Source organism: Actinoallomurus oryzae, from assembly GCF_039541955.1.
Classification (GTDB): Bacteria; Actinomycetota; Actinomycetes; order Streptosporangiales; family Streptosporangiaceae; genus Actinoallomurus; species Actinoallomurus oryzae.
Genome location: NZ_BAABHF010000017.1, coordinates 113,830 through 167,147 on the forward strand (window position 1 = coordinate 113,830; position 53,318 = coordinate 167,147).

Annotated in this window: 61 protein-coding genes and 2 pseudogenes (1 of these 63 running past the window's edge); 26 read left to right on the forward strand and 37 right to left on the reverse strand. The window is 70.5% G+C overall.

Going from position 1 to position 53,318, the window contains the following annotated elements; genetic code table 11:
* Positions 1-81: 81 nt before the first annotated feature.
* Together ABEA10_RS13360 and ABEA10_RS13365 are read right to left on the reverse strand one after the other, a co-directional pair.
* Positions 82-453: a helix-turn-helix domain-containing protein gene (locus tag ABEA10_RS13360; RefSeq protein WP_345462535.1), complete on the reverse strand. Its 372-nt coding sequence runs from the start codon at positions 451-453 to the stop codon at positions 82-84.
* 378 nt (positions 454-831) lie between these two features.
* Positions 832-1,284: an ATP-binding protein gene (locus ABEA10_RS13365; protein ID WP_345463076.1), complete on the reverse strand. Its 453-nt coding sequence runs from the start codon at positions 1,282-1,284 to the stop codon at positions 832-834.
* Positions 1,285-1,431: 147 nt separating this feature from the next.
* Between ABEA10_RS13365 and ABEA10_RS13370 the strand changes: the two genes are divergently transcribed.
* From ABEA10_RS13370 to ABEA10_RS13380, 4 genes are all read left to right on the forward strand, one after another.
* Positions 1,432-2,247: a helix-turn-helix domain-containing protein gene (locus ABEA10_RS13370; RefSeq protein WP_345462538.1), complete on the forward strand. Its 816-nt coding sequence runs from the start codon at positions 1,432-1,434 to the stop codon at positions 2,245-2,247.
* On the forward strand, positions 2,244-2,336 hold the full coding sequence (locus ABEA10_RS51105; RefSeq protein ID WP_425550900.1) for a DUF397 domain-containing protein: 93 nt from the start codon (positions 2,244-2,246) through the stop codon (positions 2,334-2,336). Before ABEA10_RS13370 ends, ABEA10_RS51105 begins: the two co-directional genes overlap by 4 nt.
* 44 nt (positions 2,337-2,380) lie before the next feature.
* Positions 2,381-2,524, forward strand: a complete 144-nt coding sequence (locus tag ABEA10_RS13375) for a DUF397 domain-containing protein (RefSeq protein WP_345463080.1) — start codon at positions 2,381-2,383, stop codon at positions 2,522-2,524.
* Positions 2,525-2,644: 120 nt separating this feature from the next.
* Positions 2,645-3,523, forward strand: coding sequence for a hypothetical protein (locus ABEA10_RS13380; protein WP_345462541.1), 879 nt, complete (start codon positions 2,645-2,647; stop codon positions 3,521-3,523).
* Positions 3,524-3,810: 287 nt separating this feature from the next.
* Here the strand turns inward: ABEA10_RS13380 and ABEA10_RS13385 are convergent, their stop codons facing one another.
* Positions 3,811-4,686 carry an SAM-dependent methyltransferase gene (locus ABEA10_RS13385; RefSeq protein WP_345462544.1) on the reverse strand — a complete coding sequence of 292 codons (876 nt, stop codon included), beginning with the start codon at positions 4,684-4,686 and terminating at the stop codon, positions 3,811-3,813.
* Between the two features lie 93 nt (positions 4,687-4,779).
* Between ABEA10_RS13385 and ABEA10_RS13390 the strand changes: the two genes are divergently transcribed.
* Both ABEA10_RS13390 and ABEA10_RS13395 read left to right on the forward strand, forming a co-directional pair.
* Positions 4,780-5,766: a GlxA family transcriptional regulator gene (locus ABEA10_RS13390; protein WP_345462547.1), complete on the forward strand. Its 987-nt coding sequence runs from the start codon at positions 4,780-4,782 to the stop codon at positions 5,764-5,766.
* On the forward strand, positions 5,766-6,485 hold the full coding sequence (locus ABEA10_RS13395; RefSeq protein ID WP_345462550.1) for a DJ-1/PfpI family protein: 720 nt from the start codon (positions 5,766-5,768) through the stop codon (positions 6,483-6,485). Before ABEA10_RS13390 ends, ABEA10_RS13395 begins: the two co-directional genes overlap by 1 nt.
* A 15-nt stretch (positions 6,486-6,500) precedes the next feature.
* Here the strand turns inward: ABEA10_RS13395 and ABEA10_RS13400 are convergent, their stop codons facing one another.
* Positions 6,501-7,061: a TetR/AcrR family transcriptional regulator gene (locus ABEA10_RS13400; RefSeq protein ID WP_345462553.1), complete on the reverse strand. Its 561-nt coding sequence runs from the start codon at positions 7,059-7,061 to the stop codon at positions 6,501-6,503.
* A 38-nt stretch (positions 7,062-7,099) separates the two neighbouring features.
* On the opposite strand from ABEA10_RS13400, the gene ABEA10_RS13405 reads away from it, so the two are divergent.
* Positions 7,100-8,161, forward strand: coding sequence for an epoxide hydrolase family protein (locus tag ABEA10_RS13405; RefSeq protein WP_345462556.1), 1,062 nt, complete (start codon positions 7,100-7,102; stop codon positions 8,159-8,161).
* Here ABEA10_RS13405 and ABEA10_RS13410 read toward each other — a convergent pair.
* On the reverse strand, positions 8,146-9,597 hold the full coding sequence (locus ABEA10_RS13410; protein ID WP_345462559.1) for an amidase: 1,452 nt from the start codon (positions 9,595-9,597) through the stop codon (positions 8,146-8,148). The genes ABEA10_RS13405 and ABEA10_RS13410 overlap by 16 nt on opposite strands.
* Positions 9,598-9,727: 130 nt before the next feature.
* On the opposite strand from ABEA10_RS13410, the gene ABEA10_RS13415 reads away from it, so the two are divergent.
* Complete coding sequence (locus ABEA10_RS13415) at positions 9,728-10,354, forward strand: TetR/AcrR family transcriptional regulator (RefSeq protein WP_345462562.1); 627 nt, start codon at positions 9,728-9,730, stop codon at positions 10,352-10,354.
* Positions 10,355-10,360: 6 nt separating this feature from the next.
* On the opposite strand, the gene ABEA10_RS13420 is transcribed toward ABEA10_RS13415, so the two are convergent.
* The 3 genes from ABEA10_RS13420 to ABEA10_RS13430 all read right to left on the reverse strand — a co-directional run bounded on the left by ABEA10_RS13420 (position 10,361) and on the right by ABEA10_RS13430 (position 13,244).
* Positions 10,361-12,085 carry an MFS transporter gene (locus ABEA10_RS13420; RefSeq protein ID WP_345462566.1) on the reverse strand — a complete coding sequence of 575 codons (1,725 nt, stop codon included), beginning with the start codon at positions 12,083-12,085 and terminating at the stop codon, positions 10,361-10,363.
* Complete coding sequence (locus ABEA10_RS13425) at positions 12,085-12,522, reverse strand: MarR family winged helix-turn-helix transcriptional regulator (RefSeq protein ID WP_345462568.1); 438 nt, start codon at positions 12,520-12,522, stop codon at positions 12,085-12,087. The genes ABEA10_RS13420 and ABEA10_RS13425 overlap by 1 nt, the downstream gene beginning before the upstream one ends.
* Positions 12,523-12,584: 62 nt before the next feature.
* Entirely contained in the window at positions 12,585-13,244 is a 660-nt protein-coding gene (locus tag ABEA10_RS13430) for a Fic family protein (protein WP_345462570.1), read from the reverse strand.
* A gap of 63 nt (positions 13,245-13,307) precedes the next feature.
* Between ABEA10_RS13430 and ABEA10_RS13435 the strand changes: the two genes are divergently transcribed.
* A complete protein-coding gene (locus tag ABEA10_RS13435) occupies positions 13,308-14,240 on the forward strand; it encodes a MerR family transcriptional regulator (RefSeq protein WP_345462572.1) in 933 nt (310 codons plus the stop codon).
* A 40-nt stretch (positions 14,241-14,280) separates the two neighbouring features.
* Complete coding sequence (locus tag ABEA10_RS13440) at positions 14,281-14,826, forward strand: GNAT family N-acetyltransferase (RefSeq protein WP_345462575.1); 546 nt, start codon at positions 14,281-14,283, stop codon at positions 14,824-14,826.
* A gap of 6 nt (positions 14,827-14,832) precedes the next feature.
* Here the strand turns inward: ABEA10_RS13440 and ABEA10_RS13445 are convergent, their stop codons facing one another.
* Positions 14,833-15,546, reverse strand: a complete 714-nt coding sequence (locus tag ABEA10_RS13445) for a hypothetical protein (RefSeq protein WP_345462578.1) — start codon at positions 15,544-15,546, stop codon at positions 14,833-14,835.
* A gap of 43 nt (positions 15,547-15,589) precedes the next feature.
* Positions 15,590-16,501, reverse strand: a complete 912-nt coding sequence (locus tag ABEA10_RS13450) for an alpha/beta hydrolase (RefSeq protein ID WP_345462581.1) — start codon at positions 16,499-16,501, stop codon at positions 15,590-15,592.
* A 46-nt stretch (positions 16,502-16,547) separates the two neighbouring features.
* Between ABEA10_RS13450 and ABEA10_RS13455 the strand changes: the two genes are divergently transcribed.
* The gene (locus tag ABEA10_RS13455) at positions 16,548-16,925 is read left to right on the forward strand and encodes a sialidase family protein (protein ID WP_425550906.1); all 378 of its coding nucleotides are present in this window, start codon (positions 16,548-16,550) and stop codon (positions 16,923-16,925) included.
* A gap of 24 nt (positions 16,926-16,949) precedes the next feature.
* Here ABEA10_RS13455 and ABEA10_RS13460 read toward each other — a convergent pair whose 3' ends face one another.
* Positions 16,950-17,576 (reverse strand): hypothetical protein, encoded by a 627-nt coding sequence (locus ABEA10_RS13460; RefSeq protein ID WP_345462586.1) that lies wholly within the window; start codon positions 17,574-17,576, stop codon positions 16,950-16,952.
* A gap of 20 nt (positions 17,577-17,596) precedes the next feature.
* Complete coding sequence (locus ABEA10_RS13465; RefSeq protein WP_345462588.1) at positions 17,597-18,205, reverse strand: TetR/AcrR family transcriptional regulator; 609 nt, start codon at positions 18,203-18,205, stop codon at positions 17,597-17,599.
* Positions 18,206-18,370: 165 nt separating this feature from the next.
* Between ABEA10_RS13465 and ABEA10_RS13470 the strand changes: the two genes are divergently transcribed.
* A complete protein-coding gene (locus ABEA10_RS13470) occupies positions 18,371-19,288 on the forward strand; it encodes an SDR family oxidoreductase (protein ID WP_345462590.1) in 918 nt (305 codons plus the stop codon).
* 91 nt (positions 19,289-19,379) lie between these two features.
* Here ABEA10_RS13470 and ABEA10_RS13475 read toward each other — a convergent pair whose 3' ends face one another.
* Both ABEA10_RS13475 and ABEA10_RS13480 read right to left on the reverse strand, forming a co-directional pair.
* The gene (locus tag ABEA10_RS13475) at positions 19,380-20,675 is read right to left on the reverse strand and encodes an SGNH/GDSL hydrolase family protein (RefSeq protein WP_345462592.1); all 1,296 of its coding nucleotides are present in this window, start codon (positions 20,673-20,675) and stop codon (positions 19,380-19,382) included.
* A 117-nt stretch (positions 20,676-20,792) separates the two neighbouring features.
* The gene (locus tag ABEA10_RS13480) at positions 20,793-23,816 is read right to left on the reverse strand and encodes a S8 family peptidase (protein WP_345462595.1); all 3,024 of its coding nucleotides are present in this window, start codon (positions 23,814-23,816) and stop codon (positions 20,793-20,795) included.
* A gap of 110 nt (positions 23,817-23,926) precedes the next feature.
* On the opposite strand from ABEA10_RS13480, the gene ABEA10_RS13485 reads away from it, so the two are divergent.
* Positions 23,927-24,934, forward strand: a complete 1,008-nt coding sequence (locus tag ABEA10_RS13485) for a helix-turn-helix domain-containing protein (protein ID WP_345462598.1) — start codon at positions 23,927-23,929, stop codon at positions 24,932-24,934.
* A gap of 27 nt (positions 24,935-24,961) precedes the next feature.
* On the opposite strand, the gene ABEA10_RS13490 is transcribed toward ABEA10_RS13485, so the two are convergent.
* The 7 genes from ABEA10_RS13490 to ABEA10_RS13520 all read right to left on the reverse strand — a co-directional run bounded on the left by ABEA10_RS13490 (position 24,962) and on the right by ABEA10_RS13520 (position 30,557).
* Positions 24,962-26,350, reverse strand: coding sequence for a glycine--tRNA ligase (locus ABEA10_RS13490; protein ID WP_345462601.1), 1,389 nt, complete (start codon positions 26,348-26,350; stop codon positions 24,962-24,964).
* A 205-nt stretch (positions 26,351-26,555) separates the two neighbouring features.
* Complete coding sequence (locus tag ABEA10_RS13495; protein ID WP_345462604.1) at positions 26,556-27,413, reverse strand: class I SAM-dependent methyltransferase; 858 nt, start codon at positions 27,411-27,413, stop codon at positions 26,556-26,558.
* A 5-nt stretch (positions 27,414-27,418) separates the two neighbouring features.
* Complete coding sequence (locus tag ABEA10_RS13500; protein ID WP_345462607.1) at positions 27,419-27,763, reverse strand: VOC family protein; 345 nt, start codon at positions 27,761-27,763, stop codon at positions 27,419-27,421.
* A 1-nt stretch (position 27,764) separates the two neighbouring features.
* Positions 27,765-27,938 carry a ribbon-helix-helix domain-containing protein gene (locus ABEA10_RS13505; RefSeq protein WP_329257232.1) on the reverse strand — a complete coding sequence of 58 codons (174 nt, stop codon included), beginning with the start codon at positions 27,936-27,938 and terminating at the stop codon, positions 27,765-27,767.
* Positions 27,939-27,955: 17 nt separating this feature from the next.
* Positions 27,956-28,300 carry a sensor histidine kinase gene (locus ABEA10_RS13510; RefSeq protein ID WP_345462612.1) on the reverse strand — a complete coding sequence of 115 codons (345 nt, stop codon included), beginning with the start codon at positions 28,298-28,300 and terminating at the stop codon, positions 27,956-27,958.
* An 8-nt stretch (positions 28,301-28,308) separates the two neighbouring features.
* Positions 28,309-29,208: a GAF domain-containing protein gene (locus ABEA10_RS13515; protein WP_345462615.1), complete on the reverse strand. Its 900-nt coding sequence runs from the start codon at positions 29,206-29,208 to the stop codon at positions 28,309-28,311.
* Positions 29,209-29,351: 143 nt separating this feature from the next.
* Positions 29,352-30,557, reverse strand: a complete 1,206-nt coding sequence (locus ABEA10_RS13520; protein ID WP_345462618.1) for a DUF1906 domain-containing protein — start codon at positions 30,555-30,557, stop codon at positions 29,352-29,354.
* Positions 30,558-30,729: 172 nt separating this feature from the next.
* Between ABEA10_RS13520 and ABEA10_RS13525 the strand changes: the two genes are divergently transcribed.
* On the forward strand, positions 30,730-31,017 hold the full coding sequence (locus ABEA10_RS13525) for a hypothetical protein (RefSeq protein ID WP_345462621.1): 288 nt from the start codon (positions 30,730-30,732) through the stop codon (positions 31,015-31,017).
* Positions 31,018-31,020: 3 nt separating this feature from the next.
* Here ABEA10_RS13525 and ABEA10_RS13530 read toward each other — a convergent pair whose 3' ends face one another.
* Positions 31,021-31,329: an antibiotic biosynthesis monooxygenase family protein gene (locus tag ABEA10_RS13530; protein WP_345462624.1), complete on the reverse strand. Its 309-nt coding sequence runs from the start codon at positions 31,327-31,329 to the stop codon at positions 31,021-31,023.
* Positions 31,330-31,394: 65 nt separating this feature from the next.
* Here ABEA10_RS13530 and ABEA10_RS13535 point away from each other — a divergent pair, with 65 nt between their 5' ends.
* The 5 genes from ABEA10_RS13535 to ABEA10_RS13555 are packed head-to-tail and all read left to right on the forward strand — an operon-like array spanning position 31,395 to position 34,547.
* Positions 31,395-31,670: a DUF6703 family protein gene (locus ABEA10_RS13535; protein WP_329257209.1), complete on the forward strand. Its 276-nt coding sequence runs from the start codon at positions 31,395-31,397 to the stop codon at positions 31,668-31,670.
* 51 nt (positions 31,671-31,721) lie between these two features.
* Entirely contained in the window at positions 31,722-32,609 is an 888-nt protein-coding gene (locus tag ABEA10_RS13540) for a metal ABC transporter substrate-binding protein (protein ID WP_345462629.1), read from the forward strand.
* The gene (locus tag ABEA10_RS13545) at positions 32,606-33,364 is read left to right on the forward strand and encodes a metal ABC transporter ATP-binding protein (protein WP_345462632.1); all 759 of its coding nucleotides are present in this window, start codon (positions 32,606-32,608) and stop codon (positions 33,362-33,364) included. Before ABEA10_RS13540 ends, ABEA10_RS13545 begins: the two co-directional genes overlap by 4 nt.
* Entirely contained in the window at positions 33,361-34,182 is an 822-nt protein-coding gene (locus ABEA10_RS13550; protein ID WP_329257199.1) for a metal ABC transporter permease, read from the forward strand. Before ABEA10_RS13545 ends, ABEA10_RS13550 begins: the two co-directional genes overlap by 4 nt.
* Positions 34,179-34,547, forward strand: coding sequence for a Fur family transcriptional regulator (locus ABEA10_RS13555; RefSeq protein ID WP_345462636.1), 369 nt, complete (start codon positions 34,179-34,181; stop codon positions 34,545-34,547). The genes ABEA10_RS13550 and ABEA10_RS13555 overlap by 4 nt, the downstream gene beginning before the upstream one ends.
* 86 nt (positions 34,548-34,633) lie before the next feature.
* Here the strand turns inward: ABEA10_RS13555 and ABEA10_RS13560 are convergent, their stop codons facing one another.
* Positions 34,634-35,377, reverse strand: coding sequence for an SDR family NAD(P)-dependent oxidoreductase (locus ABEA10_RS13560; protein ID WP_345462639.1), 744 nt, complete (start codon positions 35,375-35,377; stop codon positions 34,634-34,636).
* 113 nt (positions 35,378-35,490) lie between these two features.
* Here ABEA10_RS13560 and ABEA10_RS13565 point away from each other — a divergent pair, with 113 nt between their 5' ends.
* The 3 genes from ABEA10_RS13565 (at position 35,491) to ABEA10_RS13575 (ending at position 38,091) form a co-directional block, all read left to right on the forward strand.
* On the forward strand, positions 35,491-36,126 hold the full coding sequence (locus ABEA10_RS13565; RefSeq protein ID WP_345462642.1) for a TetR/AcrR family transcriptional regulator: 636 nt from the start codon (positions 35,491-35,493) through the stop codon (positions 36,124-36,126).
* Between the two features lie 814 nt (positions 36,127-36,940).
* A complete protein-coding gene (locus tag ABEA10_RS13570) occupies positions 36,941-37,390 on the forward strand; it encodes a hypothetical protein (RefSeq protein ID WP_329257184.1) in 450 nt (149 codons plus the stop codon).
* A 98-nt stretch (positions 37,391-37,488) separates the two neighbouring features.
* A complete protein-coding gene (locus ABEA10_RS13575; protein ID WP_329257182.1) occupies positions 37,489-38,091 on the forward strand; it encodes a TetR/AcrR family transcriptional regulator in 603 nt (200 codons plus the stop codon).
* A 166-nt stretch (positions 38,092-38,257) separates the two neighbouring features.
* On the opposite strand, the gene ABEA10_RS13580 is transcribed toward ABEA10_RS13575, so the two are convergent.
* Both ABEA10_RS13580 and recO read right to left on the reverse strand, forming a co-directional pair.
* Positions 38,258-39,049, reverse strand: coding sequence for an isoprenyl transferase (locus ABEA10_RS13580; protein WP_345462650.1), 792 nt, complete (start codon positions 39,047-39,049; stop codon positions 38,258-38,260).
* 138 nt (positions 39,050-39,187) lie between these two features.
* Positions 39,188-39,910 (reverse strand): annotated as a pseudogene (gene recO, locus ABEA10_RS13585) (DNA repair protein RecO); the annotation flags it as partial.
* 119 nt (positions 39,911-40,029) lie between these two features.
* Here recO and ABEA10_RS13590 point away from each other — a divergent pair.
* The 3 genes from ABEA10_RS13590 to ABEA10_RS13600 all read left to right on the forward strand — a co-directional run bounded on the left by ABEA10_RS13590 (position 40,030) and on the right by ABEA10_RS13600 (position 41,835).
* Positions 40,030-40,440 (forward strand): hypothetical protein, encoded by a 411-nt coding sequence (locus ABEA10_RS13590; RefSeq protein WP_345462656.1) that lies wholly within the window; start codon positions 40,030-40,032, stop codon positions 40,438-40,440.
* 106 nt (positions 40,441-40,546) lie between these two features.
* Complete coding sequence (locus tag ABEA10_RS13595) at positions 40,547-41,584, forward strand: M4 family metallopeptidase (protein WP_345462659.1); 1,038 nt, start codon at positions 40,547-40,549, stop codon at positions 41,582-41,584.
* Entirely contained in the window at positions 41,581-41,835 is a 255-nt protein-coding gene (locus ABEA10_RS13600; protein WP_345462662.1) for a protealysin inhibitor emfourin, read from the forward strand. Before ABEA10_RS13595 ends, ABEA10_RS13600 begins: the two co-directional genes overlap by 4 nt.
* A gap of 33 nt (positions 41,836-41,868) precedes the next feature.
* Here the strand turns inward: ABEA10_RS13600 and ABEA10_RS13605 are convergent, their stop codons facing one another.
* The 6 genes from ABEA10_RS13605 to ABEA10_RS13630 all read right to left on the reverse strand — a co-directional run bounded on the left by ABEA10_RS13605 (position 41,869) and on the right by ABEA10_RS13630 (position 47,469).
* The gene (locus tag ABEA10_RS13605) at positions 41,869-42,252 is read right to left on the reverse strand and encodes an ACT domain-containing protein (RefSeq protein WP_345462665.1); all 384 of its coding nucleotides are present in this window, start codon (positions 42,250-42,252) and stop codon (positions 41,869-41,871) included.
* Entirely contained in the window at positions 42,240-42,608 is a 369-nt protein-coding gene (locus ABEA10_RS13610) for an antibiotic biosynthesis monooxygenase family protein (RefSeq protein ID WP_329262375.1), read from the reverse strand. The genes ABEA10_RS13605 and ABEA10_RS13610 overlap by 13 nt, the downstream gene beginning before the upstream one ends.
* A 139-nt stretch (positions 42,609-42,747) precedes the next feature.
* Complete coding sequence (gene leuA, locus ABEA10_RS13615) at positions 42,748-44,424, reverse strand: 2-isopropylmalate synthase (protein WP_345462668.1); 1,677 nt, start codon at positions 44,422-44,424, stop codon at positions 42,748-42,750.
* 234 nt (positions 44,425-44,658) lie between these two features.
* Positions 44,659-45,831, reverse strand: coding sequence for a Cmx/CmrA family chloramphenicol efflux MFS transporter (locus ABEA10_RS13620; RefSeq protein WP_345462671.1), 1,173 nt, complete (start codon positions 45,829-45,831; stop codon positions 44,659-44,661).
* 195 nt (positions 45,832-46,026) lie between these two features.
* A complete protein-coding gene (ddaH, locus tag ABEA10_RS13625) occupies positions 46,027-46,815 on the reverse strand; it encodes a dimethylargininase (protein WP_345462674.1) in 789 nt (262 codons plus the stop codon).
* Between the two features lie 39 nt (positions 46,816-46,854).
* A complete protein-coding gene (locus ABEA10_RS13630; RefSeq protein WP_345462677.1) occupies positions 46,855-47,469 on the reverse strand; it encodes a zinc-ribbon domain-containing protein in 615 nt (204 codons plus the stop codon).
* Positions 47,470-47,652: 183 nt separating this feature from the next.
* Here ABEA10_RS13630 and ABEA10_RS13635 point away from each other — a divergent pair, with 183 nt between their 5' ends.
* Positions 47,653-48,303, forward strand: coding sequence for a hypothetical protein (locus tag ABEA10_RS13635; protein WP_345462680.1), 651 nt, complete (start codon positions 47,653-47,655; stop codon positions 48,301-48,303).
* Between the two features lies 1 nt (position 48,304).
* Here ABEA10_RS13635 and era read toward each other — a convergent pair whose 3' ends face one another.
* From era to ABEA10_RS51520, 6 genes and pseudogenes are all read right to left on the reverse strand, one after another.
* Entirely contained in the window at positions 48,305-49,219 is a 915-nt protein-coding gene (gene era / locus ABEA10_RS13640; RefSeq protein WP_345462683.1) for a GTPase Era, read from the reverse strand.
* Between the two features lie 65 nt (positions 49,220-49,284).
* Complete coding sequence (locus ABEA10_RS13645; protein ID WP_345462686.1) at positions 49,285-49,614, reverse strand: cytidine deaminase; 330 nt, start codon at positions 49,612-49,614, stop codon at positions 49,285-49,287.
* Between the two features lie 95 nt (positions 49,615-49,709).
* Entirely contained in the window at positions 49,710-51,023 is a 1,314-nt protein-coding gene (locus ABEA10_RS13650) for a hemolysin family protein (RefSeq protein WP_345462689.1), read from the reverse strand.
* Complete coding sequence (gene ybeY, locus ABEA10_RS13655; protein WP_345462692.1) at positions 51,020-51,502, reverse strand: rRNA maturation RNase YbeY; 483 nt, start codon at positions 51,500-51,502, stop codon at positions 51,020-51,022. The genes ABEA10_RS13650 and ybeY overlap by 4 nt, the downstream gene beginning before the upstream one ends.
* A 32-nt stretch (positions 51,503-51,534) precedes the next feature.
* Positions 51,535-53,034 carry a PhoH family protein gene (locus tag ABEA10_RS51515; RefSeq protein ID WP_486303796.1) on the reverse strand — a complete coding sequence of 500 codons (1,500 nt, stop codon included), beginning with the start codon at positions 53,032-53,034 and terminating at the stop codon, positions 51,535-51,537.
* Positions 53,011-53,318: pseudogene (locus tag ABEA10_RS51520) on the reverse strand (PhoH family protein) (its annotated part continues 346 nt past the right edge of the window); the annotation flags it as partial. The pseudogene ABEA10_RS51520 and the gene ABEA10_RS51515, both read right to left, overlap by 24 nt.

A 53,318-nucleotide genomic window follows, 5' to 3' on the forward strand; every position in this document is an offset into this window, starting at 1 on the left:
GTGCCCTTCACCTCGTCATGGCCGGGTGAGGAGCACCCTCACACACCGATCGACGGCCCCGGCGGCCCGGTGAACGGACGGTCAGTCCTCGGGAGGGCGGCCGCCACGAGTTCGCAACGTGACGCGGGAGCGCAGGAGGCGGCGCATCGCGCCGTAGCTCACGTCGAACCGCTGGGCGACCTGGCGGATGCTCCAGCCCTGCTCATACAGGCGTACGGCGTCGTCGGCGGCGGCCGGTTCGCCGACGCCTCGGGCATCGGCGGCTCGGGCGTCGGCGAGGAGAGCGCGCAGGCTCGCGCGGGAGTAGCGGCGGTGGCCGCCCGGCGTACGCAGGGGCGACAGACGGCCCTCACGGGCCCAGCGGGCGATCGTCGTCGTACGGACGCCGAACAACTCGGCGACCTCACGCGGCTTGAGCAGGTCATCGTTGGGAGGGAACTCGTCGGGGAGCACGATTTCTTTCCGGGGAGAGGTCGGTCTGGAAACGGGGATCACGCACGAGGCCGTGGGTCGGCGAGGCCACCAGTGGAGCGGTGTCCCACCTGGAGACGAGGCCACAGGTCGAGACGGGCTCCAGGTCGAGATGGGGCCCAGGTCGAGATGGGGCCACGCAGTGGCTGGGGCCACGCACGGGCGGGGTCACGCAGGTGCGCGATCGCGCAGGAGCGGGGCCACGCGGGAGCGCGGTCGCACAGAAGCGGGGCCACGCGGGAGCAGGGCCGCGCCGGAGCGCGTCGCGCGGGAGCGGGGCCACGCAGGAACGCGGTCGCACGGGAGCGCGGTCGTGCGTGGGCGGGGCCACGCAGGGGCGGGGTCGCGCGGGGGCCGGGGTCACATGCGTGGGCTGGGCGGTGGGGGCTCCGGTGGGCGGGCGTCGCAGAGGGCCCACACCGTCTTGCCGCCCTGTTCCTCCAGTCGCCAGCCCCAGTCCTTCGAGCAACCCTCCACCAGCAGCAGGCCGCGCCCGTCCACCCGATCCATCGAACGCCGTCGGCGGTCGGGCAGGGCCTCGCTCGTGTCCCAGACCTCGATCAGTACGGTGCCGCCCTGGCGGGTCAGCGAGAGACGGAACACCTCGCCGGTCTTCGTGGCGTTGGTGGCCAGTTCGGCGACGATGATCAGCGCGTTGTCGAGGGCCTCGTCGAGCCCCCACTCGGCGAGCGCCATCTTCGTCAGGAGCCGGGCCTGTTCGGCCGCGATCGGATGCGGCGGGAGCGGGAATCGGTGGATCCGGCTCTCGCCGCTTCGGGGTGGCCATGCCGTCTCTTCGGCCTCGGGTATCACTCGCAATTTTCGCCTCTTCATTCTCCGAAATCCGGCGACCAGACTCACACGAGTGATTACACTGAGCTACGAACCGAAGGACACCGATTCATCGCCCCCTTTCTAGATTAACGAAACCAGCCAGATCCGGTTTCGTTCGGAGGTCCCATGGTCGCCCAACGCGAGCCGTACGAAGTCCCCGCCATCCGTGCGTTCGCCGCCGAATTAACGGCCTGGCGCTGCACGATGTCCAAGGTGGAGCTGGCCGAGCGGCTCGGCTACACTCCCCAGCTCATCGGCCAGATCGAGGGAGGTAAGAACATACCCTCCAAGCAGTTCGCCGAAGACTGCGATACCTATTTCAAGACCAACGGCCTCTTCGTGCGACTGTGGAAACTGATCATGGAGACCCGCCGCATGGCAGTCCTCCCGCCCGGCTTCTCCAAATATGTTCAATTAGAGGCTCAGGCGGGCACGATACGGACCTACAGCCTCGTACTCATTCAAGGACTTCTCCAGACAGAGGAGTACGCACGCGCGATTCTTCTGACCATTCAGCGGCCGGACACCGTCGAGCAGTTCGTGACCGCGCGCATGGAGCGCCAGGCGATCCTAACCCGAGAAAAACCGCCGCGCCTATGGGCCACTATCGACGAGCGAGCCCTCCGTAGCATGATCGGCGGCCGAGAAGTAATGCGTGGTCAACTTGAACATCTACTAGAGCTGTCCAAGCGGCCCAGCATCATGATCGAGGTAGTGCCGCAGAGCGCGGACGAATACGCCGGGCTGGGAGGCGACCTCATACTCCTCGGCTTCGACAACCAGCCCGACATCGCCTACACCGAATCGGCCGGGCGTGGCCAAGTTGTGGAGGATGCGGCCGGTGTGTCCGAGTTCCAAGTAAGGTACGACTTGATCAGGGGGCACGCCCTCCCCGTGGCGGAGTCCCGCAAATTGATCGAGTCGATCCTGGAGGACCTATGAACTCCCTGGACTGGCAGAAAAGCAGCCGCAGCGACGGTAGCGGCGGCAACTGCGTCGAAGTCGCCGTGGTCGAGTCGACACGGGACTAGTCCCGGAAATTGATCGAGTCGGCCTCGGAACGCCTATGAACTCCATGGACTGGCAGAAAAGCAGCCGCAGCGACGCGAGCGGCGGCAACTGCGTTGAGGTCGCCACCCTCTGGCGCAAGAGCAGCCGCAGCGGAGCCAGCGGCGGCGAGTGCGTCGAGGTAGCCGTGGTGAAGTCGGCTCGGGCTTAGGGGTTGCGCAGATAGGTCGGTTCGGACAGGACCAGGTACGGGACCGGCGTAGACATCAGTCGGTGGTCATGAAGCCCGGGCAGCGGTCACATCGGACGCTGGGCATTATTCTGCGGGGCCATGACCGACTCCACACCGCCGCCGTGGGTTGATGACCTCTTTCCGTTTCCCACCCCACCCGCGCTCCGTACGCTGGTGGACATCGCCTGGCAGCATGCTTACGACTTTTACCTAGAGAATGAGTCCTACGATTACGGCCTGTTGGAAACCCACTACGATTTCATCTTCGACCTGGACATGTTTCCCTGCCCGCCCGATGGCTGCGACGTCGATCCAGAGTTCTTCCGGCAGCCGTCAATGCCGTTGTATGCCACGCCGGAGTTCGTACCCTTCGGTGCCCTAGGCGACGGCGGGTACGTCGGCTGGCTGGTGCCCGCGCCGGAACTCGGACGGCTGGATCATCCGGTTGCCCTGGCCAGCGGTCATGACTACGGGGTGACCCTGATCGGGGCGGACACCCGTTCTGGTCTGGAGTTCATGTTGTCGTGGGCGTTGCGGCGGTGGCGCGAGCGGCCGGCGCTGGAGCCGCCTGCGGGGCGCGATCCGGATGTGTGGCGCGCCCAGAACCAGTACCTCATCGATGCGCGCGCCGAGGACCGGCGACTCCTCGATCGGCTGGCCGCCGAACTCGGCGTACAGCCGGGCCCGGATCGGACGTACCACGGGTCGTCCTGGCACCGCTCTAGCGTCTCGGAGGACACCGAGTTCGAGATCGTGTTCGACGTACCGGAGGGGTGGCGGCACGAGCCCGGCGAGGACGGCATCGGTGTGCTCGCCCCAGCCGCCACGTACGCCGATCGGAAGCCGGTGGTCGCGGAGGATCCGCCGCTTGAACCAGAGCTGATCGCCGCCGCGCTGGCTCGATGCCGGACAACCGGCGACCGCGTTGCTCGGGCTCAAGGACACGTTCGTCAACGGGCCGAACTGCTACTTCGCTGACCTCAAGCCGTTGTGGGCACGCGCGTACCGTGATCTCGGCCGACCCGAATACGCGGAGCGCCTCGACCTGATGACGCCGGCGACCTGGCCACCACCAGGCGCCCTGGTGATACACCCATCGACGGAAATCTCGCCAAGGAACCCGAAGCGCAGGACTCTAGCATCTTGATGATCACTGGCGGCGTGTGTCCGTACCATGCCCGGTCGCACCCGAGTCGGCCTATCTGCGCGACCTCTTAGTCGCGGTCCGGGTCGCTGTCAGGCGGCGGCCCGGGCGCGGTCGGTGGTCATGGTTTTCGGGCCACGCCTGCGAGGACGATGTGGTCGACGCCGTCGGGCGGTGTGAGGTTCGGGCCGTCGGGCCACCAGTCGCGCAAGAGGGTCAGGCCGGGCTCGACGAGTTCCATTCCGGTGAAGAACCGCTCGATCTCCGCTCGGCTCCGGAAACTTCCCGAGCCCATCGAACTGTTGTTGAACACCTCGGAGATGTACCGGGCGATCCGGCTGCCCTCGCTGCCGTCCGCGGGGTCGTGCCAATGCGTCAGAGCCAGGTACGAGCCGGATGGCAGGAGGTCGACATACTCCCGCATGATCTCGTGCGGGCGCTGTTCGTCCGCGACGTGGTGAATCGTCGAGCACTGGATCAGGCCCAGCGGACGGTCCAGATCCAGGAACTTGCTGATCGCCGGGTCGCTCAGCAACTCGCGGGGACGCGTGAGGTCGCCCACCACGAAACGGGTGTTCTTGTTCTCCTCCAGGAGGGCCCGCCCGTGGGACGCGACGATCGGATCGATGTCGACGTACACGACACGGGCGTCACGGTTGACGCGCTGCACCGCCTGATGCGTGTTCTCCGCGGTCGGCAACCCCGAGCCACAGTCGAGGAACTGGTCGATGCCGGCCTTCGTCAGAAAGCGCACCGCCCGGATCAGCCAGGCACGATGGTCCTGCGCGAACCGTAGGGTCTGCGGAATCTGCTCGATGACCTGCCCGGCGACCTCTCGGTCGACCTCGAAGTTGTCCTTACCGCCGAGGAACACGTCGTACACGCGGGCGATGCTGGCCTTTGTCGGGTCGACCGGAGACCTGACTTCGCGTGTCAATAGAATCCCCCCGTACGAGAACAGACCGATATCCATCCCCATTATGGCGCGGAAGATCATCGGTCACGGTCACTTCCGCCCATCGGCCCGATGTCCGAATCCGAGGGATGGTCGTCCTTGCCGCCATCCCCCGGGACCGGCGACGCTGGGTCCGTGACCCGCCCCGATCGTCTCGTCCTGCTCGTCGTCTACCCCGGTATCCAGATGCTCGACGCCGTCGGGCCCGCCGAGGTGTTCGCGCTCGCGACGGTGGGGCTGCGCGGGCGTGGTTACCGGTTGCTCGTCGCCTCGCCGGACGGTGAGTCGGTGCGCTCGGACTCGGGCCTGCGGCTGGAGGTGGACGCCGGGCTCTCCGACGTCGATGAGCCGGTGGACACGCTGATCGTGGCGGGCGGGTTCGGGTTCGACGCGGCGACCACGCCGGGGCTCCTCGACGCCGTCGGTTCTCTGGCGCGCCGGGCCCGCCGGGTGTGCTCGGTGTGCAGTGGCGCGTTCCTGCTCGCGGCGGCGGGTCTGCTGGCCGGAAGGTCGGCCACCACGCACTGGCTGGTGTGCGGCGAGTTGGCCCGCAGGTATCCGGAGATCACCGTCGAGCCCGACCGGATCTTCGTACGGGACGGCGACGTGTACACCTCCGCGGGGGTGACCGCCGGAATCGACCTCGCGCTCGCGCTGGTCGAGGCCGACCACGGTACGGAGGTGGCCAGGAACGTCGCCCGCGGCTTGGTGGTCTTCCTGCAACGGCCCGGCGGGCAGTCCCAGTTCTCCGCGCGCCTGGACCACGGGGTCGCGGCCGACTCGCCGCTTCGCCCCGTGCTCGACGCGATCACCGCCGACCCCGCCGCCGATCACAGTGTGCCGCGTCTCGCCGAGCGCGCGCACATGTCCGAACGCCACCTCGGACGGTTGTTCGGCGAGCAGACCGGCACCACACCGGCGAGGTTCGTGGAGCGCGTACGTGTCGAGGCCGCCCGTGACCTGCTCGAACGCTCGGCGCTCCCGGTAGAGGGGGTGTCGCAGCGCAGCGGGTTCCGCAGCGACGAGACCATGCGCCGCGCGTTCCTGCGCGTGCTCGGCGTGGCGCCCAGCGACTACCGCGACCGTTTCCAGTCCGCCCATCCCTCACCGGAGGTTCGCTGATGCAGATCGCCATCGTGTTGTATCCCGGGATCACCGCCCTGGACGCGATCGGTCCGTACGAGGTGCTCCACCTCATGCCCGACGCGGAGGTACGGTTCGTCGGCGCGGAGCCCGGGCCGGTCGTGGCCGACAGCGGCGTACTGTTCCTCGGCGTCACGCATTCGTACGCCGAGACGCCGGCGCCGGACATCGTGCTGGTGCCCGGATCGTCGGTCGCGACCGCCACCGCGATGGCCGACGAGGAGCTGACCGGCTGGCTGCGCCGGGTGCACGAGACGACCGCCTGGACGACCTCGGTCTGCTCGGGAGCGCTGATCCTCGCGGCGGCGGGCATCCTGGAGGGGGTTCCGGCGACGACGCACTGGCTCGTGCAGCCGATGCTGGCCACGTTGGGCGCCGAGCCCCGGCCCGACCAGCGGATCGTACGGTCGGGAAAGATCGCGACCGCGGCGGGGGTGTCCGCGGGCATCGATCTGGCGTTGTGGCTGGCCGGCGAGGTCTGCGGCCGCGAGCGCGCCGAGGTCATCCAGCTCATCGCCGAGTACGACCCCCGGCCGCCGTTCGACGCCGGTCATCCGAGCAAGGCCGCCGAGACCGTACGCGAAAAGGCGCGAGCGGAGCTGCTCCACGCCGTCGCCGACGGCCAGGACGCGATCGCCGTCCCGCAGGCGCCGTGGCGCCAGGCCATCGAATCGTTCCGCGGCCACACGCATTCTTGAAGTGGCCGTCACGCATCACCCGTCGGCGAGGCGTTGGATGGTGGCGCTCAGCCAGGCCTGGAGGTCAGCGGGGTCGCCGAGTTCGGAGCGCAGGACCCGCCGGCGGGTCGAGACGCCGAGCACGAAGGCGTCGATCGCCGCGGCCCGGCTGCGGGCGCTCGCGTCGTCCAGGCCGCTGTCCCGCAGGTAGCGGTGCAGCGGCTCCAGCGAGTTGGTGTCCAGGAAGGCGGCCAGCGCCTCGGCCGCCTCCGGGCGTTCGCCGGACGCGCGTTGCAGCACCAGCAGCGGATCCTCCCCGGACGCACCGAACCAGCGCTGGACGATGCTCGCCGCGAGGCGCGAACCCAGCGCGGAACGGTCGCCGTCGAAGGAGTCGGAGACCGGGATCTCCACCTGGGTCGCCGCCAGGAAGAGGCCGTCCTTGCCGCCGAAGTAGCGCGTGATGAGGTTGGGCGACACGCCCGCCGCGTCGGCCACTCCTTTGACGGTGGTCGCCGCGTACCCGTGCTGGGCGAACCGGCGTTGCGCGTGCTCCAGGATCCGCTGCCTGGTGGCGGCCGCGTTGCGCGAACTCATGTGTATCAGCATACACATCTATGTGTACGCTGATACACATGAATGAGGACGTACGGGAACGACTCCAGCGGACGCGGCGTGTCACCACCCCGTGGACCGACGACAAGACGCGCGGCATCACCGGCACCCGCCTCGACGAACTACTCCAGCGCTGGGCGAACGGGTACGACTGGGGCGTGCACGAGCGCCGCATCGGCGAGCTCCCCTGGGTGACGGTGCGGGCAGGCGACACCGACCTGCGGGTGATCCACCAACGGTCCGAGGATCCCGGCGCCCCGGTCGTCGTGCTGCTCCACGGCTGGCCGGACTCGGTGTTGCGATTCGAGCGCGTCCTGCCTCTGCTCACCGACCTGCACGTGGTGGTTCCCGCGCTGCCGGGCTTCCCGTTCGCGGCCCCGCTCACCACGCCCGGCATGTCGGTCGACCGGATCGCCGGGATCGTCGCGGACGCTCTCGATGAGCTCGGCTACCCGAGGTACACGGTGTCCGGCGGCGACGTGGGCGGCACCGTCGCGGAGATCCTCGCGGCCGAACACCCGGACCGGGTGGCCGCCCTGCACCTCACCAACGTCGCCCCGCAGCGCGTCCTCACCGCAGACCCGGCGAAACTCGCGCCCGGCGCCGCGGCCTACCTCGGCCGGGCGGCACAGTGGTTCCGTACCGAGGGCGGGTACATCGCGGAGCAGTCGACGCGGCCGAACACGCTCGCCGTCGCCCTCGGCGACTCACCCGCGGGCCTCGCGGCGTGGATCGTCGAGAAACTGGAGTCCTGGTCCGACGACTCGGCCTTCACCACGGACGAGCTCCTCACCTGGGTCACCGCCTACTGGGTCACCGGCACGATCGGCACCTCCTTCGCCACCTACGCGGAACCGGTCACCCTCCCCGACCGGGTCGACACGCCGACCGTGCTTTCGGTGTTCGCGCACGACATCAAGCCGGAGCCGCGAAGCTACGCGGAGGCGTTCCTCAACGTTCGCGAGTATGTGGAACACCCTGCCGGCGGCCACTTCGCGGCCTGGGAACAGCCCCGGGCCTACGCCGACGACGTACACCGTGCGGTCCGGCTCTTCACGAGTGCTCCTCAGCGGCTCGTGTGATTCCCCGCCCACACCGTGGGGGTTCGGCCCGACCACGGGCTTGCCTGCTCGAGTTGTCCGGCGAGGCGGAAGAGGCGGCCTTCGAGCCCGTAGCCGGCAGCGAACTGCATACCGATCGGGAGCCCCGTCTCGGCATCGGCCGTCACCGGCACGGACATGGCGGGCGTGCCCGCCACATTGAACGCCGTGGTGAACGGCGCGAGGTCGAAGATGCGGCGAAGCCACCCAAGGCCGTCCAGCGCCTCTGCGTTTTCCGCATGGGTGCCCAAGGACACGGGGAGCTCCGGCAAGGTCGGGGTGAGCAGCACGTCGTGAGTGTCGAAGTACCGTGCCAGGCTTCGGGCGATCCGGTTCCGGACGGCGAGAGCCGTGACGAACCGCGCTCCGCTGACCCGCTGTCCGTAGTGGTAGCCGGCAAGGGTGGGCGGCTCGAGGGTTGAGGAGTCGATGGGCCGGTCGAAGGCGGCGGCCAGCTCATCGATCGAGGCCGTGAGATTCGCCGTCCACTGGCGGGCGGCGGCCAGGACGAACTCCTCCCAGTCGACCCCGAGGTCGACCTTGACCTCCTCCACCTGGTGGCCGAGGGATTCGAGCAGACCTACGGTGCGAGAGAGGGCATCGGCGACCGGTGGGGTGGTGCGGCGCCCGCCCCACGCCTGGGCGAGGACGCCGATCCGCAGCGAGCCCGGGTGGCGGGTGACCTCCTCCGCGTACGGCCGGGACGGCTCCTGGGCGAAGTAGGGGTCGCCCGGTTCCGGGCCGCGGATCTGGTCGAGCAGTGCCGCGCTGTCGCGTACCGTGCGGCTGACGCTGCCGTGCACGGCCAGGCCGTTGAAGCTCTCGTCGACATCCGGCCCCATGGAGACCCGGCCACGGGTGGGCTTCAACCCGAAGAGGCCGTTGTAGGCCGCGGGGATGCGGAGCGAGCCGGCGGCGTCGGTGGCGTGTGCGATCGGGACCACCCCGGCGGCGACGGCCGCACCCGCGCCGCCACTGGATCCCCCTGCGCTCCGCTCCAGGTTCCACGGGTTGCGGGTCGCGCCGTACAGCACTGGTTCCGTCGTGGTGCTGTAGGCCATCTCCGGTGTCGCCGTACGCCCGAACGTGACGAGGCCGGCGCGACGGAAGCGCCGCATCAGGAAGGAGTCGGCGCGAGCGACGTTGCCGACCGCGAGACGGCTGCCCAGCTCCATTCGTCTCCCGGCCATGGAGACTCCGATGTCCTTGATCAGGAAAGGGACCCCGGCCAGCGGTGTGCTGCCGGGGTCGGGGTCGTCGTCGGTGGGCCATGTCTCCACGATGGCGTTGATGCGCGGATTGACCGCCCGTGCGGCCTCGCGTGCGGCTGCCTCCAGTTCGGCCGAGGTCACCTCGCGTTCGGCCACCAGGTCCGCGAGCCCGACCGCGTCGAAGCTCGCATACTCGGCGATTCTCACTGTCACTCCTCGCACAAAAACGATACCTCTGGGTCTCTAGTGATACCGGACGGTATCATTCGGGACTGGCTGGTATCGTAGCGGAGGGTGAGGGATCCCCACGAGGGGACTGGACATCAACGGAGCAGTCATGGCATCGACCGCCAGAAGGCCGAGCAGGGTGGCGAAGCTGCCGCCTCGTGAGCGCATCCTCGACGCGGCGGAAGAACTGTTCCAAAGCGAGGGGATCCGGCGGGTGGGTGTCCAGGCCATCGCCGAGAGGGCCGAGACCACCAAAATGGCGATCTATCGGCACTTCGAAACCAAGGACGCGCTGGTCGCGGAGTGGCTGCGGATCGTCGCCGCCGACTACCAGGCGGCCTTCGACCGGGTCGAGGCCGAACACCCTGGCCGGCCCAGGGAGCAGATCCTGGGCCTGGCCCGCTTCATCGCCGAGGGACTGCCCGCGATCTCGCACCGAGGCTGCCCATTCATCAACTCCATCGCCGAGCTGCCCGACCGTTCCCATCCCGCACGGCAAGTGATCGAGAAGCACAAGGCCCGTCAGACCCGCAGACTGGTCGGCATGTGCGCCGAGGCCGGGCTGCCCGACCCCGAGCAGGCCGCGGCCGAGATCACCTTCGTGCTCGAAGGCGCCCAGGTCAGCACGCAGAACGGAAGCATCGATCAGGCGGGTGATCGACTAATGAGGATCGTCGAGGCGATCGTGGATCAGCACCGCTCTCCCCTCGGCACGTCCCGGGCGACCACCGACTGACCCGCGCTAGCCCCGCGGCCGTCCACCTCGCATGAGCGAGGCGAAGGCGGCGACGGCCGCGAGCACCGCCGACACGGCGAAGACCACGACGAGGCCGTGGTGGAACGGCGCCGCTATCAGGTGCGGGAAGAACTCCCGGCCGGTGAGGGTCTGGCGGTTCGCCGGGGAGAGGGTGGGCAGGGCTCCGGTGGGCGCGAGCAGCGACTCGATCGGGTTCACGCCGAGGATCGCGGCGAACAACGACGACACCGGGGGAAGCGCGCCGACCTGGTGGGCGACGCCGGCGGACACGCCGTACCGCTGAAGGCCGCCGGTCAGCGTGTGGGGGAGGCTGCCCGCCAGGCCCGCGATCATCAGCGAGAAGAACACCCCGATCGACAGTGACGTGCCGGAGTTCTGGAACGTCGAGCGCATCCCCGACGCCGCGCCGCGCTGGCGGGCGGGCACGCTGCTCATGATGGCCGAGGAGTTCGGCGAGCTGAACATGCCCGTACCGATGCCGTTGGCGGCGATGAGCAGGGCGAACGCCCCGTACGAGAAGTCGGCGGGCAGCAGCATCAGCCCGACGAAGCTGGCGCCGAACACCACCATCCCGGCCGTGGCGAACCCGCGGGCGCCGAACCGGTCCGACAGCAGCCCCGAGATCGGCCCGGCCACGAGGAACCCGCCGGTCAGGGGCAGCAGGAAGATCCCGGCCCACAGGGGCGTGTCGCTGTAGTCGTAGCCGTGCAGCGGCAGCCAGATGCCCTGCAACCAGATGATCAGCATGAACTGCAGGCCGCCCTGGGCCAGGCGGGTCGCGAAGCTCGCCGCGTTGCCCGCGGTGAACGCCCGGATGCGCAGCAGCCCGATCTGGAACATCGGCTGCGCCACCTTGGTCTCCACCACGGCGAACACCGCGAGGAGCAGGACGCCGCCGATCAGCGCGCCGTACACCGTGGGATTCGTCCAGCCCATGGAGTGATGGCCGTACGGGTGGATGCCCTCGGTGATGGCGACGAGCACCGCGCTCAGCCCGACGGCGAACGTGATGTTGCCCCACCAGTCGATGCGGCCGGGGTTGCGCTCGCCGTTGTCGCGGAGCCGGCGGTACGCCCACCAGGTGCCGAAGACGCCGACCGGCACGTTGACCCAGAAGACCGCGCGCCAGTCCCAGATCGCCAGCAGTCCCCCGGCCACGAGGCCGACGAACTGCCCGGCCAGGCCCGCGACCTGGTTGATGCCGAGTGCGAAACCGCGCTGCCGCGCGGGGAACGCGTCGGTGAGGATCGCGGCGGAGTTGGCGGTGAGCATGGAGCCGCCGATCGCCTGGAGCATCCGCCAGCCGATCAGCCACATCGCCCCGCGCTGCCCCTGGAACGGGTCGAACGACAGCAGGATCGACGCGACGGTGAAGACGAGGAACCCGGCGTTGTAGATCTTCACCCGGCCGTACATGTCGCCGAGCCGCCCGACGGGGACGACGAAGACTGCCTGGACGAGCCGGTAGCCCATGATCATCCAGAGCAGGTAGCCGACGTTGGCGGGCGCGAGCGGGTTCAGGTGGATGCCGCGGAAGATCGCCGGTAGCGCGATGAGGACGATCGACCCGTCGAGCACGGCCATGAACACGGCGGCCGTGGTGTTGGCGAGCGCGACCCATTTGTACCGGCCCCCCGGCCGTTCCCGCTCGTCGTCTCGTACCCGGTCGTCGAGCCGGTCACGGTCGCCCGGCCGTGCGGTGGACGCCATCAGATGCTCTGCGCGAGGCGCTCGATCAGCGGCGCCGCCGCCATGAGCCGACGCAGCTCTTCGGGGGTGAACTCGGCGGCCAGGACCTGGGCGATCTGCTGGATCCGCGCGGTGCGCTTGTCGCGCAGCAGCGCCCGGCCCGCCTCGGTCACCGACAGGACGACGCGCCTGCCGTCCTCGGGATCGGGCCGCCGGTCGACCAGGCCGCGCGACTCGAGAGCGCCGAGCGTGGCGCCCATCGACTGCGGACTGATCTGCTCCGCGCGGGCCATCGCACTCGCCGTGGTCGGCCCGGAACGGTCGAGCCGCGAGAGCGCGGCCGTCTCGGGAAGGGTGAGCTCCTCCTGAACCGGCACCTGCCGCATCCGCCTGCGGAACAGGCTCATGCTGACGAGCAGCGCCGCGGCGACGTCCTCCGCGCCCAGATCATCCGTCATGTCCGTAAGGCTAGCCTGATAAGACTGGCCTTATCAATGCGCGGAAGGGCTTCGCCGAGGGGTCATCCGCCGGCGGCGTGGGACGTTCCGTCGCGGCGGCGCCGGGTGCCTTCGATGAGCATGCCGACCAGCTCGGCCGTTCCCCTGGCGCCGTCGAGGTCATCGGCGTACCGCCGGAGCTGTACGAGCGGTCCGACCTGGTCGAGCACGATCTCTTCCTCGGCCAGGACGAAGGCGAGGGTCAGCAGCGCCGCACGCGCGTTGCCGTCGGAGAACGGATGGAAGAAGCAGACGTCGAGGTAGGCACGGGCGGCACGCGACGCGACCGGAATCCCGTCCTGCCGGCTGTCGGCCAGACACGCCGCGAACCGGCGCGGTGTGTCCGCGTCGAGCCCGTAGCGTTCCCGGCCGCCTTTGGCGAAGGCCGTACCGCCGCGGAACGGCGCGTACGGCACTCCCAGGACGGTCCGCTGCCAGTCCGCCAGCAGGCCGAAGTCCAGAATCCTGCCCGCGGCGGCGTCCGCCCGCACCCGCCGGTACGCGGCCAGCAGCCGCCGCGCCCGTACCGGGTCGCGGGCGCTCTCGCCCGTGGCGATCCGGTGGAGGATCCCGTCTCGGCGTCCCCGTACCGGGCCTTCCGGCCCTCGGGGGCCGTGGCGGACCTCCCGCCAGGCCACCCGTTCGCGGATCTCGCACCAGCTCCGCAGGTGGTCGTCGGTCACGGCCTGGCCCGGCGAACGTACCGGCTTGAGTCTCCCGTGAGGGGAGATGCCAGGCTGTGGGGCATGGACGGCGACACCCTGTACCCGATCGGCGAGTTGGCCCGGCGCACCGGTCTCACGGTCAAGACCATTCGGTTCTACTCCGATCGCGGAATCGTGGCGCCGACGGACCGCAGCCCGGCCGGCTACCGCCTCTACAGCATCGATGCCGTCGCGCGCCTGAACCTCGTACGAACCCTGCGGAACCTGGGGCTGGACCTCTCCACGATCCGCAAGGTCGTCGACCGGGAACTCTCGCTTCCCGAGGTCGCCGCGACGCACGCCGAAGCCCTGGTGGCGCAGATCTGCGTCCTGCGCCTGCGGCACGCGGTGCTGACGGCGGTGGCCGAGCGCGGACTCACCGGTGAGGAGACCGATCTTATGCACCAGCTGGCCCGGTTGTCCGAGGACGAACGCCGGCATCTCATCGAGGACTTCCTCGACGCCGTCTTCGGCGGTCTCGGCGTCGGCTCCGCATTCGCGGGGATCATGCGTTCGATGACCCCCGAGTTGCCCGACGACCCCGAGGCCGAGCAGGTCCGGGCATGGGTGGAGTGGGCCGAGCTCGCACTGAACCCGGACTTCCGCGCCGGCATGCGGCGGATGGCCGAGGACCAGGCGACCGAACAGACATCGGTCCTGGGACCGCGCCGCGACCTCGCCGCGGTCGTCCAGGACCAGGCCGTCCCGGCCCTGGCGGCCGGCATCGCCCCGGCCTCGCGCCACGCCGATCCGATCGTCGCGGCACTGACGGGCCACTACGCGCGCCTCCTCGACCGCCCGGACGACGCCGAGCTTCGCTGCCGGCTGCTGGCCCGGCTGGAGAGCGTGACCGACCCTCGCCGGGATCGGTACCTCCGGTCGCTCGCCGTGATCAACGGCTGGCCCCCTCCGGAGAGTGTGACCCCGGCGTTCGACTGGTCCGCCCAGGCCGTGCGCGTCCGGATCGAACCGTAGTGGAGCATCGGGGCGGAACGCCGCCGCGTACGATCGGCCGGTGAGTGACATCGTCATCCTGCGTACGTCCGCGCCCGCCCTCATTCTTCGTCCGTGGCGTATGGAGGACGTGCCCTCACTGGTCGAGGCGCATCGGGATCCCGTGCTCCGCCGCTGGACGGGCTCTGCCGTGGAGGAGCACGCCGACGCGGTGCGGTGGGTACAGGCTCAAGAGCGGGGATGGGCGGCGGGAGAACGGTTCGGCTTCGCCGTCCTCGACCCCTCAGCCGACACATCGCTGGTCGGCAACGTGGTCCTCAAGGACGTGACCCCCGGCCAAGCATCGGCCGAAGTGGGCTACTGGACCGCGGCGCACGCCCGCGGCCGTGGCGTGGCTCCCCGCGCTCTGGAGGCTCTCACGAGCTGGGCCTTCGACACCTTCGGGACCGGCGGCCTGGAGCGTCTCGAACTCCTGCACCAGGCGGACAACGCGGCCTCGTGCCGCGTGGCGAAGAAGAGCGGGTACGACTTCGACCGAACCCTGCCCGCGCTGCCGCCCGGCTTTCCCCGCGAGGGTCATCTGCACGTACGGCGCGGGGATGCCTGACGCCCGTCAGTCGCGGTCCGGCGCGGCGAACGCGTCCTCGGCGGCGCGGGCGAACCGCTCGGCGACGTCGGTCACCAGGGTCTCGGCGGGCCCGACCCAGCTTTCGAACCGGCCGCCGATGGCCTGGTCGACCAGGTGCCCGGCCACGCCGTCCGCGACACCCCACCGGGCCAGGAACCAGGTCAGCACCTGCGCGCAGTGCCCGTACCAGGCGTCGCCCGCGCCCGTACGGTCCACCACGTGATGGACCAGGTGTACGGCGGCGCGTTCCCACACTTCGTCCCTGTCGACGGGGTCGCCCAGCGGGAAGCGCTCGAAGCGTTCCGCGAGGTCGTCCAACCACCCGCGCCACTCGACCAGCGAGTCCGCCACGCGGGCCACGGTCTCGTCGGCACCGGTGATCGAGTGATTCGGGCAACACCAGGTCTGGACGGGGCCTCCGCCGAAGTCGCCCTCGTCCACGGCCCAGCGCCATCCGGCCGCCCACCGCCCGTACCGCTCGATCAGCGCACGTGTCATCGAGTCCGCCCACGCCGCGCCGACCTCGTGCGACCAGGCGATGACGCGCCGCTGTCCGGCCTGGCCTGCGGGGCGCGCCGGCACCGCCGACGCGGGCGCGAGTCCCCGTACGACCTCATGCGCCGAGACGGCGTCGAACGGGTGGCGTCCCGGGTCGACCTCGTCCCAGGTGAGCGTCCGTGGGGTCAGCCGGTGGTCCACGCCGCGAGCATGACACGCCGGCGACCGTCCACGCGGAGGGTTTTCAGCGCAGAGCGGCCGCGAGGAAGTCGATGGAACGGCGGATCTCGGGAAGCTCCCCGACGGGAGGCACATTGAGGTGGCCGTGGGGCATTCCGCGGGCGAGCATGGTGGTGACGGGAATGCCGCGCTCCCGGAGCTGGCGGGCGAACAGCTCGCCGGACGCGCGCAGCTCGTCGATCTCGCTCAACACGATGTGAGTCGGCGGCAGACCGGCGACGACGCCGTTGCCGGGCATGGCGTGCGCCGGGATGTCCGACACGCGCCCCACGTAGCCGTGGGTCAGGGACAGCACGGTCTCGGCGGTGAACCGCAGCCGCTCGGGCAGGGCGGTGAGGTCGGCGGCCAGGTCGTCGGGCGACGCGGGCACCGGAAAGTGCAGGAAGGGATAGACGAGCAGGAGCGCCGAAGGCATCGCGCCGGCCTCGTCACGGGCCCGTACGGCGGCTCCCGCGGCGAGGTTGGCGCCGGCACTGCAACCGCCGATCGCCAGCCGTGCGGGGTCGGCGCCGAGTTCGTCGGCGGCGTTCGTGAACCATCGCCAGGACGTGTGGACGTCGTCGAGCGGCACCGGATAACGGCTGGTCTCGGTGGCGAGCCGATAGTCGACGGAGGCGACGACCACGCCGGGATCGGCGGCGAGCTCGGCGGCCACGACGTGCGCCTCGGGCATGTCCAGGTCTCCCCGGGCCCATCCTCCTCCGTGCAGCCAGAGCAGCCCGCGACGAGCGGACCCGGCACCGATCGGACGGTAGAGGCGGACGCGGATCGGGCCCCGCGGGCCGTCGATCTTCCTGTCCTCGATCTCCACGTCGGGCATCCGGTAGCGGGCCGTCAGGTCCTGGAGGGCCTCCCCGAGGGGCACCTCATCCGTGACCGAGCCGAGCCTCGCGGCGATTACGGGGTCGATGGGCATAGGGCTCCCCTACCTGACCGCTCTTGACTGACTCAGGGCCGAGTTCATCGCCACGTCCGGCGACGGCGGCCGGACCTTCGGCCCGGTCGCGGCGGCTCCGCAGCTCATCGACCCGAAGGTCAACGGCGACGTGATCCGGGTCGACACCGCGACGAAGGGTGAGCGCCGCGACTGGCTGTTGTTCGTCAACCCGGCGAGCCGGCCGGCCCGCGAGAACCTGACCGTGAGACTGAGCTGTGACAGCGGCACGACCTGGCCGGTCGCGAAGCTGATCAACGCGGGCCCGTCCGGTTACGCCGCGATGGCCATGGTCGGCAAGGACCGGTTCGGCGTCTTCTACGAGAACGGCGCCAAGTCCTCGTACGCGAAGCTGACCTTCGCGACGTACCGGCTGAACGACCTCGGCGCCCACTGCGACGGCTGAACCGGACGGCGGGCTCGCGCGCTCCTAATCCTCGTCGGCGAGGCAGAGGAGGGTGATCTGCGCGTTCCGCTTGTCGACGATGACGAAGGTGTTGTTCGCGGGGATGTACCGGTCGAAGAAGCCGGCCCAGGCTCGCTCCGTGTGATGGATCAGGAATTCGTCGTAGCGGTCCTCGATGATGGCGTGGACGAAATCACCGGCCATGCGCTTGGCCTCGACGGGTGAGCCATGAAACTTCTCGTAGCAGCCGCCGGCGTACAGCAGTGCCGCCAGAATCCCGTCCAGGGCGAAAGAGTTTCCGGGCAGCCATTCGCAACCCAGGGACTTCTTGTCCAGCCGATGCGGCGCACCCAGTTCCGGCAGCGCGGTCCGGACCGCCTCGGAGGTCAGGAAGTGCTCGAAGAATCCGTACTCTTCCAGGCGGTTATGGCTGGCGAACCACTGGGCCACCTCGTCGTCGTCGACCGCCCGGAACGATGCGAAGAGCGCGCCGCCGTTCGCGAACAGCCGTCGCAACTCGGCGAGCATCGCATCGATCGCGGGATGTTCGAGCGAGACCTGTTCGAATCTCAGGCGTTCCCTGGAACGCGCAATCGCGTGCTTGTCGGGGAGATTCGCTTTCCAGTCGATTTCGAGCCAGCGATCGGTCACCACCGGACCCTATCCGAAAGCTAAATCGACGCGGCCTTCGCGGGAATCTCAGATGCGCCGGCGTCGGCCAGGGGCGCGGTGAGGGGGTGGAGTTCTTGGAAGACGTCACAGAGGAGCCCGTCGAGGTCGCGATCAGGGTCCAGGAACCAGACGGCGGCGGCGTGGGTGAAGGCGGCCATGCCGACGTGGGCCACCAGTGAGGCGGTGGATTCGGACGCACCCCGGTCGCGCAACGCGCTCGCCAGGGCCTCGGTCATGCCGGCGTTCTTCGCCTGTTCTCGCTCGCGGAGCGCCGGCGTCGCGGCGATGATGCGATGCCTCGGCACGGAGAACGGGCGGTTGCCCTCCAGCAGGGGCACCACCGTACGGAGGGACCACAGCAGGGCCGGCAGCGGAGCCAGGGAGTCGGGGGCACCGGCCACTCCGGCGACCAGAGCGTCGCGCACGGTCTTCTCACCGTCGAAGAGGACTTCGCGCTTGTCGGCGAAATGCCGGTAGAAGGTGCGCTCGGTGACGCCGGCCCGCGCGGCGATCTCGGCCGTCGTGACCCGGTCGAAGCCGCGTTCGGCGTACAGGTCAAGGGCTGCTTGCTGAAGGCGCAGGCGCGCCGGCCCTCCATCGCGCGGCATCTCCCCAGTATAGGCCGGTATCGACAGAGGCTGTCATTACGACCGCCTCTGGGCACGTCGACCCCAGGGCACGTAGCGACAGACTCTGACGTTACGTGGTAGCGTTCCGAGGTAGCGACAGTCTCTGTCGTTATGCTCTGTCATCATCCGCTCAGGGAGAGCGTCATGCATGTCTTCGTCACCGGCGGTTCCGGGCTCACCGGCCCCACCGTCGTCTCCGAGCTCATCGCGGCCGGTCACACGGTCACCGGCCTGGCTCGCTCCGACACCGCCGCCTCCCGGCTGGAGGCGCTCGGGGCCCGGCCGCACCGCGGCTCACTGGAAGACCTCGACAGCCTGCGGACCGGCGCGGCCCAGGCCGAGGGCGTCCTGCACATGGCCTTCGGCGGCGACTTCGCCGACCCCGAGGACCTGGTCAGACGCGATCGTACGGCGATCAACGCGCTCGGCGAGGCCCTGGTCGGATCCGGCAAGCCGTTCGTCAGCACGTCGGGCACCCTGGTCATGCCCGCCGGGCGGGTGAGCACCGAGCAGGACGCGCCCGACCCGGACTCGTTCGCGGCCTTCCGGATCCCGGGCGAGCAGGCGTGCCTCGGGTTCGCCGGGCGGGGAGTGAGGGCCTGCGTGGTCCGGCTCGCGCCCACGGTTCACGGCCCCCGCGACTACGGATTCATCCCGATGCTGATCGCGACCGCCCGGAAGACGGGCGTCTCCGCGTTCATCGGCGACGGCGCCAACCGCTGGCCCGCGGTCCACCGCGTCGACGCGGCCGGCCTCTTCCGCCTCGCGCTGGAGAAGGCGCCGGCGGGCAGCGTGCTGCACGGCACCGGCGAGGCCGCGGTCGCCTTCAAGAGCATCGCCGGGAAGATCGGCGAGATCCTCGGCCTGCCCACCGTGTCCCTGACTCCCGAGGAGGCCGCCGCGCACTTCGACAGCCCGTTCATGGCCACCGTGTACGGCGCCGACATCCCCGTCTCCAGCACCCACACCCGGACGCTGCTCGGGTGGTCGCCGAGCCACCCGACCCTGCTGGAAGACCTGCAGAACGGCGACTACTTCACCCAGCCCGCGCCCACGCCCTGACCAGGCCTACGCCGGGCCGTCCCCTCCGGTCACCGGGCGGAGTGCCGAGAGGACTCCGCCGTGACGACGGGACGGCCCGGCGCCCCCTCCGTCAGCCGTCGCCCGAACGCGCGAGGAGTGGCAGCGAGATGCTGTCCGCGATGGCCTGCTGACCGGCGATGTTCGCGTGGATCCCGTCGCCGTTGTCGTACGACGGGTTGATCGCGTTGGGGTGCAGCGGGTCCTTGAGGACCTGGTCGAAGTCGAGAACCTCGTCACAGTGGTCGCTGCAGTCGTTCCACTTGTGCACGAAGCTGTCGACCGCGTAGCGGTGAAGGTTCATCTGGTCGGTGTAGATGGGCCGGGGCGTGATCGGCGTCACGTACACCTTGACCCCGGCCTGCCGGAGACGCTGGAACACCGTGTCGTAGCTGCTGAGGATCTGGTCCGCGGTGCAGTCGTCCTGCAGGTCGTTGGTGCCGTAGTAGTAGATCACCGCGGTCACGCCGTGGAGCGCGAGCACGTCGCGGTCCAGCCGCGCGGCGGCCTCCAGGCCCTTGACCCCGTCGGGCTCGTGCACGCACTCGGGCGAGCTGGTGGTGCCGCCGATGCCGGCGTTGGCGATGGCGACCTGCCGGCGGGCGGGCAGCTCCTTGACGACACGGCGGGCGAGGTCGTCGGCCCACCGCCGGTTGTTGCCGGTGACGGTGCATCCGGGGCCGCAGTTGGTGCTGCCCGTACCGTCCACGACCGAGCTGCCGTAGGCCACGACCGTGCCGGCCAGGTGGGTGTTGCGGACGTCGACGGCGCTGACGAGGTAGGTGGAGGTGACCTTCTGGGTGTACGCCGCGCCGGAGGCGTCGGCCACGTGGTTCCCCGCTCCGGCGGCCGTGACGTAGTTGTCCCGCAGGGCGGAGCCGTGCACGCCCGGCACCGCCTGGCCGGCCACGTACATGCTCACCGCGATGTCGTCCTGCGGTCGCGTGCCGATCCGGATCGGATTGCTCCAGGCCTCACCGCCCGGCGCGATCGTCACCGAGGTGGCGGCGCGGTGGTCCGGACCCGGGAACGTCGCCGGATGGCTGCCGCCCACGATGGCGGCGCCGTCACCGCTGACGGCCACGGCGACCGCGTCGACGGTGAGCGGAGAGGTGCCGAACTGGTTCTGGATCCGCACCCGCAGCGCGTCGCCGCCCTGGCTGAGATGCGTGATCATACGGACCGACTGGTTCTTCAGCATGGTGTTCGCCAGGCCTTGCTGCGACTGCGCCCACGAGGTGAACCACGCGCCCTTGTCACCGTGTGACGCGCCGTCCGCGCTCGCGGACCCACTGGAGCCGGTGATGCCGGCGGCTGCCAGGAAAACGCCGATCGCCGCGGCGAGTTTCCCCATGCGAATTGATTTCATGACTTATGACCGTATATTTGTCATGGAAATCGGTAAAGCATTGCAAAAAGCCGCATGTGGCCCACCGACTCGTGAGGAAGAGCCGGCGGGCCACATGGCGCGGTGGTCGGTCGCGGGTCAGTTCACGCTGATCACCGTGCCGGCACCGTTGAGGTACTCCACGAACCCGGTCGAGGGGGTGTCCTCGTCGGCGTCGGTCCACTGGGCCGTGGCGGTGAACTCCTGACCGCGCGCGGCGTTCGCCCGGGTGGGCGTGACCGACAGCGTGTGGTGTGCGTCGGAGGCGTCGATGATCGTGGTCCGGTAGGTGAACGGCGTCGACGTGGTCCCCGGCGCGTTGCTCAGCGCCACAACGTACGCGGTGTACGGGCCCGGTGTGAGCTGGGACTCGACGATCTGGGAACGGCTTCCGAGATTGCCGAACTCGATGATCTGCCCGCCCTCTCCGTAGGCGCCCCGTACGAGGATGACGGCGGCGGCCGCGTTCGGGTCGTCGGTCTGGGAGGTGAGCTGGACGGCCTTGGTCGTGTCCGTGACCGTGAAGGGGAACGCGGCCTGGTTCGCCGGGTCGCTGCCGTCCACCGATCCACGCTGGGCCGGGCCGGAGACCAGTCCGTACGCCGTCAGCGGCAGGTTGTCGCTGCCCGGCGTCACCTGGAAGGAAGCCGACCCCGACGTCCCGCTGCCCGACACCGCCTTCGGCGCGTCCGCGCTGGTCGGCGTGACGACGATCGGGCTGCGCACCGAGGTCCCCTGCTTGCTCCACGTCAGCGATCCCGTCGTCGTCCGCCCGGACGGCTGGGTGGTCTGGGTGAGCGTGACGGTGAAGGTGTGCGTGTCACCGGCCTTGGCGAAGTCCAGGATGCTGGGGCTGACCTTCGCCTCCATGCCGGGGACCGAGACCGTCGCGTGGTAGAGGCCCGGGGTGACGGCGGTGAGCGTCCGGGTGAACGTCTCGGTGCCGAGCAGGTGACCCGCCGCGATGGACGGCGAGTTGAGCTGCGACGTGGCGATGGCCGGCACGCCGGTGTCAACGCCGCGGCCGGTCAGGTAGCCGAGCCAGTCGTTGTCGGAGGAGTCGTACACGAGCCCGGGCTCGAGCATCGACTTGGGGGTCACCTCGCCCGCGCCCTGGGCGAACACGTCGTCGCTGGAACTCCCGTCGGCGTTCTTCGTCGGCGTGGCCGTGGTCATCAGTGCGGACTTGATCGCCATCGGCGACATCGTCGGGTGCAGGCCCAGGTAGAGGGCTGCCAGGCCGCTGATGTGCGGGGCCGCCATCGATGTTCCGGACTCGAAGGCGAAGTCGTCGCCGGAGTTGGTCGGTGGCGCGACGGCGGCCAGGATCGACACACCCGGCGCCGCGATGTCGGGCTTCAGCAGGTCGCCGCCGTTGGACAGCGACGGACCGCGTGAGGAGAACCCGGCGACCTGGGGGTACGGGACGGACACCCCGGTGGTGTCGCCCGGCACGAGTGTGGCCGTCGCCCCGCCGGTCGCCGCGTAGTCGCGTACGGCCGTCGCGTCCGGCGTGTTGAGGTGCACGGTGGGCACGCTGTGCATGTCGGCGTCGGTGTCCAGGTCGGTGCGGTTGACCAGGACCATTCCGACGCCGCCGGCGCGCTTGACCTCGGCGGACTTCTCGACGCGGCCGTTGACGCCGCGGTCGCAGACGACGATCTTGTCCTTCGCCTTCGCCGGGTCGAGGGTGCCCGCCTGGCAGAGGTCGGCGTCGGCGGTGGCGACGCCGCTCGCGGCGATGTCACCGGAGCGTACGAGCGGCTTCGGCCCGACCGTCGCGTTCACGCTCACGCTCACGCCCGCGTAGCCGTGGCCGTTGCCCAGCTTCACCGTCCCGAGGTACGGCGCGACCGTGCTGGCCGCGACGGTCGTGGTCCAGGGGGCGGTGTTGTCCAGCGAGCCGGCGTACGGGCCGCTGTTGCCGCCCGCGGTGGAGACGAAGATCCCGGCCGAGGCCGCGGACAGGAACGCCAGCTGGACCGGGGAGCTCACGGCGGACTCGAAGGCTCCGCCCACCGAGTAGTTGATGACGTCCACTCCGTCGGCGACGGCCTGGTCGATGGCGGCCACGATGTCGGACGTGACGCCGCCCGAGACGGTCTTGCCGGTCCACAGCGCCTTGTAGACGGCGATGGAGGCTCCCGGCGCCACCCCGGAGATCTTGCCGAAGTCGTGTCCGCGGATCGTCGCGTCGACGTTCGCGTTCCCCGCGGCGGTCGAGGCCGTGTGGGTGCCGTGGCCCTCGCCGTCACGCGGCGACTGGTAGTCGCTCAGCCCCGATGGGCCGCCGACCGCCGACAGGAAGCCGGCGTCGAAGTAGCGCGCGCTGATGAGCTTGGTGTTGCACGCGTCGGCGGTGAACTGCTCACCGGTCTGGCAGGTCCCGGTGAAGGTCGAGCCGTCGGCCTTGTGCTGGATGATCGTTGACCCGTCGCGGTAGGCGCGGTACGGCGCGTTCGCAGACGGCTTCTTGCCGAGGGCGGGGGCGGTGAACGACGCGGACTCCGGCCAGATCCCGGTGTCGATGTCGCCGATGACGATGCCCTTGCCCGCCTTCTTGGCGCCGCCGACCGCCTTCCACACCCCGGACCTGCCCGAAAGGCCGAGGAAGTCGGTCGAGCGCTTGTCGTCCTGGATGGTGTTGATCGTGTCGGGGACCACCGAGGTGACGCCGGCCCGATGGGAGAGGGCCGCGGCCTGCGGCGGGGTCAGCTTCGCGGAGAACCCGTTGAGGGCGACGGTGAAGTGCCGGTCGGCGCGCGCGTGCACGCTGTCCGCCGCGGAGTTCTGCTGCCGCACGAGGTAGTCGCCGAGCGCACGGGCGGCCGACGAGGCGGCGTTGAGCTTCGCGCCCTTGGCCGGCTTGGTCCGGGCGATGCCCGCCACGCCGCCCTGGTAGGTGGCGATGGGCTTGGTCGCGAGCGTGACGATGTAGCGCCCGGGGACGAACGGCGACCTGAACGGCTTGGGAGCCGTGGTGTCACCGGAGCGCACGGGCGGGGCCGGCGTCGTGTGCGCGCCGGCCATGGCGGCCGGACCCGCGAAGGTGCACGACGCGACGACCGACGCCACGACTGCCAGCCGCAGGCCGCGGGTGAATGGGAGGGGGTTCGATCTCATGGTCACCTTGCCTTCGACACGCGGCCGCGGGGGGCGCCGGGCCGCCGAGCCGGAGCTTCCCATTTGCCGGAAGTGTGGCGCAAGATAGCCGTATGACCAGAAGTCGCCGGATGGCGATAACACGTCAGGACGTCTCGGCGTTGCGGGCACTCGGCCTGAGCCAGGTGCAGAGCGACGTGTTCTTCGCGGTGCTCACCAAGCCGGACGGCGATGTCGCCGACCTGTCCGAGCACAGCGGACACGACGCGGGAGCGGTCGATTCCGCCACGCGCCAGCTCATGGCCGACGGGCTGATCGTGCGGATCGCCGGAGAGCCCGCGAGGTTCCGCGCGGTCTCGCCGAAGGCCGCCCTCCGGCCCCGGCTGACGGGCGCCGAGAACGCGATCTCCGAGGCGCACCGCCTGGTCGGCGAGCTGGAACGACTCTTCAACCGGGTGGCCTACTCGAGCCACCCGGCGGGCCGCGTGGAGGTCATCGCGGGGACCGACAATGTCGCCTCGTGCCTCCGGCGGTTGCAGGACGCCGCCGTACGGCAGATACGGACCTTCGACACTCCGCCGTACGTCAGCGACCCGAACAGCTACGTCGCCCCGACCAAGCGGGCCGCCCAGGCGGGTGTCACGGTGCGGGGCCTGTACGACCGGGCCGCCCTGGCGATCCCCGGCCGCCTCGAGGGAGACATCGCGGCATGTCTCGCGAACGGCGAGGTCGCCCGCGTGGTGACCTCGCTGCCACTCAAGATGGTCCTCATCGACGACACGGCCGCCCTGCTCCCGCAGACCATCAGCGGCGGCGTCGTCGACTCGGCGTACCTCCTGCGCCCGTGCTCACTGCTCGACGGCTTCAGCGCGCTGTTCGAGGCGCTGTGGGCGACGGGACTGCCACTGAACCGCCGGTCCACCGCGAACGGCGCCGCCGGGGCCGACGGCACGCCGAGCGAGGAGACCCGGCACCTGCTCACCCTGCTCATGGCCGGCCACACCGACCTGACCATCGCGCGAACGCTGGGCATCAGCCCCCGTACGGCTCAGCGCCGTGTCCAGACCTTGATGGAGGCGCTGAACGCCGGGACGCGCTTCCAGGCCGGTGTCACCGCCGCCAAACGCGGCTGGCTGTGAGCCGGCCCGGACGCCGAGCGGCGGGGGTCAGCAGCCGAGGAGGCGGGTGGCGAGGAAGGCCTCCACCTGGTCGAGGCCGATGCGCTCCTGGGCCATCGAGTCGCGCTCGCGTACGGTCACGGCGTTGTCGTCGAGCGTGTCGAAGTCGATGGTCACGCAGTACGGCGTGCCGATCTCGTCCTGGCGGCGATAGCGGCGGCCGATCGCGCCCGCGTCGTCGAACTCGACGTTCCAGCTGCGGCGGAGCTGCGCGGCCAGGTCGCGCGCCTTCGGCGACAGGTCGGCGTTGCGCGACAGCGGCAGCACCGCGACCTTGACCGGCGCGAGGCGGTGGTCCAGCCGCATGACCACGCGCTTTTCCATCTTGCCCTTGGCGTTCGGCGCCTCGTCCTCGCTGTAGGCGTCCATCATGAACGTCAGCACGCACCGGTCGACGCCGGCCGCCGGCTCGATCACCCACGGGACGTACCGCTCGTTCTTCTCCTGGTCGAAGAAGGACAGGTCCTGGCCGGAGTGCTTGGCATGGGTGGACAGGTCGTAGTCGGTGCGGTTCGCGACGCCCTCCAGCTCGCCCCACTCGCTGCCCGGGAAGTCGAAGCGGTACTCCACGTCCACGGTGCGCTTGGCGTAGTGGGCGAGCTTCTCCTTCGGGTGCTCGTACAGCCGGAGGTTCTCCTTGTTGATGCCCAGGTCGACGTACCACTGGAAGCGGGTGTCGATCCAGTACTGGTGCCATTCCTCATCGGTGCCCGGCTCGACGAAGAACTCCATCTCCATCTGCTCGAACTCGCGCGTGCGGAAGATGAAGTTGCCCGGCGTGATCTCGTTGCGGAACGACTTGCCAATCTGCCCGATGCCGAACGGCGGCTTGCGGCGCGCGGCCTGCTGCACCAGCGAGTAGTTGATGAAGATGCCCTGCGCCGTCTCGGGCCGGAGGTACGCCAGGCCGGACTCGTCCTGCACCGGGCCGAGGTAGGTCTTGAGCAGCCCGCTGAACTCCCGGGGCTCGGTGAACGCGCCGCGCGTGCCGCAGTCGGGGCAGACCAGGTCGGCCAGGCCGTTCTCCGGGGCCTTGCCGTGCTTGGCCTCGTACGCCTCGGCGAGGTGGTCGGCGCGGTGCCGTTTGTGACACGACTGGCACTCGGTCAGCGGGTCGGTGAACTCGCGCACGTGGCCGCTGGCCTCCCACACCTCACGGCCGAGGATCACGCAGGAGTCGAGGCCGACGACGTCGTCGCGGCCCTGCACCATCGACTTCCACCACTGGCGCTTGACGTTGTTCTTCAGCTCGACGCCGAGCGGCCCGTAGTCCCAGGACGCCCGCAACCCGCCGTAGATCTCACTGGAGGGGAAGACCAGACCCCGGCGCTTGCTGAGGTTGACGATGGTCTCCATCACATCGGAACGACGGGCCATGAGTGATCTCCATCCGGCTGGCGGTCGGCGGTTTTCCGCGAAATACGACGTATGGCGCCCGACCTCACCGACCTGCGGTGACGGCCTCGGCGCCCAGGATCAGCTTAGGACACCACCGGTGATGCCACGCCCCGAAACGCCCCGCGACGCCACCGGAGTGTCATCCCGCACCACCGGCCCCGGCCACGGAACCGGCCGGCCGTCGTCACGTCGTGGCCACGAGCAGGTCCTCCCCGCTCGCCGGGCGCAGGCCGTCGGCCCGTCCGGCGAAGTAGCGCTCGGCGAGCGAGGCGCCCGCCACGTGCCGTACGGCGGCGAACCCCGCGTCACGCGCCGCCGCCAGCATCTCCTCCGGCGTGTAGAAGCTGACGAACGGCGTGCCGGAGGCCCGCGCGCCGCCTTCCGCCGCCTTGAGTCCCGTACGGTCGGCGGCGTCGAGGAGGCCGGCCGGCAGCAGGAACGTCATGGCGAGCGTCGAGCCGGGGGCGAACCCGGCGATCTGGCGCAATGTGGCCGCGTTGGCGTCCTTGGTGAGGTACATCGTGACGCCGGTGGAGACGACGACCGCCGGGCGGCCGGGGTCGAAGCCGGCCGCGGGCAGCCGTCCCCACCAGGATCCGTCCTCCTCGAAGTCGACCGGCACCAGCCGCAGCCACTCGGGGACGCCGTGGCCGAGCTCGGCCAGCCGCCGGCGCTTCCACTCCTGCGGACCGGGCCGGTCGACCTCGAATATCCGCAGCCGATCGGCGAACTCCGGCCTGCGCTGGGCGAAGGTGTCCAGGCCCGCGCCCAGGATCACGTACTGGCCCACACCGCGGCCGGCCTGCTCGGCGACCAGGTCCTCGATGAACCGCGCACGGGCCACGATGGACGCCCGGTACCCGGCGGTGGCCCGCGGGTCCATGTCCGGGCGGTCCCGCCAGCCGTCATCGGGGTCCACCAGGCGCAGGCCGACCTCGTCCTCGATCACGTGCGGCGGCGCGTCGGCCTGGACGTGCATCGCCCGCCACAGGGCCACCCGTACGGCGGTGTGGTCCGGCGCCGCGGCCTCCCCGCCCGCCACGGCGTTCACCTTCCCGCCGGAGCCTGCAGGCTCCAGAGACGCCCGTCGGGGTCGCGTACGGTCATCTCCCGGGTGCCGTAGTGGGTGTCCTCGAACGGCGTGACCACCTCGACGGCCGGATCCCGGCGGAACGCGTCCGCGTCGGCCACCTTCAGGACGAGCCGCGCCTGGGGCTCCTGGTCCTCCGGGACCTCGGCGATGAACACGTACGGGCCGTCGCCGTTGCGCAGCTGCCCGGAGTCGTGGTCGGTCGAGAACTCCAGCTCGAACCCCAGCGCCTGGAAGAACTTCGCCGCCTTCCCCCAGTTGTGAGTGGTCAGGAACACCGCCTCGATGCCCTCGGTCGTCATGTCAGCTCTCCTCCTCGAACGGTCGCTGCCCCTGGGCGTCGGCGAGGTAGGCACGCAGCGCGTCGGCGACCAGCGCCGAAAGGGACTGGCCCGACTCGATGGCCTGGTGCTTCACCTGCTTGATCAGCCCGATCGGCAGGTACACGTTGAACTGCTTGACGTCCTCGTCGCCCATGCTCGCATGCTAGCAAACTAGCGGGCTAGGTCTCGCGTGGGGATCGTGACGACCAGCGACGTTCCCTGCCCGGTGGGGCTCGTGACGCGCATGGTGCCGCCGAGCGCTTCGACGCGGTCCGTCATCCCGGTCAGGCCCGAGCCGCCGGACCGGTCGGCGCCGCCGACCCCGTCGTCGCGCACGCTGAGGCGGATCTCGGCGTCCTCTTCGGTGAGATCGATGTGCACGACGGACGCGTGCGCGTGCTTGAAGACGTTCGTCAACGCCTCGGAGACGATGTAGTAGAGGCTCACCTCGACCTGCTCCGGCAGGCGATCGTCCGCGTCGACGTGGAGTTCGACCGGCACGGGAGACCGGGCCACCAGCCCTCTCAGCGCGCCCTTGAGGCCCCGGCGCGCCAGCAGCGGCGGGCGCAGGCCCCGGGCGATCTCCTGGAGTTCGGTGAGCGCGGCGGACAGGTCCCGGGCGGTGTCGGACAGGTGCCGCCTGGCCTCCCGTTGGTCGGGCGGAATCTCCGACTCGGCCTCGCGGAGGGGAGCGAGAGTGAGATCAGATGCTGCTGTGGCCCGTCGTGCAGATCGCGCTCGATACGGCGCCGCGTGGCGTCGGCCGTGGTGACAAGCCGAGCACGCGAGGCGACGAGCTCCGTGCGGGTCTCGGCCTGGGTGATCGCGCAGGACAGCAGTTCCACGAACCTGTCCATGCGCTCCTCGGTGTCGTCGGGCAGCGGTTCGGAGCCGAGGTACAGCGCGTTCATCGTCCCCCAGAGGCGATCGCCACTGATGACCGGGCAGACCACCACCCGGCCGATCCGCTGCTCCTGGAGCCAGTCGGCGAACCGGTCGTCGAAGGACTCGCTCGTCATCTGGACCGGCCGGTGACTCCGCCACACCGCCGCCGAAGCGGCGTCGTGCCCGACCGGCCATCGCCCGCCGAACGGAACCTTGACGGCAGGTGAGCCGGGAGCACGCCACAGCGTGACCACCGACTCCGTCTGATCCGACTCGTACCGTTTGATCGCGGTGTAGTCGGCGTTCAGCAAGGAGCCGAGCTCTCCCGCGGCGGCCTTGAAGATCACTGACGGGGAGGCGCCACGCGCCACCAAGGTCGCGACATGCTGCAGCGCGCCCCGCTCATCCGCGAGCCGGCGGACCTCGCCGCAGCCGACCGGCAGAGCCCGCGCCGCGGTGTTCAGCGATCTCCACAGACCTCGCAGGCGGCGAATCACGTGCTTCGCGCCGCAGCCGCCGCCCGGGGGAACAAGAGCCATCGATCCACTGCTTGCCCCAGTTGACCAGGCGATACCGGATAACTCCTCAGTACGACTCTACGGGTGCCAGGCGGCCGCGGACAGAGCCCGCGCGGCGGCCGGCCGGGCGCGTACGGCCATGGCGGCCACCAGGAGTCACCGGTCTAACCGACGTAACCGTCCACCGCGTCGCTGTCGATCTTGAGCTTCACACCGCCGTGCTTCTCCACGTGGTCGCCGCGGAACTGTTTGATGCGGCGGTGGTCCGCCCACCACTCGTCGCGCATGAGCCGGTCGCCCCACACGTTCGGTTTGCGGTCCCAGTGGGCGAACCAGACGGCCTCGGGGCGGCTGATGCCGTCCGCCTCGGCCACGTCGCGGATGCCCGACGCCACACTGCTGTACAGCCCCGGGACGTACTCCAGTGCCCGCACGCCCTTGGTCCACGAGTCCACGAACGTCAGCACCGCCTGCCGGCACCAGGATCTGCGTCCGTACGCCTCCAGGTCCATGTAGATCGGCGACCCGGGCGGCAGGCCGAGGGCGGCGGCACGGTGCGTCGCGTCCACGGCCGAGAGCTGGCCGGCCAGGGCGGCGGTCGACGGAGAGAAACGCGGCCGGGAGGAGGTGCACGGCGCCTGCGGGCCGACGTACGTCGGTATCAGACGCCAGCCCATCGCCCGTACGGCCCTGACCCAGCGGCGGGACAGCCGCCCGTCCGGGCACGCGCGTGCCGGGCCGCCGATGTAGATGTTGGCCGCGACGAAGTCGTCACGCCAGGCGCGCATCGCGGCCAGCGACGGCGCCGAGCAGGTGTCGAAGCCCGCGCCCGTCACCCACCGGCGGCGGTCGCCGCTGCGCCGCTCCCCGGCGGCGCCGGCGAGCGGGCCCGGGCCGGATGCCGCCGGGGTGATCCCCGCGATCAGACGGCGCAGCTCCCCCGCGCCGGGTCCGGCGCCGTACGAGCCGGTGATCAGCACCCCGGCGCCGGGGACGGCCGCGCGGATCTCCCCCGCCGCCGTGTCGGTCACCGTCACGGCGGGCATTCCGGCCACGGACGAGGGCGGGACGGCGCTGATCATGCCCGTGGCGAACGCGGACGTCTGCTCGGTGAGCGGTTCGACGTGCAGGGCCTCCGTACGGCCGACGACGTGCGCCGGGCAGAACTGGTTCGTCCCCGCCGGTCCGAGGTAGAGCGCGTGCCGGTCGAAGCGCACGCACTCGGTGGAGCGGGGGCCGAGGCGGTACACGGGCCAGCCGGCGGGCACGCTGATCCGCAGGCCCTGGTAGTCGACGGTCGTGTCCGCGTGGGCCGCGGGTGTCGGGACGAGCGCTGCCAGAAGGCAGGCGAGCAGGCCGGCACGTCGCATCGCGTCTCCCCGTGGTCGTCGTCCCGGCCATGATCGGCATGGGAGGCAACGGAAGACGGGAGCGCGCGGCGTACTTGTGCGGTCTTTCGGGCGGACTCGCCCGGCTCTTTACCCGGCGCGCGCGGCTCGGCCGCTGCTACGCTCCCGCTTCACAACGGCGGGGAGGCCGATGATGAATGACCTGCAGGTCGCCATCGTGGGGGCGTGGGGCGTGATCCTCGTCATCACCCAGGTGCGTTCGCTCGGCCGGCGGCCACTCCGCGCGCCCCGCCAGGAGACCGTGCAGGCCGTGGTCGGCACCGGCCTGGGACTCGTCTTCGCGGCCCTGGCCGTCCTCCATTTCACCGGCATCCACCGCCAGAAGGACGTCCACGTTCTCGGCGGCTTCATCGTCCTGCTCATCGTGCTGTCGCTGGTGGGGCTGTGGCAGCGACGGGCCGGATCGAACAAACGGATATAGCGCCTATTCGGCGAGCCGCTCCTCCGGCGTGGCCGGCTCGACGATCTCGTACGCGCCCGCCTCGTCGATGGCGAGCCGGGACAGCGGGATGAGCGCCAGGCGTACCTCGTAGTCGCCCAGGGCCCGGCGGTAGAAGCCCGCGCCCTCCCAGTCGGTCACCATCGCCCACAGCTCGGGGTCGTCGACGGCACGGGCGAGCCGCCCGGACAGGTGACCCGGACTGCCCTCGATGGCCTGGAGCACGCCCCGGGCCGTACGGACGAACAGGTCGGTCTCGGCCGAGGGCACGCGATAACGGGTGATGGCCAGCACCCGTCCATGATGCCGGACCCGTGGCGGCGCCCACACCGGTGACCTGGATACGACACCATGGAGGGGTGTCGTCCAAATCCTCGATCCGCCGGCAGAGCGCCGTCTTCCTCGTCTATGTGCACCAGCTGCCGCGGTGGGTGCCGCTGGTACTGCTTCCGGCGCTGCTGATCGCCGGCCTGGCGCTGCCCGGCGTGCCCGGCGCGGTGGCGCTGATGCTGCTCGCGCTCGTCGTCTGGTTCCTGTTCATGGCCTCACCGACGCGCAACGCCGCTCACCGCGTGATCCGGTTCGCCGTGCCGCTGGTCCTGCTCGCCATCGGGATCGCCAAACTGGTCTCCTGACGACATGGCGTGATTTTGACAATCATTTTCATGTTCACCCATACTTGTTCGGTGCGTTCCCGAATCCTGCCCTTGGTGCTCGCCGCGCTGCTCATGGCCGGCGCGTGCGGGGCGAGGGCGGGCACCGGTGGGAGGCCGCGGCTGACCGCGGCGTTCTATCCGCTCGCGTGGCTGGCGACGCAGGTCGCCGGTCCCGGCTTCTACGTCGAGAACCTCACCAAACCGGGCGCCGAGCCGCACGACCTGGAGCTGACGCCCCGGCAGGTGATCGACGTAGGCGAGTCCAAGCTGACCTTCTATGTCAAGGGCGTGCAGCCGGCCGTGGACAAGGCCGTGCGCCAGCACGCCAAGAACCACGGGCTCGACGCCGAGTCCGTGGTCACGACCCTGCCCGCGCCGCGGGACGAGGCGAACGACGGCGCCGTCGACCCGCACCTGTGGCTCGACCCGTCCCGGTTCGCGACCGTGGCGACCGCGCTCGGCGAACGGCTGGCCCGGATCGACGACGAGAACGCCGCCGGCTACCGCGCCCGCGCCGCCCAGGTCGTGACCCGGCTGAACGCCCTGGACGCCGAGTTCCGCACCGGGCTGCGCGGCTGCGCGCGCAAGGAGATCGTCACGGGCCACGCCGCCTTCGGCTACCTGGCCGCGCGCTACGGGCTCACGCAGGTCGGCGTGGCGGGGCTGGACCCGCAGGCCGAGCCGTCGCCGCAGCGCATCGCCGAGATGACCGGCCTGATCCGCCGCACCGGCGCGACCACGGTGTTCACCGAGACGCTGGCCAGTCCGAAGACCGCCGACACGCTCGCGCGTGAGGCCGGGGTGCGCACCGAGGTGCTCGATCCGGTCGAGGGAGTCCGGCCGGGCTCCCACGACGACTACTTCTCGATCATGCGTCGCGACCTCGCGACGCTCCGAACCGCTCTGGGGTGTTCATGATGGCGACCCCGTTCTCCCTGACCGGCGGCGAGGTGCGGTACGACCGCCGTCCCGTGCTGCGCGGCATCGACCTGACCGTACGTGCCGGCGAGGTCGTCGCGGTCATGGGCTCGAACGGCTCCGGCAAGTCGACGCTGATCCGCGCGCTGCTCGGGCTGATCCCGCTGTCCGCCGGGCGGGCCGAGCTGTACGGCGTGCCGCCGGGCAGGTTCCGCGACTGGAAGCGCATCGGGTACGTCCCGCAGCGCCTGTCGATCGGCGGCGGGGTGCCCGCCACCGTACGCGAGGTCGTGGCCTCCGGCCGGATCGCGCGGCAGTCGCGGCTGCGCCCGTCCTCGGCCGCCGACCGCCGCGCGGTGGACCGGGCGCTTTCGGCCGTCGGCATGGCCGACCGGGCCCGCGACCCCGCCCAGGAGCTGTCCGGCGGCCAGCAGCAGCGCGTGCTGATCGCCCGGGCCCTGGCCGGCGAACCGGACGCCTTCGTCATGGACGAGCCGACGGCCGGCGTCGACGCCCGCAGCCAGGAGACCCTGGCCGGCACCCTGCGCGATCTGGTCGGGCAGGGCCGTACGGTCGTGCTCGTCGCACACGAGCTGGGGCCGCTGGAGCCGCTGATCACCCGGTCGGTCGTACTCGAGGCGGGCCGGATCGTCCACGAGGGCGTCCCGCCGATCCCGCAGGGCGAGTGCGCGCTGCCCGGCCACGACCACGTCCATCCGCACGCCTCCGCGTCCGAACCCCGGCTCCTGTCATGATCGAACTCCTGTCGTACGACTTCCTACGCCGAGCGCTGGTCGCGGCCGTGCTCGTCGGCATCGCCGCCCCGGCCGTCGGCACGTTCATCGTGCAGCGGCGCCTGGCGCTGCTCGGCGACGGCATCGGCCACATCGCCCTCACCGGTGTCGGCCTCGGCCTGCTGACGCGCAGCTCCCCCACGATCCTGGCGCTGGTCATCTCCGCGCTGGGCGCGGTCGCGATCGAGCTGCTGCGGGTGCGCACCCGCACCGGCGGCGACGTGGCGCTCGCGCTGCTGTTCTACGGCGGGCTGGCCGGCGGCGTGCTGTTCGCCAACCTGTCCGGCGGGAGCGCGAACCTCAACAGCTACCTGTTCGGGTCGATCAGCAGCGTCAGCCCCGGCGACCTGTGGGTCGTGGCGGGGCTGGCCGTCGCGGTCGTCGTCATCCTGGCCGTCTTCGGTCGCGAGCTGTTCGTGCTGTGCCAGGACGAGGAGGTCGCGCGGGCGAGCGGCCTGCCGGTGCGGTTCCTGTCGCTGCTGATCGCGGTGACGGCCGCGCTGACGGTGGTCGTGGCGATGCGCGCGGTCGGCCTGCTGCTGGTCAGCGCGCTGATGGTGGTGCCGGTCGCCGCCGCGCAGCAGCTCACCCGCGGATTCCGCGCGACGATCGGGGTGGCCGTCGTGGTCGGCGTCGTCGCCGCCGTCGGCGGCCTGTGGGTTTCGGTGGACGTCGACATCGCCCCAGGCCCCACGATCGTCCTTTTGGCGATGGCCGTCTTCCTCGGCGCCGTCGGGGCTGGAAGACTGATCCGTATGCGCCGTACGGGAACGCCATGACGGGCCGACGGGACGACGTACGCCGCGCGCTGTCCACCACCGAGGCCTTCCGCAGCGCGCAGGACATCTACGCCGACCTGCGTGCGTCGGGCTCACGCATCGGCCTGACCACGGTGTACCGCGCGCTCCAGGTGCTCAGCGACTCCGGCGAGGTGGACGTGCTGCGCACCGACGAGGGCGAGGCGGTCTACCGGGCGTGCCGGACGGACGAGCACCACCACCACCTGGTCTGCCGCGTCTGCGGCCGTACGGTGGAGATCGAGGGCCCGGCGGTGGAGAAGTGGGCCGAGGCGATCGGCGCCGAGCACGGGTTCCGCGACGTCACTCACACGGTCGAGGTCTTCGGCACCTGCTCGGACCACTGACCCGGCGGCGGCGCCGCCCTCCCGACGTGGCGACTCGTTGCTTCACGGAGACGAGAGGGCCGCAGGGCCGTCGACGCTGACGAAGGTCAGGGCCGGAGACGTTCCCCGTCTCCGGCCGGGGTCAGCACGTCGAAGGTGGCCTCGGGACGGTCGCGGTCGGTGTACAGGCGCCAGGCCTCGTCGGCGATCAGGTCCGGGTCCAGGGACGCGACCTCGCCGGGGCCGCCCGGCTGCGACGTCACCAGCCTGTGGATGTCGCCGCGTTCGATCAGGCCTCCGATGGTGAGGGTGCCCGCGTACACCCCGCTGCCGGCCAGGCCGGCGTTCAGGGTGAGGGCGTAGTTGCGCAGGGCCGCCGAGGCGAGCGCCAGGGCGCCCAGGGCCGGCAGTGGCACCACCGCGCTCAGGCCGCCGGCGAACAGCAGCCCGCCCTCGCGCCGCTCGGTCATGCCCGGCAGCACCTTCTCCACCACGTCGACGGCAGGGTAGACCGCGCTCATCGACTCTCGTACGGCGTCGGAGCCGATCCGGTCGATCGGCACCGGCCGAGCCGACGGGTCGACCGCGCCCGGGCCGTAGTAGACCACGTCGACGCTCCCGTGGCGGTCCGCGATCGTGTCGAGGACGGACCAGAGGCGGTCACGGTCGCGGACGTCGGCGGTCAGGGCGGACGCCTCGACGCCCGCGTCCGCCAGGGCGGAGAGGTAACCGCCGTGGCGGGAGCCGCTGCGGGACACCAGGGCCACGGCGTAGCCCTCCCGGCCGAACCGGTGCGCGATCGACATCCCCAGACCCGGCCCCACGCCCAGGACGACGACGGTCTTCTTCATGGCACATCCCTCCAGAGCACTAACTTGAGGAGGTCCTCAACTTTCTGGGAACGCTAGCATAGAAGTTGAGGCAACCTTCGAGTTAGCGACAGAGCAGGGAACAGAGCAGGGATATGCCGCCCCAAGCCAGGCGTCTACGGGCGGACGCCGCGCGCAACCGCGACAAGCTGCTGGCCTCCGCCGTTCACGTCTTCGGTGAACGCGGCCTGGACGCGCCGCTGGAAGAGATCGCCCGCCAGGCGAAGGTCAGCATCGGCACGCTCTACAACCACTTCCCGACGCGGCAGGACCTCTTCGACGCGATCCTGCCCGAGCGGCTCGCGGCCCTGGAGCGGATCACCACCGAGGCCCTCGCCGACCCGGACCCCTGGGACGGTTTCGTCCGGTTCCTGAGTGGGCTGTTCGAGCTCCAGGCACGCGACCACGGGCTCAACGACGCGCTGGCCCGGCGGTTTCCCGATGACTCGGCGGTCGGCGCGGCGTGCCGGAGCGGGTTCGCCCAGGCGGAGCTCCTCATCGAGCGAGCGCGGCAGAGCGGACGGCTGCGCGCCGACTTCGAGACACGCGACCTCATCACCCTGATGTGGGCGATGTCCCAGGTGATCCGGGAGTCGATGGAGGTCGCTCCACAGACGTGGCGCCGCCACCTGGCCTTCGTCGTCGACGGACTGCGGGCCGAGGCGGCCCACCCGATCGAGACGCCGCCCCTGACGGACGGCCAGCTGGAGAAGCTCATACGAGGCCGGTGACGCACGGTGGCGTCCCGGCCTCGGTCAAGCGATCAGGCGATCATGCGGCAGGGCGCAGATCGTCCTTCGTCAGCCTTTCGATCTCTTCCGGAGTGGCAATACGCCGGTAGGTCCACGGCTGTACCGGGACGGGCTGACGACGGATGCGAGCGAAAACACGACGCAGTTGAGACATAGCATTATCCAGCAAGGTCGAGCCGGAAGGATTACACCTTATTATCGCACGTCACTTGCGGTTCCCCTGTCATTGGGGGGCGTGTTGCGCGGGCCATTTCCGCCATTGACGAGCGATGGTCTCCCGCCACGGTAACGAGCGAGCCCGGCGGGGAATTCCCACGCCACGCCGCAATCCCCGAAAGCCTTCGCCGGAGGACGCCGCCCTCTACGGCACGGCGGCGAGCGACCGGCCCGCGCCGGCCACCGCGACGGCTCCAGCACACCCGGTCACCCTCGGCACGCTCCACACGAGCCCTGTCGCCGCCCTGGCCGCGCCACCGCGCGTGCACGCCGGCACCCGGGAGCACGCCGGCACCCGGGACGCTCGCGCCGACCAGTGCGGGCCGCCTCGCACGCCGAACACCCCCACCCCGACCGGCCAAGCCACGCCGCCAGCCGTACGGGCGCCCCGCCGCGCCGGACGCTTGCGCTGATCGGTGCGGGTCCAGGCACGGTCTTCCCGCTCGTACGGCGGGTCGTCGGTCGCCTTCGGACGAGTCGGCGAGCGGCTCGTCCCAATCCCCGGACCGCGGTGGCGCTAATCACTGGCTGGCTGTACAGTCAACGCTCCCTCTAAGCGAATGAATGGAGCACGCACATGGCCGCACGTGACTGGGCCGTCAAGAAGGCCGCTTCGAAGATCCTCGGTCCGGACGAGAGGCTCGTGGCGAGCTGCATGGCCAACCTCCCGGGCACGCTGAAGCGTGAGGGCTACTACGCGGCGCTGCAGAACGTCGTCGGCATCCGTTTCGTGGACGTGGCGGCGGACGGCGGGCTGCCGCCCAAGATGAACCTCGCGGTCACCGACCGGCGGGTGCTGCTGTTCGAGCAGTCGGCGCTCGGGCGGGCCAAGGACCTCGTCGCCGAGATCCCGATCGCCCAAGTCGCCGAGGCGCGGATGCTGGAGTCCGGCCGCGCGCAGGTGTCCGTCAAGGTGTACAACTTCGCCATCACGTTCCAGGGCGGTGTCGACCTGGAGCTGGAGTCGGCCGACAAGGGCGGCGTCAACAACGTCGTCGGCGCCATCAACGGCCGGGTCCGAGCCTGACCGGTGCGCCTTCGTGGCGGCAGGCGAGGACAATGGGGACTGTCATCGATCTGTCGGGGGTTCGCTTGTCGCCACGTTCGGCTCAGGTCAACCGCGAAATGCGTGAACAGTCACAGCAGCGGATCCTGGAAGCGGCCCTGCTGGCATTCGCCGAGCGCGGGTACGAGGGCACCACGATCGCCCAGATCGCCGAGCGGGCCGGTGTCGCCCGCGGCCTGGTGTCGTACTACTTCCCGGCCAAGGAGAAGCTGCTCCAGGCACTGCTCGGCCAGGCGCTCGACGGCATCCTGGCGCTGACCGACCCGGCCGAGGGTGAGGACACCCCCGACCTGCGGCTCGCCGGCATCATCGACCGCACGCTGGGCTCGGCGGCGAACACCATCGGCGTGCAGCGGCTCGTGCTCTGCCTCATGCTCCAGCCCGGCACGCGCGAGATATTCGTCGGCGTCGAGGCCGCCAAGGCCGACGCGGTCGAGAAGTTCGAGCGCCGGCTCCAGGAGATCTTCGCCGCGCGCGGGGCCGAGGACCCCGCCTTGGAGGAGGTGCTGTTCCGCAGCGTGCTCGAAGGCGTCATCTTCAAGCTCGCGGTCTACCCCGAGACGTATCCGCTCGCCGCCGTCCGGCATCGCCTGCTGACGATGTACGGCCTGCCGGCCGGCGACCCGCCCGACGAACCCGTACGCCCGCTCCGGTCTACGTGACCCTCGCGGTCACCTCGTTGGGGATGGCGAGACGCGTACGATCGCACGCACCCCAGTGCCGCGACAGGCGGTCCTCGCTTCCCGGGCGGGCAACGTGTACCTCAAGGTCCACGGAGTGTGGCCCGCGTAGGTCCCGGATCGCCGGCGAAGGGGGCCGTCGGCCCGGCTACTTGGCCCCCGCGGCCACCTCGTTGGGGATCGCTCCTCCGAACCTCCGGTCGCGGCGGGCGTACTCTTCGCACGCCCGCCAGAAGTTCCGGCGGTCGTAGTCCGGCCAGAGCACGTCCTGGTAGACGAACTCCGCGTACGCCGACTGCCAGACCATGAAGTTGGAGCTGCGCAGCTCCCCCGACGGACGCAGGAACAGGTCGACCTCGGGTATCTCGGGCCGGTAGAGGTAACGCTGGAAGACCTTTTCGTTGATCTTGTCGGGGCGCAGCTTGCCGGCCTGCACGTCGCGGGCGATCGCCGCCGCCGCGTCGGCGATCTCGGCCCGGCCGCCGTAGTTCACGCAGAACTGCAGGGTCAGGACGTTGTTGTGCTCGGTCATCCGCTCGGCGTCCTCGAGCTCCTTGATGACGCTGCGCCAGAGCTTCGGCCGGCGGCCCGCCCACCGCACGCGTACGCCCATCGCGTGGAGCTGGTCGCGGCGACGCCGGATGACGTCACGGTTGAACCCCATCAGGAAGCGCACCTCGTCCGGCGAACGCCGCCAGTTCTCGGTGGAGAACGCGTACGCCGACAGGTACGGCACGCCCAACTCGATCGCCCCCATGATCACATCGAAGAGGGCGTACTCCCCCATCTTGTGACCCTCCGTGCGCGCCAGCCCGCGCTCTTTGGCCCAGCGACCGTTGCCGTCCATGACGATGGCGACATGATTGGGGATCAAATCTTTGGGCAGCTCCGGCGGTCGCGCTCCGCTCTCGTGCGGCTCCGGCGGCTGTACGGCCCTCATGATGTGGTGTTTCTCCTATTCGATGACAACATCCCGCAGCGGCGCCTCCCGCTCGGGCCCTCTGGTCGCGCTCGGCTTCTCACTCACTCCGCGGCCGGTCTCGTCCCTCAACCGGCCACTCCGTTCGCTCGGCGCCTCCCGCTCGACGTGGCGGAGGGAGCGGATGCCGTGTTCCAGGTGCCATTGGAGGTAGGCGGCGACGAGGCCGCTGCACTCTACCCGGTGGCGGGATTCGCTCGCGTCGGCGCGGTCCCAGTCGCCGCGCAGCAGCGCGATCATCAGTCCGACCGTCGCCTCCGCCGGGCTGGCCGAGCCCGGTGGCCGGCAGGATCCGCAGACCATGCCGCCCGAGGCGATCGCGAACGCCCGGCCCGTACGCTCTCCGCAGCGCGCGCACTCCTCCAGCGCCGGCGCGTACCCCGCGATGGCGAGGGAGCGCAGGAAGAACGCGTCGAGGACCAGTCGCGGGTCGTGCCCGCCCTCGACGAGCGTGCGCAGCCCGCCGATGACCAGGAGGAACTGCCGCAGCGCCGGTTCTTTCTCGACCGGCGTGAGCTTCTCGGCGGTCTCCAGCATCGCGGTGCCCGCGGTGTAGCGCGGATAGTCGACGGCGAGGCGCTCGCCGTACGGCCGCAGCGTCTCGGCCTGCGTGACGAGGTCGAGGGAGCGGCGTTCGTACAGCTGAAGGTCGACGTGGGTGAAGGGCTCCAGCCGCGCGCCGAACCGCGACTTGGTCTTGCGCACGCCCTTGGCGGCGGCGCGGACCCGGCCGCTGCGCCGCGTGAGGATCGTCACGATGCGGTCGGCCTCGCCCAGCTTCTGGGTGCGGAGCACGACGCCCTCGTCACGATAGAGACTCACCCGCCCATTGTCCCGCAGAACCCGTATGGGGCGGCACGGAACCCGCTACGGTCCATGATCGTTGACATGACGCCCGAACACCGAGGGCCCGACCTAGAGCCGAACTCTCAGGAGAGTCAGTGACCTGCTTCTTCGACGCTTCCCACGGCCCGGCCACGCAGGACATCACGTGGACGCCGCAGTGGGGTACGCCCCGCCCGGTACGCTCGTGCGTCGCGTGCGCGCAGCGCTGGATGCAGTACGTCCAGGGTCAGAGCGGGTATCCGCAGCCCGGTTATCCACAGCAGGGCTATCCGCAGCCCGGCTACCCGCAACCGGACTACGGTTACCCGCAGTACGAGCAACCGCACCAGCGGCATCAGTACGGCCTGGGCACCGTGGCCGCCGCGGGCGCGGCCGGCTTCGTCGGCGGCATGGTCGTCAACGAGCTGCTCGACGACGACCACGAACACGAGCACGTCGAGGTCGTCGAGCACGTGGTCGAGGTCGATCACGTCGAGGACTACGGCGACTACAACGGCGACTGGTAAGAACCTTCAGCCACAGACTCTTTGTAGTTGATAATTAACAAGCAGTGACCACATGCGGCCGGGTGGACAGTGGTGTGGATCACATTCATCGTGCAAATGTGCATTCATGAGATGCACGATCGTCCCACCACACGTCCTCCGCCATGTCGCGGACCAGCACGGTGACGAGATGGTCCGCGAGCTCGTCCAGCGGACCCTCACACTCGACCTCGCGAAACGCGACACGCGAAGCGCCGCGCAGCTGATCGCCCAGCCGCCCAAGGCCACCGCGCCGGCCACGGCGAACCGCACGATCCACGACGCCGGGCACAAAGAGGCCCTGCCCGGCCCGACGGTGCGGTCCGAGGGCGGCCCGGCGACGGGCGATCAGGCGGCCGACCAGATCTACGACTGGCTCGGCGTCACCTTCGACTTCTACAGCACCGCGTACGCCCGCAACTCCATCGACGGTGCCGGCCTGCCGCTGGTCGCCTCGGTTCACTACGGCGTCGACTACGACAACGCCTTCTGGGACGGCTCCCAGATGGTGTACGGCGACGGCGATCAGCAGATCTTCACGACCTTCACCGGCCCGCTCGACGTGACCGGGCACGAGCTGACGCACGGTGTCACGCAGTACTCCGGCGGCCTGGCGTACGAGGGCCAGAGCGGCGCGCTCAACGAGTCGCTGTCCGACGTGTTCGGCTCGCTCGTCAAGCAGTACCACCTCGGCCAGACCGCCGAGCAGGCCGACTGGCTCATCGGCCAGGGCATGTTCGCCTCCCAGGTGAACGGCGTCGCGCTGCGCTCGATGAAGGCGCCCGGCACGGCGTACGACGACCCGAACCTCGGCAAGGACCCGCAGCCCGCGGAAATGGCGCACTACGTCGACACCGACAGCGACAACGGCGGGGTGCACATCAACTCCGGCATCCCCAACCGCGCGTTCTACCTGGCCGCGACCTCCATCGGCGGCCACGCGTGGGAAAAGGCGGGACGGATCTGGTACGACACCATCACCAGTAAAAAGGTGCCTACAACGGCGGACTTCGCGACATTTGCCAGCATGACCTATGCGACCGCGGGCAAGCTGTTCGGTGTGAAGAGCACCGAGAGCGACGCGGTCCGCGAAGCCTGGACGACGGTCGGCGTGAAGGTCACATGAGGGTGGCCGTCACCCGCAGTGGTGGGTTCGCCGGACTGGTCCGCCGTGCCGAGGTCGATTCGGCGGACCACCCGGCGGTGGCCGGACTCATCGACAACGTCTCCCTGGACGAGATCCCCCAGCACCGCCCCCAGCCCGACCGGTACGTCTATGAGATCCAGATCGGCGACCACTCCGCCCAGGTCGGCGAGGCCGACCTCCACGGTCCCCTGCGCGAGCTGGTGGACCACGTCATGACCCACGGCAGCTGATCCCACCCCGGCCCGTACGCCGCGGTCGGCCGGTCACGGTTCGAAGGACGCCGTCACCGCCGCCGCCATGGCGGGATCGTCCACCAGAAGGATGAGCCGGTGGTCGTGGTCGGAGTACTGCGCCTCGATGTTCACTCCGGCGTCGGCGAGGGCACGCGTGATCGCCCCGAGCTGCCCGGGCCGATCCTGGTCGAGCCGGCGGACCAGCACGGGCCGGCAGTCCCTCACCCCGATTCCGGCGGCCCGCAGCGCGGAGGACGCCGCCTCGCCGTCCTGGAAGAGAAAGTGCGCGACGGCACGGCCGTCGACGGTGAACACGCCACCGCCTTCGATACTGATCCCCGCGGCGCCCAGCGTCTCGGCCATGGCCGCGAGAGCACCGGGCCGATCGTCCAGTTCGAGCGTCAGATCGTGCAACGTCCCTCCTCCCGGTCGTGGACGCGGCGGCTGTCGCCGGGCGCCTGCTCACGGTCGGCCGGGCCGTAGTCGCGGATCACCTCGGCCATCCGGAGCCGGTAGCCCGTGAAGAACCGGTGCCGGCCGAGGGCCTGGGCGCGCCGGTGCTCCGGGGCGTTCCGCCAGGCGGCGACCGCCGCCTCGTCCCGGAAATAGCCGATGGCGACGAAGCTGCGCGGCTCCCGGTCGCTGGTGTACCGCTCGACGCCCTCGAAGCCGTCGATCGAGGGCAGCAGTTCCCGCAGCCTCGCCGACTCCGCCAGGTACTCCTGGTAGGCGGCGTCATCGTCCGGATCGAACCGGTACTCGAAAATCATCGCGATCACGTCGCGACGTTAACGCGAGAATGTTTCGCCGCTCGTCGAACAATGCCGGACGGCGGCTCTCGTCATCCCGGAAAACCGCCGCCGCGGGCCCTCACGGTGGAGGCGGCCCGCGGCGGCTCGGTCGCCCGGGTCAGCGCAGCGCGCGGTTGACCGCCGACAGCACGGCCTTCAGCGAGGCGGTGACGGTGTTGGCGTCGATGCCGATGCCCCACAGCACCCGCTCGCCGACCTGGCACTCGACGTACGCCGCGGCCCGGGCGTCGCTGCCCTCCGACAGCGCGTGCTCGGCGTAGTCCAGCACCCGGGCGTGGACGCCGATCGTGGCCAGGGCGTTCACGAACGCCGAGATCGGGCCGTTGCCGATGCCCTCGATCTCACGGATCTCCCCGTCGACGCGGACGTCGACGTTGAGCATGTCCTTCTCGTCGACCCGTGACACCGCGCGGTGCGCGAGGAGCCCGACCTTCGGCCCGTTCGTCAGGAACTCGGCCTCGAAGATCGACCACATCTCCTCGGGCGTGACCTCGCCGCCCTCGCCGTCGGTGTGCTCCTGCACGACGCGGGAGAACTCGATCTGCAGCTTGCGCGGCAGGTCGAGGGAGTGCTCGGTCTTCATGATGTACGCGACGCCGCCCTTGCCGGACTGGCTGTTCACCCGGATCACGGCCTCGTACGAGCGGCCGACGTCCTTGGGGTCGATCGGCAGGTACGGCAGCGCCCAGCGGTACTCGCCGACCGGCACGCCCGCCTGCGCGGCGTCGCGCTCCAGGGCGTCGAAGCCCTTCTTGATCGCGTCCTGGTGCGAGCCGGAGAAGGACGTGTAGACCAGGTCGCCGGCGTACGGATGGCGCTCGTGCACCGGGAGCTGGTTGCAGTACTCCACGGTGCGGCGGATGCCGTCGATGTCGGAGAAGTCGATCTCCGGGTCGATGCCCTGGGAGAAGAGGTTCATGCCCAGCGTGACGAGGCAGACGTTGCCGGTGCGCTCGCCGTTGCCGAACAGGCAGCCCTCGACCCGGTCGGCGCCGGCCATCATCGCGAGCTCGGCCGACGCCACGGCGGTGCCCCGGTCGTTGTGCGGGTGCACCGACAGGGCCACGTGCTCACGCCGGGACAGGTTGCGGCTCATCCACTCGATCTGGTCGGCGTAGACGTTGGGCGTGGAGCGCTCGATCGTCGAGGGCAGGTTGAGCACGATCTCCCGGTCGGGCCCCGGCTGCCAGACGTCCATGACCGCCTCGCAGACCTCCAGCGCGAAGTCCAGCTCGGTGTCGATGAAGATCTCCGGGCTGTACTGGTAGCCGAAGTCGCAGTCGCCGAGGTACTGCTCGGCGAACTTCATGACGTGCTGGGTGCCCTCCACGGCGAGGGCCTTGCACTCGGCCCGGTCGATGCCGAACACCACGCGGCGGAACAGCGGCGCGGTCGCGTTGTACAGGTGGACGGTCGCGCGCGGCGCCCCGGCCAGCGACTGGACGGTCCGCTCGATCAGCTCCTCACGAGCCTGGGTGAGGACGGAGATCTGTACGTCGTCGGGGACGCGGTCCTCTTCGATGAGCTGGCGGATGAAGTCGAAGTCGGTCTGGCTGGCCGCCGGGAACCCGACCTCGATCTCCTTGTAGCCCATGCGCACGAGCAGCTCGAACATGGCCAGCTTGCGCGCGGAGCTCATCGGGTCGATCAGCGCCTGGTTGCCGTCGCGCAGGTCGGTGGACAGCCAGCGCGGCGCCTTGGTGACCGTCCTGCCCGGCCAGGCGCGATCCGGCAGATCGACCGTGGGGAAGGAGGTGTAGCGCCCGAAGGGCATGGGACTGGGCTTTTGACGATGCATGGTAAAGGGTGCTCCCGGGAGAAGTGCCTGCGGCCGACGATCACGCCGAAGCCCCGCGACGAGGGAGCCGACCTTTTACAGGCCCCCGTCGCGGCCGCTAAGGAGGAGCAGCTCACGCAGCACGTCGCCCAAGCTAACAGACGACACCCGCGCCGTCACAATCGGATCCCAACAGTTGAGACGGATGTGGCTCCGGCCGCCCGCCGGTGTTCAGGGGTGCGGCGCGGTGCGCCCGCCGTACCCGAGGGCCCGGCGGAAGGGCAGTGCGAGGAGGAGCACGACGGCGACCAGCACGCCGCCGGCCCAGACGGGTCCCCGCTCGCCCAGCGACGTGGTCAGCGTGGCCCCGGCGATCACGGGTCCGGCGGCGGCCCCGACGTTGAGAGCGGCGGTGGCGTAGGAGCCCGCCATGGTCGGCGCTCCCGCCGCCTCGTACAGCACGCGGGCGACCAGCGTGCTCCCGACGCCGAAGGAGAGCGCGCCCTGGGTGAAGGCGAGCACCAGCACGGCGACCGGGTGCGGCGCGGTGAGGCCGAGGGCGACCCAGCCGCCGAGCAGCAGCGGCCCGCCGGCCAGGACGACGACGGCAGGCCGCCGGTCGGACAACCGCCCGGCGACGGTGACGCCGGCGAAGGACCCCAGGCCGAACAGCACCAGCACGACGGGGACCCACAGCGGAGCCAGCGCGGCGACCCCGGTGACGATCGGATCGAGGAAGGTGAAGGTGCCGAACGTCGCGGCGTTGACCAGCGCGCCCAGCAGCAGGGCCAGGGCCAGTCGCGGACGCCGCAGCTCGGTGAGTTCGCGCCGCAGGCCCGGTGCCGCGTCCTGCCGCCCGGGACCGGCGGGGACGCCACGCGCGATGCCGAGCGCCGCGGGCAGGCACAACAGCGCGACCGCCCAGAAGGCGGCGCGCCAGCCGAACATTGTCCCCAGCAGCGCCCCGCCGGGTACCCCGGCGATGGTGGCGACCGTGGTGCCGCCCAGCAGGACGGCCAGGGCCCGGCCCTTCCGGCCGGAGGGGACCAGGTCGGCGGCCGTCGTCAGCGCGACCGCCAGGAAGCCGGCGTTGGCGAGCGCCGCGATCACCCGGGTGGCGAGGAGCACCGTGAAATCGCCGGTGGCGGCGCCGACGACGTGCGCGGCGAGGAAGAGACCGAGAAGGCCCAGCAGGGCCGGCCGCCGCGGCCACCGGCGCGCGAGCCCGGCCGTGAGCGGGGCGCCGACGACCATTCCGACCGCGAAGGCCGAGGTGAGCAGCCCCGCCGTGGCGATCGTAACGCCGAGGTCGGCGGCGATGTCCGGCAGCAGGCCGGCGAGCATGAACTCCGACGTGCCCATGGCGAAGACCGCCACGGCGAGAAGGTAGAGAGCCAGAGGCATCGAGCGACTCCGAGGTGAGGAGAGATCGTAAGGAGACGTCTCGTCACCGCGGTCAGCGCCCCGGCCGTGCCCGTCCGACGCCGGCGTGCGGCGGGACAGGACCGTGCGAAGGTTCGGCGGGGATCAGGGGGCTGACGGGTGACCGAAAGCCCCCACCCTGGATGCCTCTGGGCTCGACATGGCAGGCACGGTAGCTCAGGCGCGCCGCTCCGCGCACCCCGGTTTTCCGGGGATCAGGACGCTCAGGCAGGTGACGCAGCCCTCGAGCTTCTCGAACTCGCCGATGTCGACCACCGTCACGTCGTAGCCCTCGGCGGCGAGCTGTTCGGCCGTGCGCGGGGCGGAGGCACCGACCAGCACCTGCTTCTCCCCCAGCACCACGACGTGCGCACCCGCCGGCTCCTGGGCCACGCGCAGGTACGGCAGGGCCGAGGTGTCGACCAGATCGGGGACGCCGATGAGCGACCCGTCCGGCAGCGCCGTCATCGCGCTCTTCAGGTGCAGGCAGTCGTTCAGCGCCACCGGCACCAGGCGGCGCCCGCGCGTGGCCACCTGCCGGGTCAGCTGACAGATGGCGTCTTCGTTCGTACGGGCCGAACGCCCGGCGTAGACGGTGTTGCCGACCTGCAGCACGTCGCCGCCGTCGAGAAAGCCCTCATCGATCCGGGTGACCTCCAGGCCCAGCCCGGTGACCGTGCCCTCCATGGACGGGATCTCCCCCGCGCGTTCGGGCACCCGGGGCCGGCCGAGCACGGCCAGGTCGTCGCAGACCACCACGGTGTCCTCGACGAACACCCCGTCGGGCAGGTCGTCGGCCGGCGGCAGCCAGCGCACCCGCCAGCCCGCGGACTCCAGCGCCGCGACGTACGCCTCGTGCTGGGACACCGCGAGCGCCGCGTCGACCGGCCTGCGCTCGAGGTGCGTGACGATGCCGTCTCCGAGATTGGGGCTCGGTCGGCGTACCAGCGCGGTGCGCTCACTCATGAGCGCCCCCGCGCGCGGACGGGCGCGACGCCGTGGCGCTCACTCGCGCGCCGCCCCCTCGGTCGTGCTGATCACGCCGACGGCGTGCGCGGGCGTCATACCGAGCCGGCCCGCGACCGCGTGCAGCGCCTGGCGCTCGCCGGCGCCGATCGCGCCGTCGGCGAGCGCGACGCGGACGACCTGGGCGAGGAACCATTCGCGTGCCTCGGTGGTGAGCTGGGCGCCCGCCTGGGCGATCACCTCGTCGGTGCCGTCCGGCCGCTCCTCCAGGTCGGCGGCCAGCGTCTCGTCGTCGAAGTCGGCCATGCCGTACCCGCGGACGGCCTCGACGGCACGGGTACGCGCGGCGGAGTCGGCCGGGTCGCCCGCCACCAGCACCGCGCCCACCGCGGCGCGCATCGCCATCGGCAGAGCCGCCGCCATCTGCTGCGCGGTGGGCAGGCGCAGTACGTCGAGGTTGAAGCGGCCACGGCACGTGCCGCACTCGATGACCTCGCCGACGTGGTTCAGCGGGATGACCGGGATGAAGAAGAGCGTGAACCAGCGGCGGGCGACCCGCTGCCGGTAGTGCCGGTCGCCCCCGCAGTTGGGGCAATGGAAGTCGCCCTGGCCGATGGTCCGGAAGAACACCGAGAGCCCGAAGATCAGCAACACGGAGGGTCTCCTTCTCTAGGCAAGGCGCCCGCTGGTATCGATCCTGCCGTATCCGTCCGCCGGGCCGGAACCGTTCGCCGATTCCGCCCTCCCGAAGGATAGGTGGCCGGAACAGGTCCCTCGTCCCTTCCTGATCGGCCTAGGACTGTCCAGGCGCCGGGGCGAACTCCTACGCTGCACCGCATGAACCAGCCGTACGACCCCCGCGACGGCGGTGGTCAGCAGCCGTGGGGAGCCCCTCCCCAACAGCCTCCCGGCGGCTACGGCGGCCATCCGCCGCCCCGGCAACAAGGCTATCCCTCACCCTACGGAGCCCCGCCGCAACCGGGTTCCGGAGCGCCCTCCTGGCCTCCCGCCACCCCTGGCCGCAAGGGCTCGCCGCTCGGCATCGGCGTCGCCGTCGCGGGCCTGCTCATGGCCATCGGCACGCTGCTGCCGTGGATCTCGCTGAAACTCCAGATCAGGTCGGCCACCCCCGGCACCCCGCTGAGAAACGACTCCTTCGCCCGTGACCTGACCGGCATCCGCGCCGCCGAGGGCAAGATCGTCATTGCCTGCGCGGTGGCCGTGATCGTCGTCGGCGTCGTGACGATGGCGGCCAACGGACGGCTCGGCCTGATCGCCGACCTGCCCGCGGTGATCGCCATCGTGGTGATCTTCAAGGTGTTCGGCGACAAGGCGAACTTCCAGGGCGAAGCCGTACGGGGCCTGCCGCCCGCCCTGCGGAGCAGCATGCACGTCTCCCTGCAGGCCGGGATCTACCTCTCGCTGGCCGGGGCCATCGCGGTCCTGTGCCTGAGCGGCGTCGCCTTCGCGACGTCTCGGCTGCGATAGCTCAGTCGAACCCGAGGCGACGGAGCTGCTTGGGGTCGCGCTGCCAGTCCTTGGCGACCTTGATCCGCAGGTCGAGGTAGACCTTCGAGCCGAGCAGCGCCTCGATCTGCCGCCGGGCGCGCGTGCCGACGTCCTTCAGCCGCGCGCCCTTGGGGCCGATGACGATGCCCTTCTGGCTGGGCCGCTCGACGTACAGCCAGGCGTGGACGTCGACCAGGTCGTCACGGCCCTCGCGGGGCGCCATCTCCTCCACGACCACCGCGATCGAGTGCGGCAGCTCGTCGCGTACGCCCTCCAGCGCGGCCTCGCGGATCAGCTCGGCCACCATCACCTGCTCCGGCTCGTCGGTCAGCTCGCCCTCGGGGTAGAGCGGCATGCCCTCCGGCAGCCGATCGACCAGCACGTCACCGACCACGTCGAGCTGGAACCCCGACTCGGCCGAGCACGGCACGACGTCGGCCCAATCCCCCAGCCGCGACACCTTGAGCAGCTGCTCGGCGACCTGCTTGCGGCTCGCCAGATCGGTCTTGGTCACCATCGCGACGACCGGCGTGCGCCCCACCTGGGCCAGCTCGGCGGCGATGAACCGGTCGCCCGGCCCCACCTGCTCGTTCGCCGGCACGCAGAAACCGATCACATCGACCTCGCTCAGCGTCGAGCGCACCAGGCTGTCGAGCCGCTCGCCCAGCAGCGTGCGCGGCTTGTGCAGGCCCGGCGTGTCGACGATGACGAGCTGCGCGTCCGGACGGTGCACGATGCCCCGGATCGTCCGCCGCGTCGTCTGCGGCTTGCTGCTCGTGATCGCCACCTTGCTGCCGACGAGAGCGTTCATGAGCGTGGACTTGCCCACGTTGGGGCGGCCGATGAAGCAGGCGAACCCCGACTTGAATCGGGTGCCGGTCTGGGGCGAGGTCACACTGTCGATTGTGGCGTACTCACGGCCGCCGCCGGACCGCATGGCGCCGGACCGCATGACGCCGGTCAGCCCCTCAGCACGGCACGTACGGAGCCGTCCGGCCCGGCCACCAGCACCGGAGCCTTCGGCCCCAGGTCGCGAACGGCGGCGATGTCGGGCGCCTCGTCCTCGGTGACGACGGCGGCGGCCTCGAGGTCCTCCGCGCCGCTGGAGACCGCCATGGCCACGGCGACCTGGAGCGCGGTCAGCTTCAACGAGGGAAGCTCCACCGGCCCGGCCGCGTACGTCCGCCCGGTCTCGTCCCGTACTGCGGCCCCCTCGGCGGCCCCGGCACGGGCCCGCGTCGAACGCGCGAGGGTAATGATCTTCACGTCTTCGGCATCGAGCTCACTCACGCCCGCCAGCGTACGTCGCCTCCGGCCGCGCCCGTCCTCCAGATCCGCCGTCGTGGCCGCGCCCGGCCCGGAACCCGCTCCCTGATCGGCGGTCTTCAAGCCTCGGCGTTCTCGCGGTCGTCGGCCGGCTGCTCCTCATCGTCCTGCGGCAGGCGCTCGACCAGGACGGTGCCGATCTTGTTGCGGCGGCCGGCGAGATTCTCCACGGTCAGCCGCAGGCCGGCGACCGTCGCCTGGGAGCCGGCGATCGGAACGCGGCCGATGGCGTGGGCCAGCAGGCCGCCGACGGTCTCGACGTCGTCCACGTCGATCTCCACGCCGTACAGGTCGGCCAGGTCCTCGACGGGCAGCCGGGAGGTGATCCGCGCCCGCCCGTCGGCCAGGTGCTCGACCGGCGGAGTCTCCTGGTCGTACTCGTCGGTGATCTCACCGACGATCTCCTCGAGGATGTCCTCGATGGTGACCAGCCCCGCGGTCCCCCCGTACTCGTCGATCACCACGGCGCAGTGCGTCTGCCGGGCCTGCATCTCGCGCAGCAGCTCATCGATCGGCTTGCTGTCCGGCACGTACGTCGCCGGGCGCATGATCGACTCGACCCGCTCCACCGACTCGCCGTCGTGGTACTCGTGGCTGCGGCGCACGATGTCCTTCAGGTAGGCGATGCCGACCACGTCGTCCTCGTTCTCGCCCACCACCGGGATGCGGGAGAAGCCGCTGCGCAGCGCCAGCGACAGCGCCTGGCGCAGCGTCTTCTCGCGCTCGATGAAGACCATGTCGGTGCGCGGCACCATCACCTCGCGGACGAGGGTGTCACCCAGCTCGAACACCGAGTGGATCATCTCCCGCTCGTCCGGCTGGATGAGGCGCCGCTGCTCGGCCAGGTCGACCAGGTCCCGCAGCTCCGCCTCGGAGGTGAACGGACCCTCGCGGAAGCCCTTGCCGGGGGTCAGGGCGTTGCCGAGCAGGATGAGCAGCTTCGGCAGCGGCCCCAGCACCCGCGCCAGCGGATGGATCACCGCGGCGCCCACGAGCGCCACCCGGTCGACGTGCTGACGGCCGAGCGTACGCGGGCTGACGCCGACGGCGATGTAACTGACCACGATCATCAGCGCGGCGGCCGTGGCGTACGCCCGCCAGTTCTGGCCGAGCCAGTTCGTGCACACGATGGTGACGATCACGGTCGCGGCCAGCTCGCAGCTGACCCGCAACAGCAGGATGAGGTTCAGGTAACGCGGGGAGTCCGCGACGACCTGCGCCAGCATGCGGGCGTTGTGGCCGTCTTCGCGGACCAGCTCTTCGACGCGGACCCGCGAGATCCGGGCCAACGCCGTCTCGGCACTGGCGAACAGGCCCGCCACCGCCACCAGGGCGGCGGCGAGGATCACCAGCCAGATCATGGGCGCAGTCATGAGGGGGCCTGCGCGCGAGCCTCCCGCCAAGAGGCGAGAAGCTCCGCCTGCAGGCCGAACATCTCCTTGTGCTCCTCGGGCTCGGCATGGTCGTAGCCGAGCAGGTGGAGGATGCCGTGCGTGCACAGCAGGTGCAGCTCGTCCTCCGCGCCGTGGCCGGCCTTGCGGCCCTGCTGAGCCGCGATCACCGGGCAGAGCACGACGTCACCGAGCAGCGCCGGGTCGGCCGGCGCGTCCTCGGTGCCGCCGGACACGTGGCCCGGGCGCAGCTCGTCCATCGGGAAGGCCAGCACGTCCGTCGGACCGGGCTCCCCCATCCACTTCTCGTGCAGCTCGGTCATCGCCGCCTCGTCCACGAGGACGATGGACAGCTCGGCCAGCGGGTGAACGTCCATGCGGTCGAGCACATGCCTCGCCAGAGCGGACAACGTCGTCTCGTCGACGTCCTCACCGGACTCGTTGAGTACTTCGATGCTCATCGGTCGTTCACCCTCCTCACTCGTGCTCATCGTCATCGCCCCCGCTTACGCGGGCCGCGGCCGTCCTGGTTGACCTCGCGCGGCCGGTTCCGCGTGTCGTGGCGGTTGTACGCGTCGACGATCTGGCCCACCAGCTTGTGGCGGACCACGTCCTTACTCGTCAGGGTACGGAAGCTGATGTCGTCGATGCCGTCCAGGATCTCCTGCACGACGCGGAGACCGCTGTCCTGCCCGGACGGCAGGTCGACCTGGGTGACGTCACCGGTCACGACGACCTTCGAACCGAACCCGAGCCGGGTCAGGAACATCTTCATCTGCTCGGGCGAGGTGTTCTGCGCCTCGTCGAGAATGATGAATGAGTCGTTGAGGGTGTTGTGCGTCAGCAGGTGATCCTGGGTGACGTACAGGGAGTCCTCCGCCGCCACCTGGATGCACACGCACTCCTCGCGCCCCGCGGGCTCGATCGAGTCGATGAACCGCATCGGCCGCCCACCACCACCTGCGGCGTGGTACTTCTCGCGTTTGCGGGCGAGACGGAAAGGCTCGACGCCTTCCGGGAGACGAATGTCGACGACATGAGCGTCGCGCCGATAGCCGACATCGCGTCCGTTGGCCCTGCCGGGCCTGCGCCCCTCGGCCAGGCGACGGCGGCTGTACGCCACGCCACCGAGCGACCGCACCAACGCGATGACATCGTCGCGGAGCAGGATCGACGTCGTCGCGAACTGGATGCGGCACGTGCGGTCGGCCTGGGTGACCGGCCCGCCGTCGGTGTCGAGGAGCCCCTGGAGCACCGCGAGGCGGATCTCGGCCGAGTTGTACAGGTAGTCGTCCGGCACGAACTTCGACGCCGATCGCGTGCCGCACAGATCCAGCTCGCGCGCGACCGCGGTCACCGGGTTCGCGGTGGTGATGACCTGTCCGGGCTCGGTAACGCGGTTGAGCACGTAGTCGACGCCGCCCTTGTGGCGGACCTGGACGTCGGGCAGGGCTTCTTGCAGCGCTGCCGCGAGTTCAGGATCGGTCGTGGCAAAGGACGGTGTCGTGGAACCTGTCAGGCAGCCGTCGCCGAGCAGCAGCCCCAGCGCGTACGGGTCCATGGGGACCTCGCGCTCGGGGAAGCGCACCGGGGCCGTGAGCAGCGGCAGCTCGTAGCGCCGGGCATGTGCCGCGCGCAGGTTGCCGATCATCTCCTGGGTCTCCAGGACCCGCCACGGCTTGCCACGACGCTTGTCGGAGGCGGTCCTGACGGTCCACAGGTGCTCGCCGCAGCACAGCGTCCACGCCCCGTCCTGGGCGGTGACGCGGTAGATGTCCTTCTCGCCCTGCGGGTAGACGCCGAGGACCGGGGTCGGCTCGCCGTTCGAGCCGACAACAAGATCACCGACCCGGAGATCGCCGATAGGCCGCCAGCCGTCTGGCGTCAAAACCGGCATAAAGGTCGGTTGGGCACGACCCCGCATATATGCGAGAGGTGCGACTTCGATCGTGCCGGCGGCCATGAGGCGGGGGATCGAGTCCGGGTCGATCATGTCGTGGAGCGCGTCGTACAGCGGGCGCAGGTACGGGTCGATCTTCTCGTACAGCGTGCCGGGCAGGAAGCCCAGGCGTTCGCCCGCCTCGACGGCCGGGCGGGTCAGGATGATGCGGTTGACCTCCTTGGCCTGGAGGGCCTTCACGGCCTTGGCCATGGCCAGGTAGGTCTTGCCCGTGCCCGCCGGGCCGATCGCGAACACGATCGTGTGCTTGTCGATCGCGTCGACGTAGTGCTTCTGGTTGAGCGTCTTCGGCCGGATCGTGCGCCCGCGCGTGGAGA

What these genes read in the sequence shown, in the direction of transcription:
- ABEA10_RS13370 (WP_345462538.1), top strand. Translation starts at nt 1,432, where the DNA reads ATGGTCGCCCAACGCGAGCCGTACGAAGTCCCCGCCATCCGTGCGTTC.
- ABEA10_RS51105 (WP_425550900.1), top strand. Translation starts at nt 2,244, where the DNA reads ATGAACTCCCTGGACTGGCAGAAAAGCAGCCGCAGCGACGGTAGCGGC.
- ABEA10_RS13375 (WP_345463080.1), top strand. Translation starts at nt 2,381, where the DNA reads ATGGACTGGCAGAAAAGCAGCCGCAGCGACGCGAGCGGCGGCAACTGC.
- ABEA10_RS13380 (WP_345462541.1), top strand. Translation starts at nt 2,645, where the DNA reads ATGACCGACTCCACACCGCCGCCGTGGGTTGATGACCTCTTTCCGTTT.
- ABEA10_RS13385 (WP_345462544.1), bottom strand. Translation starts at nt 4,686, where the DNA reads ATGATCTTCCGCGCCATAATGGGGATGGATATCGGTCTGTTCTCGTAC.
- ABEA10_RS13395 (WP_345462550.1), top strand. Translation starts at nt 5,766, where the DNA reads ATGCAGATCGCCATCGTGTTGTATCCCGGGATCACCGCCCTGGACGCG.
- ABEA10_RS13400 (WP_345462553.1), bottom strand. Translation starts at nt 7,061, where the DNA reads ATGAGTTCGCGCAACGCGGCCGCCACCAGGCAGCGGATCCTGGAGCAC.
- ABEA10_RS13405 (WP_345462556.1), top strand. Translation starts at nt 7,100, where the DNA reads ATGAATGAGGACGTACGGGAACGACTCCAGCGGACGCGGCGTGTCACC.
- ABEA10_RS13415 (WP_345462562.1), top strand. Translation starts at nt 9,728, where the DNA reads ATGGCATCGACCGCCAGAAGGCCGAGCAGGGTGGCGAAGCTGCCGCCT.
- ABEA10_RS13420 (WP_345462566.1), bottom strand. Translation starts at nt 12,085, where the DNA reads ATGGCGTCCACCGCACGGCCGGGCGACCGTGACCGGCTCGACGACCGG.
- ABEA10_RS13425 (WP_345462568.1), bottom strand. Translation starts at nt 12,522, where the DNA reads ATGACGGATGATCTGGGCGCGGAGGACGTCGCCGCGGCGCTGCTCGTC.
- ABEA10_RS13435 (WP_345462572.1), top strand. Translation starts at nt 13,308, where the DNA reads ATGGACGGCGACACCCTGTACCCGATCGGCGAGTTGGCCCGGCGCACC.
- ABEA10_RS13450 (WP_345462581.1), bottom strand. Translation starts at nt 16,501, where the DNA reads ATGCCCATCGACCCCGTAATCGCCGCGAGGCTCGGCTCGGTCACGGAT.
- ABEA10_RS13465 (WP_345462588.1), bottom strand. Translation starts at nt 18,205, where the DNA reads ATGCCGCGCGATGGAGGGCCGGCGCGCCTGCGCCTTCAGCAAGCAGCC.
- ABEA10_RS13470 (WP_345462590.1), top strand. Translation starts at nt 18,371, where the DNA reads ATGCATGTCTTCGTCACCGGCGGTTCCGGGCTCACCGGCCCCACCGTC.
- ABEA10_RS13475 (WP_345462592.1), bottom strand. Translation starts at nt 20,675, where the DNA reads ATGAAATCAATTCGCATGGGGAAACTCGCCGCGGCGATCGGCGTTTTC.
- ABEA10_RS13480 (WP_345462595.1), bottom strand. Translation starts at nt 23,816, where the DNA reads ATGAGATCGAACCCCCTCCCATTCACCCGCGGCCTGCGGCTGGCAGTC.
- ABEA10_RS13485 (WP_345462598.1), top strand. Translation starts at nt 23,927, where the DNA reads ATGGCGATAACACGTCAGGACGTCTCGGCGTTGCGGGCACTCGGCCTG.
- ABEA10_RS13490 (WP_345462601.1), bottom strand. Translation starts at nt 26,350, where the DNA reads ATGGCCCGTCGTTCCGATGTGATGGAGACCATCGTCAACCTCAGCAAG.
- ABEA10_RS13500 (WP_345462607.1), bottom strand. Translation starts at nt 27,763, where the DNA reads ATGACGACCGAGGGCATCGAGGCGGTGTTCCTGACCACTCACAACTGG.
- ABEA10_RS13505 (WP_329257232.1), bottom strand. Translation starts at nt 27,938, where the DNA reads ATGGGCGACGAGGACGTCAAGCAGTTCAACGTGTACCTGCCGATCGGG.
- ABEA10_RS13515 (WP_345462615.1), bottom strand. Translation starts at nt 29,208, where the DNA reads ATGGCTCTTGTTCCCCCGGGCGGCGGCTGCGGCGCGAAGCACGTGATT.
- ABEA10_RS13520 (WP_345462618.1), bottom strand. Translation starts at nt 30,557, where the DNA reads ATGCGACGTGCCGGCCTGCTCGCCTGCCTTCTGGCAGCGCTCGTCCCG.
- ABEA10_RS13525 (WP_345462621.1), top strand. Translation starts at nt 30,730, where the DNA reads ATGAATGACCTGCAGGTCGCCATCGTGGGGGCGTGGGGCGTGATCCTC.
- ABEA10_RS13545 (WP_345462632.1), top strand. Translation starts at nt 32,606, where the DNA reads ATGATGGCGACCCCGTTCTCCCTGACCGGCGGCGAGGTGCGGTACGAC.
- ABEA10_RS13550 (WP_329257199.1), top strand. Translation starts at nt 33,361, where the DNA reads ATGATCGAACTCCTGTCGTACGACTTCCTACGCCGAGCGCTGGTCGCG.
- ABEA10_RS13555 (WP_345462636.1), top strand. Translation starts at nt 34,179, where the DNA reads ATGACGGGCCGACGGGACGACGTACGCCGCGCGCTGTCCACCACCGAG.
- ABEA10_RS13560 (WP_345462639.1), bottom strand. Translation starts at nt 35,377, where the DNA reads ATGAAGAAGACCGTCGTCGTCCTGGGCGTGGGGCCGGGTCTGGGGATG.
- ABEA10_RS13565 (WP_345462642.1), top strand. Translation starts at nt 35,491, where the DNA reads ATGCCGCCCCAAGCCAGGCGTCTACGGGCGGACGCCGCGCGCAACCGC.
- ABEA10_RS13570 (WP_329257184.1), top strand. Translation starts at nt 36,941, where the DNA reads ATGGCCGCACGTGACTGGGCCGTCAAGAAGGCCGCTTCGAAGATCCTC.
- ABEA10_RS13575 (WP_329257182.1), top strand. Translation starts at nt 37,489, where the DNA reads ATGCGTGAACAGTCACAGCAGCGGATCCTGGAAGCGGCCCTGCTGGCA.
- ABEA10_RS13580 (WP_345462650.1), bottom strand. Translation starts at nt 39,049, where the DNA reads ATGAGGGCCGTACAGCCGCCGGAGCCGCACGAGAGCGGAGCGCGACCG.
- ABEA10_RS13595 (WP_345462659.1), top strand. Translation starts at nt 40,547, where the DNA reads ATGAGATGCACGATCGTCCCACCACACGTCCTCCGCCATGTCGCGGAC.
- ABEA10_RS13600 (WP_345462662.1), top strand. Translation starts at nt 41,581, where the DNA reads ATGAGGGTGGCCGTCACCCGCAGTGGTGGGTTCGCCGGACTGGTCCGC.
- ABEA10_RS13610 (WP_329262375.1), bottom strand. Translation starts at nt 42,608, where the DNA reads ATGATTTTCGAGTACCGGTTCGATCCGGACGATGACGCCGCCTACCAG.
- leuA (WP_345462668.1), bottom strand. Translation starts at nt 44,424, where the DNA reads ATGCCCTTCGGGCGCTACACCTCCTTCCCCACGGTCGATCTGCCGGAT.
- ABEA10_RS13620 (WP_345462671.1), bottom strand. Translation starts at nt 45,831, where the DNA reads ATGCCTCTGGCTCTCTACCTTCTCGCCGTGGCGGTCTTCGCCATGGGC.
- ddaH (WP_345462674.1), bottom strand. Translation starts at nt 46,815, where the DNA reads ATGAGTGAGCGCACCGCGCTGGTACGCCGACCGAGCCCCAATCTCGGA.
- ABEA10_RS13635 (WP_345462680.1), top strand. Translation starts at nt 47,653, where the DNA reads ATGAACCAGCCGTACGACCCCCGCGACGGCGGTGGTCAGCAGCCGTGG.
- ABEA10_RS13650 (WP_345462689.1), bottom strand. Translation starts at nt 51,023, where the DNA reads ATGACTGCGCCCATGATCTGGCTGGTGATCCTCGCCGCCGCCCTGGTG.
- ybeY (WP_345462692.1), bottom strand. Translation starts at nt 51,502, where the DNA reads ATGAGCATCGAAGTACTCAACGAGTCCGGTGAGGACGTCGACGAGACG.
- ABEA10_RS51515 (WP_486303796.1), bottom strand. Translation starts at nt 53,034, where the DNA reads ATGATCGACCCGGACTCGATCCCCCGCCTCATGGCCGCCGGCACGATC.